Origin of the sequence: Bacillus sp. DJP31 (genome assembly GCF_049310945.1) — a bacterium.
GTDB lineage: Bacteria > Bacillota > Bacilli > Bacillales > SA4 > Bacillus_BS.
On record NZ_JBMERO010000023.1, the window covers coordinates 1 to 56,314 of the forward strand.

The window sequence follows — 56,314 nt, forward strand, 5'->3', positions numbered from 1 at the left end:
ATGAAGCAAGACATCAGTGGAATGAAGCAAGACATCAGTGGAATGAAGCAAGATATTAATGGTATGAAGCAAGATATTAATGGTATGAAGCAAGACATCAGTGGAATGAAGCAAGACATCAGTGGAATGAAGCAAGACATTAGTGGTATGCAACAAGATATTAGTGGTATGCAACAAGATATAAGTCGAATGCAGAATGATATTCACATGTTGGACACGCGTCAGTTTGAACTAAACCAAATGGTATCCTCTATTCGTGATAATCAGTTAGCTCAAAGAGAGGGTCATGATTCATTGGTACATGATGTAGCTGAGATGAAAGGTGAAATAAAGTCTATTGATAAGAAACTCGAGAATGTTTCCTCTACACTTGATCAATTAGTAGAAAGTCAAGAACGCAAAGATAAAATACTTGAATCACTCTCACTTCGCTCATTAGAACAAGAAACAGACATTCGTGAATTAAAACGGATCAAATAACTCTCCTATCATTTACCATTACACTTTCAACCTCATAGAAAAGTTTCCCAAAAGCCAAGTGGCGTTTCTTCTGCTTCTATTTAAGAAGCAAGAGAAGCGTCTCTTTTGTTTATGGTCAAAAGATCCTACTCCTACATAAATCAAGAATCAATCTTCTTATAAGCCCATAGGATACTAATAAACCTCATCACAAAAAGGAGAATGTTATGTATTGGTATTCTAGGGAGAACATAAATCATCCAAGTGTTGTTGCGTTTGGAAGGGGAGATGTAACCGGTGATGGAATACCTGACAATGTGTATTTGACCGGGATCAAGACTCCAGATAGTCCATTTACTCAAAACATTACCCTTCACATGCAGGATGGACGAACAGGTATGGTAACCAATGTCACGCTTCGTGATAATGCAGGTTATAATCCTTCATTATTTTTGGGGGATTTTACTGGAAATGGTGTAGCAGATGTTTTAATAAGTATTGCTACAGGTGGAAGTGGTGGTACGTCATACTATTTCATTTATTCCTTCTTGAATAATACAGCACAATTACTTTTTGATGGTAATGTTTACAATGACGAATATAAATACGAGGTAACGTATCAAGATAACTACAAAGTGAAAGTTGTCAGCAAGAATAATAATGTAACATACCTGATTGATATAACAACTCGGGATCCAGACTACTCGAATGAAATATATGATGAGAATGGAGACCTGATAAGTCCAATAGAAGGTTTTGTGAATCCCTTAAGTGGTCTATATCCAGTGGATTTCGATTCGAATAAAGTATTTGAGCTATTAGCCTATCAAAGAATAGCAGGTAGATATAATGCAGATTCTTTAGGATATGTCCTGAACACTCTAGGCTGGAAGGATAATAGATTTGTATTGAAAAATCAGTATGTAGCTATCTTTGGGAGGGCCGAGGGGACAGGTACACTGTCCCAATAGTCACCCTTCAGTTTAAACAAGAATAGTAAATCAACAGTGGATTGTGTGTCACCCGACATTCTATAATTAGAAAAAAGCTCATTCTTAGACTTTGAATGAGTTTTTTCTATGTGTAAACAAATCCATAATCGCCCAACAATTAGGTGAGAAGGGCTTTTTATACATGTAAACGAAAGAAGCTGTCATATGAATTTTAAAATGAAAGAAGCTATTGAGATAGAATCAGTTGGACAAAAGTTACTCGAATTCAAAACATTACGATCACTAAATATAACCAAGCTTAAGGCTTTTGTTGAACCAAAATTGCATTTGGAATTGACGGGAATACACCCTGTATTTGATAGAGTAAAGTTACGAGAATTACTGGCTACATGGGTTGTTCATGATTTAACCCACATTTCTCAAATCATACGGGGTATGGCCGAGAGATACAGAACTGATGTTGTTCCTTGGAAAGAATATTTAGGAATATTGAAAAAGTAATAGTGAACAGGACCTCAATCCTTAAAAAAAATAGACGGATTTTCAAGCTGAAACTGTGATAGTATTAGGAAAATTAGTTGATGAAAAATAGGGGATAAGAACACGCTGGAAGGAAAAATATCTAAACAAGTTTCCAGGTAAAAAACCCCAAGTCACTTCATGTTTTTTGATGAATTTACTTGACTTTGAACTTCTCCATACACTCTGAAAAAAGCAAACTCCAGACAAAAAGAGATCTTTCATTATAAAAAAAATAATCCCCACTTAACAAGAAGGTTTTTTGTAATATGGATCAATAACCATATATGAATTACTAGTAAGAAAAAAGCCTCTCAATTGGAGAGACTTTCATCTTCTATTTTTACACTAAATGACTCTTTAATCACTTAATAGCCACACTAACTTTTAACTTTTTCCCTTTAATCGTTGTATTCTCCATGGCCTGCAAGACTACTGAACCCTTTCCATTGAGAATATCTACATATGACAAGGTATCCTGAATGGTAATAATACCAATATCATCTGAGGATACTCCAGGAATCTTGGCAATCGTTCCAACAAAGTCTACTGCTCGAATCTTTTTGTTTTTTCCGGCACTGAAATGTAGTTTCATGATATCTTTGTTGATACGAGCTGTTTTGTTATTATGAACGACACGTCGTCCACTTAGTTTTTCTTCAAAAGCAGCTTTCCCAGCAGCAACTTTCTGATGGCTAGGAGCATTCATCTTAGTAATCTCAAAGCCGATATATCTTTCTATTGCTCTAAGGTGTTTTTCTTCGCGTGGTGTTGCAAATGTAATAGCTCTCCCAATATTTCCAGCACGCCCAGTTCTTCCTGTCCGGTGGACATAGCCCTTTTTTTCTAATGGCACGTCAAAATTGATGACAAGTGATACATTATCAATATCAATTCCTCTTGCTGCAACATCTGTTGCAATAAGGTAGCGGAAATTCCCCATTTTAAAGCCATCGATAACGGCAAAACGATCCTCTTGTAATAAGCGGCCATGAAGACGTTCGCAAGAATAATTGGCTTCTTCCAATTCGGCAAACACGGTCTCCACGTGCTCTTTCGTTTTGCAAAAAATAATACAGCTATCAGGATTCTCAATAACTGTCAGGTTTTTTAGAAGTGGTATCTTATGCTCTTCCTCTTCAACTTCGATTAAAAAGTGCTCAATGGTATCGGTTGTCATCTTGGCAGAAGCAATCTCGATATCGATAGGATCTTGCATATATCTATGGCAGAGATTCTCAACATCCTTAGGCATCGTAGCCGAAAATACCATTGTTACTCTGTCTAAAGGTAGTTTTCTTAGAATTTTCTCTACTTCCTCAATAAAACCCATATTAAGCATTTCATCGGCTTCATCAATAATTAAGTATTTGATTTGATCTAAATCTAAAGTACCTCTCTCAATATGGTCCATTACACGCCCAGGTGTACCGGTAACAACATGGGTTTTTTGTTTCAATTCTTCTTTTTGAATCGAAAAAGGCTCTTTTCCATAAAGTGCTGTTGCTTTAATCCGTTTAAATCTTCCGATATTCGTGATATCATCGCGTACTTGAACAGCCAGCTCTCTAGTTGGTGTTAGTATCAGTGCTTGAGGCTTTTTCTCATCCCAATGAATCATCTCACAAATAGGGATACCAAAGGATGCCGTCTTGCCACTGCCTGTTTGAGATTTTACGACAAGATCTTGATTTTCCAAAGCTCTAGGTATGACTTCAATTTGAACCTCTGTTGGAGCCTCGTATTTTAACAAAGCTAGTGCTCTCTTCACTTCATCGCTTAAATTATAATCCTGAAAACTAATTTCAATCATGTAGTAACCTCGTTTTTTTATATTATCCGACTTATATATAGGATTCTCGTTGGAGAAATATCATATGCATAATCTGAACATGGTTCATTATACTTTAAATGGTGAACAAAAGAATCTTATTTTGCAATATAGTAAGTTTCGTGGTGGGCTATGAAACGATTTAATCGATCGTTATCGTGGTTCAATAAAATCATTAGTTTAAAAAATGGAGGATGTAAAATGGTATACTTAGCTTAATTAGAGTAGAAGGGATATTAAAATGAAAGAAAAGATATATGAAGTGGATTTGTATGAGCCCATTCGGAATTTTTTTATAGAGCAGGGGTATGTGGTTCACGGAGAGGTCAACCATTGTGATCTGACAGCTGTTAAGGAAGAAGAACTTATTATTGTTGAAATGAAGCGAAATTTGACCGTCGATCTTCTTGTCCAAGCCGCCAACCGGCAGCGGATGACGGATCAGGTCTACATTGCCATTCCAAAACCGAAGTACAATCTTTTTTCGAAAAAGTGGAAGGAAATATGCCATTTGATTCGAAGGCTGGAGCTTGGTTTGATTCTTGTTTCTTTTCATGACGAAGGAGCTTCAATGGATATTAAGATTGAACCTATCCCTTTTGACCGACACAAAAGTATGCAACGGAGTAAGAAGAAACGAAGCAAAGTCATGGACGAAGCGAAGGAAAGACACGGTGACTACAATGTAGGTGGTAGCACGAAAACGAGAATCATGACCGTCTATAAACAAAATTGCATTCAGATTGCCTATTTTCTTGACGAGTTTGGCCCCTTGTCACCGAAAGCATTAAGGGGAATGGGTGCCGTAGAAAAAACGTTACCTATCCTCCGCCAGAATTATTATGGATGGTTCATTAAGATCAGCAGAGGAATATATGGTTTGAACGAAATAGGTAGAAACGAATTGGAACTGTACCCGGAGTTGGTCAATCATTATTGTGAATTAGCGAAAAAATCAACAACGAACAGTTCCGATTAGTCTTCTACTTCTTACATTTATAGCTCTTTAGAAAGCATTAGCTGTTGAAAATGAATAGTGCTTTAACAGCTGGGGGAAAACCTCCCAAAGATCCAATTGCTCATTGATTTATGTAATAAAAGGAAGACAGAAAAAGGAGAATTAACCTGATCCATTACAATAAAAATTCCACTAATTACATATACAACTACGCCTATCGTCCTGAAGAAGCATCCCTCTGTCATTTGGAAATGCGTTCTCTTTTTGTCGTGGATTCTAAAACAAGTATCCTGGAAAGTACGATTAAAATCGACCCCAGTAGAAGCCCTTTTATTAGGGAAAGAGTAGATGTTCTATTTGAGGGAGAGAATTTGGAGGAAATCGTCGAACAGGTGAAGAATCTACCAATGATACAATCCACCTTTAAGGTACTTTTTGTTAAGCTTGATGATCCTGATGTAGCGGAAAAAGTAGGGTTTAAGGAACGTCGTGCCATTGAACGTGAGGTAGGATTACTTATACCTGGCGAGCCGGATCTAATAAGCCCGAAAGAGTTATTTGGCATCATAATTGTAAATGGTCGCTGGATCTTCGGCAGATATCAAAAAAGTGAAGCCATTTGGTTAAAACATCAACAAAAGCCGCATGGGTATTCAACTGCACTCAGCACGCGTGTCGCAAGAGCGGTAGCCAATATTGCGGTACCACGTCCAGAGGGAATCAAAGCAATTGATCCTTGCTGTGGGATAGGAACAGTTCTTGTTGAGGCTCTATCTATGGGTATTGATATGGACGGTAGTGATATCAACCATTTGATTACAAATCATACAAATGAAAATATTTCCCACTTTGGTTTCAAGAAAGAAGTCGTGGTTAGAGATATAAGAAAGGTAACAGAAAGCTATGACTCTGCCATTATTGATATGCCATACAATTTATGCTCGGTTGTAACACCACAAGAGCAACTTGAAATGCTCGAGAGTACTCGCAAATTTTCAAAAAAATTGGTAGTTGTCACAATCGAAACGATTGATTCAATAATTGAGAACGCTGGATTCACCATTGTAGACCGATGCATCGTATCAAAAGGTGGATTTATTCGGCAGATTATTGTTTGTGAATGAAACACATTTCATAAAAAATGCATTAGACCATAACAAAATAGTGTTCATATCAGTCATGATTTCTGAATGTAAAATGATCTATTATAGGATTTTTTTAAAAACACGACATAGCACAATAAAGATAAGTGAATAATAATACTATATTGAAGGTGTTCCGTGTAAATAAAACTGTCTGCTGCTATTCGTAATTACTATAATGAGATATCTAACCTTTGTAAGGAATCTGGAGCACCTGTTTATTTGACAAAAAATGGTGAAGGTGACTTAGTGGTCATGGATATTGTATTTTCATATAAAGAAGCAGGTTACCACTCAAGGTATCCTGCTTCTTTTTTAATAATTAGTACCAACTAATGGTATCTACTAGTAAAATCAGCCTATATGACATTTGTCATGCCCTAAACTGACACTTATTACTTATAGAATCTGACTTAATTTCGTATACTATGGATAGTTAAATAACATATCGTGTTCGGCAAAGTTCGAAACGATACAATTCGAGGAGGAGTACATGCTATGTCAGAATCTAAAAATATATCTAAACTAAGAAAAGATGTTGCCCCTTTTGAAAAATCTGATCCAAAATCAAGTGTCATGCAGTTAATAAATACAATTGGCCCTTTAGTATTATTTTGGTACTTGGCTTACTTAAGTCTTTCGGTATCGTATTGGCTTACACTTCCAATCTTAATTATCACGTCAGGCTTTGTGGTTAGAACGTTTATTCTTTTCCATGATTGTTGCCATGGATCATTCTTTAAGAGTCGCCGTGCTAATGACATAATTGGTACAATCACGGGTGTAATCACACTGGTTCCTTATCAACAATGGAAGCATAGTCATTCTATCCATCATGGGACGAGCAGTAACCTTGATAAAAGAGGCACAGGAGATATGTGGCTTCTAACAGTAGAAGAATATGCAGCAGCTTCAATCTGGACCAAGATATATTATCGTATTTACCGTAACCCGATCATAATGTTCGGTGTTGGACCTATCGCAGTGTTTCTTATTCAATACCGCTTTAACGTTAAAGGTGCAAAACGTAAGGAGAAAATTAATACACACGTGACGAATGTATCAATCGTTGCTTTATATGCATTACTTAGTTGGGCAATTGGATGGCAGGAATTTTTAATCATCCAAGGTCCTATCTTCTTCATCTCTGGTTTAATGGGAATCTGGTTGTTCTATGTACAACATCAGTTTGAGGATTCTTACTTTGAGCATGAAGATGAGTGGAGCTATGTGAAAGCAGCAGTGGACGGAAGTTCGTACTATAAGCTTCCAAAGGTTCTACAATGGATCACTGGTAATATTGGTTTTCATCACGTTCACCATTTGAGCCCAAGAGTGCCTAACTATAACCTGGAGAAGGTTCATAACGCATCAATGCCTCTTCAAAAAGCAACAACGATTACGATCGGAACTAGCTTGAAGTCCCTTAAATTTCGTCTTTGGGACGAAGAAAGAAAGAAATTCATCAGCTTTAAAGATATGAAGAAAAATTTCACTTTATCTAATTCCAAGGCTGAACAATTAAAGGAAAAGATAACAAGTCGTAGACCAAGCTTACAAGAAAAATAAGGTCTAAGCTAAAAATATATGTGAGTCTATTTTAGGTGAAAAGGGAGGGTATTAGACTATGAAGAATTGGAATGACATGTTTCGAAAAAACACGGGTCTTAGTCCATATGTTTGGGTAGTTTTTTACATCCTCCCTTTTTACTTTATTTTTCATTCAACTTCGCCTTTTCAAATTGCATTTGGTATTACAATGATCATCTTATTCTTTGTTTGCTATGTGCTGTCCTTTGTTTCTAAAGGATGGCTTGTGTATTTTTGGACGAGTGTGCAAATAGCTATCTCAACAGCTATGAGTTTACTTTTTGGTTACGTCTACTTCTCTTTATTCCTAGCTTTTTTTATCGGAAACCTAAAAAATAGAATCGCCTTTTTTATTTTATATTCAATTCATATCGTCAGCACCGTTGCGACGATCAACTATGGCTTTGTTACGGAAAACCCCTTTTTTTTCACACAGCTACCGTTCGTCCTTTTAAGTCTTATTGCCGTTATTCTCCTACCTGTTAGCACGTACAATAAAAATAAAGAGGATAAATTGCAAGGACAGCTTGAAGATGCGAATAAAAAAATTTCTGAGCTTGTGAAACTGGAAGAACGACAGAGAATTGCTCGGGATCTGCATGACACACTTGGGCAAAAGCTATCATTAATCGGCTTGAAAAGTGATTTAGCTGGAAAGTTAATTAGCAAAGATCCTGCTCAAGCCAGAATTGAAATAAATGATGTACAGCAAACAGCTAGAACAGCATTGAAAGAAGTCCGAGAATTGGTGACTAAAATGCGTGGTACAAAGCTAGAAGACGAGATTTATAGAGTCAAGCAGATCTTGAAAGCAGCTCAGATTAAATTCATCCTAGAAGGTGACCCAAGACTGCCAAACACATCCTTAATCGCCGAGAATGTAGTGAGCATGTGCATTAAGGAAGCCGTTACTAATGTCGTTAAACACAGTAGTGCTTCAGAATGTTCGGTTATTATTGAGCCAGCAAGAACGGAGTTAATAGTGAGAGTTCAAGACAACGGAGTGGGGATTAAAGATTCTCTTAGTACTTACAGTGGCAATGGACTTAAGGGAATGAAAGAGAGACTCGAATTTGTAAACGGGAATCTTGAAATCTCATCTAATTTGGGGACAACCATTGTTTTTAAAGTGCCGAATGTTAGCGTAAAACCGGATGAGGAGGTGGGAATATGATTCGTATTGTCATTGCTGAGGATCAGAATATGTTACTCGGAGCACTTGCAGCGTTAATAGATTTAGAAGAGGATATGACTGTTGTTGGAAGAGCAGGTAATGGTGAGGAAGCCTTAAAACTCGTTCATCAGCATCAGCCTGATATATGTATAATGGACATTGAAATGCCAGGAAAGAGCGGCCTTGATGCAGCAGAAGAATTAAAAGGATTTAGGTGCAAAGTGATTATTCTCACTACCTTTGCCAGGTCTGGATATTTTGAGCGTGCAGTTAAGGCAGGTGTTAACGGTTATTTATTAAAGGATAGCCCTAGTGAAGAACTGGCAAGCTGTATTCGAAGTGTTATGGCCGGAAAACGTATTTACGCCTCAGAGCTTGTAGATGAAGCCTATAATGAAGAAAATCCACTGACCGATCGGGAGAATGAAGTGCTCGTTCTAATGGCCGACGGTAAAAGTACGAAGGAAATAGCTAGTCAGCTTTATCTTACAACTGGAACTGTTCGCAATTATATTTCTACTATTCTTGACAAACTCGAAGTAGGTAATCGAATCGAGGCCATAAAGCGGTTTAAAGAAAAAGGTTGGTTTAAATGACTGGCAATAATGATAGTAAATGTAAGGCAAAATAACTCTCTCCAAAAATGAAAGCACCCTCTTGTAAGGGTGCTTTTTCGTTATGTTAAAAGAGACTTAATCACTTCATTTGTCAAATTAGGCACAATATCTAAAGAATAAGCTAATTCCATTCGTTCATACTTTTTATGTGCGTCAAATCCATATGGACCTATGTTAATGACCGGAACATTAATATCTCTTATATCTTGGTACTCAACAAAATGCTTCGTTCCCCAGCCAGGATTGTTTGTGGTTACAGCTTCAATCCCAGACTCGTCGTCGCTTAAGGCAACAAAGCTCATATCAGAGATATAAGGGAAAAAGTTGCGGATTACAATAGGATGCTCGTAACCTGGTTGGACTTTTGTGACAGCATAATCTAGTGCTGTAAGTAAACGATGCTCATTCTCAGTTTCACCTTTCAGTTCAATTCGAGGGGAATAAAGAGATGAATAAAATAGAATCATAGCTGGTCGTTTATCAGTCATCCATTTCCATGCCTCTTCTACAACTCTTGCAGCATACATACGAGTATCTAAACTTTGATCTAGCAGAAGTTTTTCTTTAAACCTAGTCATATGGGTAACATACTCTTCTCCATGTTCATTTAGTAAGAGAAGTTGCATTTCTTCATACGTAAGAACTCTAGGTGTCCAAGATAGCTCTCTAATAGGTTCTCCGCTCATTATACAATACTGTTTATACCTTTCATGATAAAGAGCTAAACTAGATTTAAATGAAAAAAGGGCTTCTTTCTTTAATATTTCAAGTACTTCTTTTGGTGACCAGGAATGGATGAAGAAGTTGTAATACACGTAAGCAGCCAATGCTGTCTGCACTGTATAAGAGGGCTTCAAATCCATTTGCTTTAGAGAAACAGGAGGAACCGTTATTTCACCAAGGGCTTCATTACATAATGCTGGATTATAGTTTATATGTCTTGTTAGTTCAGCAGCAAGGAAATTAGGATCTAATCCTTCAAAGCATGAGCCGACATGTGTTTCAGCACCTGTGATAAAAAAGGAAGGAAGTAGTTTCCCAACAGTGCCTTTATAAATATATCGATTTGGATCTCCCTCAAATCGAGGTGAGACGAAGTCAGCGTTAATGGCACCGATATAGTCAAACTCATGCTCTATTTTCCAGGTCTTTAAGTCTTTTAGAGCGGAGAGTATACCATGTGATCCATCCTCTTCGTCACATTCTGCTACTAGAACTAAGTTTCCATCTAATTCATCTGGGTGCTCTGAGTAATGTTTCAGCAGATATATATGGCTTGCTAGTCCACTTTTCATATCTAAAACACCGCGACCAAACATCCACTCGCCAGATTCTGCTTGTTCTCTTATGGTCTTAGGAATGGATTCCTTTTTTATTTCATCTAAAAGTTCATCAGGTTTGGTAGCTTGATCGGCTAACTGATTAAAATCGTCGATGCCGACTGTATCTATATGTCCCATTAAAATGATGGATTTATGACTTGTCCCTTTACTTCCTTTCACGAAAGCAAGGACATTATAGCGTTCCTGGTCATCATTTATTGTTTGCTTCATGACTAAATGGGACGGGTTTTTAACAAAATATGGAAATGAGGAAAGTAAAGTATACAATACCTGAGCGATCTCTTTTTCACCATTGGTATTTACGATGCTTTCTATATTGACTAGCTGTTTCGTTAGAAATAATACATCTTCTCTACAATTTAGCATGTACATAGTCTCCTTTAGGGGCATTATTTAAAAAGTAGCTTATTTTTACGAAAAGTACAATACAATTAATAAGGAATACTTAAAAGATAGAGGTGAATCTTGGTATATGTCTAATCATACTAGAATACACTTCTTTTTACATTTGGATTTACTACAAATTTCTACAAATTCTTTAAGTCTTACTAGTAAAGCTAACAAGAAATCAAATTTGTAGTGAGGTTTTTAAGATGACGAATTGGTATGAAGAGGTATTAGCAAGAACAAAAGAGTTACTTGATGACTTATTTGATTTACTTAGAATTGAAAGTGTGAAGGATGAGAGTACAAGAACTGAAGAACGTCCAATGGGACAGGAAATCGGAAAAGCCTTAGATTTTGTTTTGAAGATTTCAGAGAATAGAGGATTTAATTTTAAAAATGTCGATGGCTATGCTGAATATGGAAATCACGAAAGTAGTGAGACAATCGGAATTCTTTGCCATGTAGATGTGGTTCCAGAAAATGGGGAGTGGGCGAGTCCACCTTTTGAACCTACCATTTGGGATGGCAAGATTTTTGCTTAGGTACAATTGATGATAAAGATCCAACTTTGTAGGTTTAAATGCAGGAACACTTTTAGCTTCATTCTTATGTGCTGCATTTGACTATACAGGGAAATCGGCACTTGTTTTAGACCTTTTAGATGATTTACATAAGGACTATGAAGGAGCATCTCTTGGAATTCAGTATCAGTATGAAATGACTGGCCCGGTAACAGTTAACCCAGGTGTTCTTTCATTTGAGCAAGGCGGAGAGGGAACAGTTCAATTAAATGTTCAAGGAAACTGCAATATATGCGAGTGCCATCTATAATTAGCAAAGTAAAGGAGTCGGGTGGTTCCTAGAACGACCCGATTTCTTTTGTTTTTGCATGTCTAAAATCTCTATTCACCAGTCTATTAAAAAAATCACCCTATAAAAGGGCGACTTCTCAATTAGTATAGGTAAGGGTAAAGAAGAAGTCTTGAAATTCTAGCTAGTGGGAAGCGATATCTTCTGAAACGACGAAAGCGTCTTGGATAGCCATAGCCACCACCACCGTAGCCGCCACCATAGCCGCCACCATAGCCGCCACCATAGCCGCCATCGTAACCACCAAACAAAAACTGACGATCGTCGTCATCCCCGTTATCTCCATCTGGTACTAGCATATAGACATTCTCATCATCCATTTTATCAACAATGCCATCAAACTTCTGCCCATCGTTCATGTCGACCATAACCAAGTAATCTTTATATTTCTTGCAAAAATCCTTCATTTGGTTTGGATTCATATTTGGTTGGTATGGTGCAGTGAAAGCAGGATAAGGATAGTTTTGTTGTGCCATCTCATAAGGATTGCCTTGCACTTGATTATATGGAAGCTGTGTTTGACCATAAGGGTTCTGAAACTGTGTCGGTGGTCCAGTTGGTACATTCATGTTGTAATATGGATTCTGACTCAAGGTAGTTCCTCCTCATTAGCTAATTGTATTAACAACATAAGATATGAGGAGGAACACAAAAATAGATGTAGAAATTTTGTAAACAGAGAGTTTTAAAGTTATCCACATAAAAAAAGTGATAGCAGAGGTTGATATATGAGGATTTGCACATAGTTATAAACACTATCCACATTTTTATTCTTATTTATCCACAAAAATATCCAATGTAGTTCTAAACTCACAGGTAGATAAGGCTAAGGTTTTAAGTACTTATCCACATTATCCACGAACCTGTTAGTAAGTGCGTATGTGGATAATATTAATAGGTGTTTGATATAGACAGACTCTGAAGAAGTAAAAAAGAAAAATAGAAGTTCCGAATGCCTTTAAGTTCAAAATAGTAATAGTTGAGTTCCTACTATTAAATACAAACAAAAAGGGAATGATTTGTTAATCACTCCCTTTTTAACGAACATTCATAAGAAAATACCCTTATTTAGTTTTCACTCTTTACATGAGCATCGGCTTCTTTTGAACGATCTTGTGCTTTTACATCATCTTGGTCTGCAAATTCCTGTGCAAATTCAATATCTCGACCATCAGAAGGAAGCTTTGCATAGCTAGGAGTTTGTGGTAATGAATCTTTGCCTTTTACATGAGTCTTATGACCTTGATGTTTTGACATTGGTTTCCCTCCATGAAATGATTCAATAATGGTACTACATTATCATTTCACAAGGTGGAAAAGTTATGAAAGGAAGTATTAGGTATGACGCTTGGTAGTAAATCCGCCTGCTCGATCAGCCATTTTGAACTCACGTGAATATGTAACTTCTTGCATACTACTTAAAGTGCTTTTCGACTTGTCGCGTTTTTTCTTATCCGCCATTTTTCATCCCTCACTTTTCCTTAAGCTTATTATCAGCCTTACCGATTTGATACTAAGTTATTCAAAATTAGGCAACAAAAAACCCATCCAAATTGGATGGGGTATTGTAAATAGGATAGAGAGTATAGTTTTTCAACTTGGGTATTGATCTAGCTCCAGCACCTAGCCCCACGAGGTCAAATAACCCAAAAAGAATAAAATGGAAGATCACCCTTTTTTTCTTTTTGGAACATTAGCTTGTCGGGGCAAAACAAGCCGCTTCCTCTTTTCTAATTAAGCTTCTCTTAAATGCTCTTCCTGGAAGCTGACTTGTTCTCTCATTGCATGAAGTGTATAAAGGTCTTTTGGAATTTCATATAAATTATAAATATTTTCTTTTGCATTAAGCTCTTCATATAGGCTTTTCCTAGTTTCGTTCGCAAATAGGACGTAGGGTAGTTTATCGGCAGCTTTTTGAGAACGCACATTTATTTTACGAATACGCATAAAGAGAGTCTCAATTCCTAACTCAAAAAATAGCTCGTCAAAAAATGCGCCCTTGGCCAGTATATTGTATCCATGTCCGTGAAAGGGTTGACCTAACCATGTGCCGAGAAAACCAGCATTATCTTGAATATCAAACAAACTAATCGTCCCGATCGGAGAGCCCCATTCATCTAAAATGGTACGTGAGATCAACTCACCACGCTCTTCAGCTTCAATTGTTTGCTTGGTTAGAAACATATATTCTTCATACGACTCAGCTTTTTGACGCACAAAAGGAAAGACCTGTGGATGCACCATTAATTCATAAAGAGCGTGACTTTCATGAAGATCACGTTTTTTTAGCATGCTCAACCCTCCGACCTAAAGAGCAGACGAAGTCCAAGGTAAATAGGACTTCCACCCTCGAAATTTTTTTATTAAGAAGATGTTCAAAAGGTCCGGGAAAAATAGTTGTCGAATTTCTTCGTTGGCTCGCCCCTCCGCTCCTCATGTATATAAAGCATACACTCCGGTGCTCGGTGCTTCGCCGCCTCGAACTTCTCGGCTATTTTTCTCCTCCTTTTTGAACACAATCTTATCGCAACCAAAAAAATTCCGGGGTGGGAATCGAACCCACTAGGACCAGTCAACATGCTGGTGGCGCACCATTTGCCTTCCCCTTAAAACAAGCACTTTTATAATTGTTAGACATGAAAATTTGTATGATTCCTTAACGTATAATACGATATATTTTAGCAAAAAGATACTACTTTTTTGTTAATTTTTTTTGTAAATTATTTCCCCATTTATCATCGTTAAACGGACCTTGGACATGTAATGAAAAGGGTGGTGGCTCCAAAGAACAATATCAGCATCTTTGCCTACCTCTAGACTTCCTAAACGGTCATCAACACGTAAATTTTTGGCAGAGGTTATGGTAATACCTTCTAGTGCTTTTTGTTCATCCAATCCTTCTCTAACGGCAATAGAAGCACATATATTCAAGTACTGAATCGGAGTGTATGGGTGATCAGTTGTAATGGAAACCTCTACCCCTGCATCTGCTAATACTTGATAGGTTTTCCAGGACTTGTTCTTCAATTCAATTTTGGAACGACGAGTTAAAGTTGGACCTACACTGACTTGAACATTTCTTCCTTCAAACTCTTCTACGATTAGGTGCCCTTCAGTGCAATGCTCAATCCGATAGTCTAAATCGAATTCCTCTGCAAATCGAATGGCAGACATAATATCATCTGCTCGATGGGCATGGATTCGAACAGGTATTTCTCTATTGAGTGCCTTAAGAATAGGGGCGACACGCAAGTCCTCTGGTTGATCACAATATTGTGCTTTATAGAAAGCTTCCCTAAGCATTCCCATGATACCCATTCGAGTGATAGAATCCTTACTTCCGTGACTATGAATTCGCTTCGGGTTTTCACCAAACGCAACTTTTAAGCCAGCCGTCTCCTGAATGAGCATTTTCGAAATACTGCGACCATGTGTTTTGATAACAGAGGTTGTCCCTCCGATCACATTGGCACTCCCAGGCATGATATGAGCTGTCGTAATACCATGAGAGATAGCATCTGAAAAGGCAGTATCCAAGGGATGTAGACTATCAAGGGCACGAATATGGGGCGTAAGTGGTTCAATCGTTTCATTGGCATCGTTCCCAGCCCAGCCTGTTCCTTCATCATATAAACCAAGATGTGTATGAACATCAACAAAACCGGGAAATAGAAATTGTTCCTTGCAATCTATTACAAACATTTCATCAGCAGGTTGAATATTGAATCCAACTGTTTTAATTAATCCATCCTCCACGAGTAAATCTGCATTTTTCAAAGGCACAGATGTTATTGGATAGATGGTTGCATTTTTAAAAAGCATTTTCATAATAATTGTTACTCCTAACTTTTGCGTATTATCTAGTATTGTAATATGCTAGTCAACGCTTCATCAAGAGAAGAATGAGCAAATTGATATCCATTTTTTTCTGCCTTCTCTGGTAACACCTTTTGACCTTCTAATACAAGAATACTCATTTCACCTAATAACAGCTTTATAGCCGGACTTGGAGCAGGTAACCAGTGCGGCCTATGAATAACTTTAGCTATTGATTTACCGAAATCTTTCATCATCGCAGGATGTGGAGCAACCACATTTATGGGTCCTTCAATGACTGAGTTTTCAATTGCGAAATGAATCATTCCCACCACATCATCAATATGAACCCATGAGACCCACTGCGCACCTGAACCAACTGTACCACCTGCGAAAAACCTGTAAGGTCGAACAATTTTAGGTAGGGCACCTTCTTTGTCTCCTAAAATAATGCCAAACCGTGAAAAAACAGTTCTTATTCCAAGTGTCTGAGCCACCTTAGCCTCTTCTTCCCAAGAGCGCACCGTTTCAGCTAAAAAGTCATGTCCATGTTTCGTATTTTTCTCGGTAAATGTCTCTTTTCTTGAAATACCATAAAAACCAATGGCACTAGCACTGATCAATACGGATGGTTTTTTCTTTACAACACTGAGTATTCGAATAACTTCTCTTGTGGAATGAATCCTACTGTTATAAATCTGTTCTTTTCTAGCTTCTGTCCATCTACCACTATTTATTGATTCTCCTGCTAGGTTAATGAACACATCCATATTCTCTAATTCAGCTTCTGGCTGGCTTCCTTCTGATAACCATTGTACATAATGTAGTCCATTTTCATTGCTTGGCTTTTGATGTCTTGTTAAAATATAGACGTTATGTCCATTCTTTAGAAAAGACATAGTTAATGCGGTACCCACAAAGCCTGTCCCGCCTGTAATAGCTATATTCATCTTTTTCCTCCTAGCGACCCTACATACTTAATAGTATTCTAGTTCTTAGTCTCTTTATCCTACTTCCAATGTGCTATATTAAAAATAGAGGTGAGCATAATAGCAATTATAACGAAAATAACCACACAAAAGAAAAACAAAGAACGATATAACATTTTCCTTGATGATGGAAAAGGTGAGAGGTATGCCTTTAGTGTCCATGAATCTATTATCATTTCTCATCAATTGCAAAAAGGAAAAGAAATCGATGAGTTAGACATAGAAGAAATAGGTTTTGCAGATGATGTAAATAGGTCGTTCCAACAAGCAATAGTGTTCCTTTCTTATCGTATGAGATCCACACAAGAAGTTATTCAGAATTTGAAAGAAAAAGAATATGAAGATGCAATTATTCAGGAGACTATCCATAAATTACGGAATATCAACTATCTAGATGATGAAGCTTTTGCGATAGCCTTTGTTCGAACGAACTCGAGAGTATCTTTAAAGGGTCCAGTTATATTGAAGCAGGAGCTAGGGCAAAAAGGAATATCGGCACTTGAGATTGAAACGGCTTTGTCTCATTATACCGAGGAAGATCAACTAGCTTTCGCCACAAAAATTGCTGAGAAAACCTTGGGTAAGACAACGAGTGCGTCTGAAAAAATGCAGAAACAAAAGGTAACAGAAACGTTAATTAGAAAAGGATTTTCTCGGGAGATTATTACTTTGGCCATGAACGAACTGGCCCCTGAAAAAAGTGAAGAAGAAGAGTGGATTGCCGTTTGTCAGACCGGAGCAAAAGCGCATCGCCGTTATCAGAAATACAAGGGTAGAGAATATGAGCAGAAAATGAAGCAATATCTTTTTCAAAAAAGGTTTCAGGTTGATCTGATTGAAAGGTTTTTTGATTCAGAAGAATATAAGGAATTAACAAATTAAGGGATATGAATTTCAAGTCGTCCATCATCTTCTACTTTAATTTGCTTTGCAACAAGAGCTACACTTCTTAAGCGGCTCCGATCTGTAATATGATTTGTTTCATCCCAAAATGGTGTTTCCATTCCGCCCATATACACCCCTGTTACTTTTACACAAGATCCTTCAAGTTCTTTTTGAAGGCTTTCGGTAAAACCACGGACTGCAAATTTGGATGCACAGTAAACAGACTCATTTGGCTTTCCACGTAAACCAGCTGTTGAGATGATGTTCACAATTTTAGATTCTGGTGCCAGCTGTAAGTGCGGAAGAAAGTACTTCGTCATATAAATGGTACCTAGTATATTGGTTTCAATAACCTGCCTTATAGAGAGATCATTAAGGGTATCCAGTTCACCGAAGCAGCCGATTCCCGCATTGTTCATTAAGGAAATAAGCTTGTATGTAGTAGTGATTTGGGAGCAAATACTTTGGACGGATTCTAGGTTTTGGATATCGCATACATAATAATCAGCTGTGTTCCCAGATTCTTCAATAAGCTTTTTGGTTTCTTTTAGAGTTGTAACTGACCTTCCAATTAAAACAATAGTGACGTGCGAATTGCTATATTCTATGGCTAATTGTCTACCTAAACCTGATCCTGCACCAGTAATTACAATGGCATTCATAATAGTTCTCCTTACTTAGTTCATTTTAAAAAAGGGAGTGTTAGAATATGGAAAGAAGATATAGTGAGTTGTCAGAATTTGAATTATCCCAGGAAATTCGTCAGCTAAATGAAAAATCACGTAAAGCAGAGCAAATGGGTATGGTTAATGAATTTGCTGTTTTAGAACGGAAAATACTTATGGCCAAAGCCTACTTACTTAACCCTGATGATTATCACCCAGACGAAGTTTATGAAATTGACCAAGACCCAGGAAGCTTTTTCAAGATCAGCTATATGAATGGTGTCTTTGCTTGGGGAGTTCGCTTAGATGGTCAGGATAAGGAAGAAGCGTTACCTATTTCCATGCTGAAACATGATAAGTGATTTTCATTGTAAAACAAAGCCAGACAGTTGATATCTGGCTTTGTTTTTTGGAATAAGTTTATTGCTCTTCTCTTAATCCTGAAGCACGCATTCTTTCTTGGGGATTCGTGTTGATGGTCCCATCTGGACGTTTTGAGGCATACTCAGCCTTTGCTCTCGGCTCGCCTTCAAATTTTTGATTGTTTTGGTTTGGGAAGCCTTTTGCTTTGTTACGCATTCTAAAAAACCTCCTAGTATTGAACATTCAAACCACCGTGATTAAAAGAGAAATGAATCTGCTCTTAAGCACGTACTTGTAGTATGAGTCCATAATAAGAATGATATGACAAAGAATATTTGGGAAGGATGGATAAAAGATGAATGAATATATTGAACAATTAACAAACCTACTTTTAGAGAAAAATAAGGCACTTACCTACACCCAAGCTAGAACTTGGATCGAGTTATTATGGGAGGATTTTGAAACCAGTTCTGCCAAAGCGCGGGCACGATATATGGGGAGCGAGATGGCAGTGAAGATTGTGACTCAGTGGATCATGCGATATGGATCTGAACTACATGATTTTGTTGCTACAAATCCAAAATATGCACACTTGTTAAATTCAGATGATACATTAAAGCATTAAAAAAACGAGTATTAGAAAATACAAACATTAAAAAAGAGCCGTTTGGCTCTTTTTTTGGTTTATATACGTGCCTTTCAAGTGATTTTACTCCCCATCCAAAAATTAATCCGGAATCAACTCTAATTTCTGCCGCAGTTTTTTCTCGCTAAATATCCAACCAGTAAATGAGCTAACTATGTTTAAATCCAGGTCAAGCAAAACCACGGCTACAAACGGATAATAGCCTTTGCTGCGGTAGCGAAGATCAATAAACCTGACCTCATGGTGGTCCTCATATTCTTCAGCTTCCCATCTGTAAACAGGGGAAAAGGAAAGAAAAGCAGATAAATTCACATCTTTTCTCGCGGCATCAATGATTGGAGTATGTGGGATAGGATGTCGGTCAAATGTATCCTGAACAATTATTTCTCCATCGACAGCTCGGATTACATGGAAGAATTGCTTTGATTTCACTGCAACATGCCAAGAGTTAAAACGAAGAGTAGGAGAAACGATTATTTCGGTCGCATCCGGAATAATTCGTTTGACAGATTTCGTCACAGCTCGCTTCATGCGGTATTTTACGACATAATAGCCGCTAACTACTACAAACACGCCAATAAAAGTAGAGCCTGCATCTAAACCTATCTGCCATATAACAATTCCAACAATATGAGTAAAGAATATAAATGGGTCAAATGTGTTAATTACGCCTAAAGCAACCCAACGGCGCGAAAAAGGGCGAAGGGCTTGAGTCCCATAAGCGTTAAAAATGTCGACAAAAACATGAAGGATTACAGCGATAAATGTCCAAATCCATAAATGGAGAATATTTATGTCTTGAAAAAAAATATTAATGCAACCGGTAACAACTATTGGCCATAAAAGTACAGCAGGAATAGAGTGAGTTATTCCGCGATGATTCCGAATGTAATGAGCATTGTTTCTTAGCTTCAAGATAGTATCTGTGTCTGGTGCCTGTGATCCAATGATAGTTCCAATCATTACAGTCTGAAGTGTTAAAGGGTCTTGAGCGAGAACAGGGTCAAGAGTTGCAATTCCTCCGAGGGCAATGCCCATAACGAAATGAGTGCCAGTATCCAACTAGAGTATTCCTCCTTTCAAAAGGATGTCAATATATATACATAGCTCTAAATGGATAAAAGTAAACCATTAAATACTGCTACTTTTATAATATGTGCAATAATTTACGTTTCTAAAAAGGAGAGTTCATCATGTCAAAGCCTGTTCGGATTTATATTGAATACAACGTCAAGCCATTATTTATTAAACAATATGAGCATCAAATGAAAAAGGTTCTAAATCAGTTACCTACATTTGGTGCAGATCAAATAAAATGGTTCAAAAATGATAAGCAAACCTATTTTGAAAGCTTCTCACTTCCAACAATTTCTCACTTTATTGCTCTTCGGAAATTACGAAATATAAAGGATCATTCCATTTTCGGGAGTCTTGACCAATTTATAGAAGGTGGCACCCAAAATATCCAGATCAATGCTATTAAGGTAGAATAGAGATAGGAGTCTAACTACAGCACCCAGCTGATAGCTAGTCCATTTCTATTTTTACAGCATGGGGGAAAACCAGTGAATACAAAAGATTATACAAAAGATTTTAAAATAGATGAATTTCAAGGTGATTTAATTTCATGGTTTAAAAGAGAACAACGAGATTTACCCTGGAGAGAGGACCAAGATCCTTATAAGGTTTGGGTTTCCGAAATTATGTTACAGCAAACAAGGGTTGATACGGTTATTCCCTATTTTAATGCCTTTATTGAGCAGTTCCCAACGATCGAAAGCTTAGCCATTGCGGAAGAAGAAAAGGTGCTAAAGGCATGGGAAGGTTTAGGCTATTATTCCAGAGTGCGAAATCTACAATCTGCTGTTAGAGAGGTCCATGAAAACTATGGTGGTGTGGTACCAAATACACCTGAAGAAATCTCAAAGCTTAAGGGAGTAGGTCCTTATACAACAGGATCTATTCTAAGCATTGCTTATGGTGTGCCTGAACCAGCTGTTGATGGAAATGTGATGCGTGTGCTGTCGCGTATCCTTTCAATATGGGAGGATATAGCTAAGCCTAAAACACGTAGAATTTTCGAAGAGGCAATCCGTGTCTTGATTAGTAGAGAGAATCCATCATTCTTTAACCAAGGCCTTATGGAGCTAGGGGCCATTATTTGTAAGCCAACATCTCCATCATGCTTACTATGCCCAGTTCGTGAGCATTGTGCGGCATTTATAGCGGGTACACAATCCGAACTTCCTGTAAAAACCAAGAAAAAATCAACAAAAGAAATTCCTATTGCAGTTGGGGTTTTTGTTACAGATGATAATAAGATTCTTATTCATAAACGTCAAGACACTGGCCTACTAGCAAGGCTTTGGGAGTTTCCAAATCTTGAGGTAGCCAAGGATTTAGCGACCCCGAAATTGCAATTATATGAATTTGTAAAAGAAGAGTATAACGCTGACGTTTTAATCGAAGATGTTATTGGTATTGTGCAGCATGCATTTTCCCACTTAACATGGAATATGACCGTGTTTGAAGGAAAGATAAATTCGGCAGTCGCCCAATCGGATAAGGTAAAGCTAGTTACCCTTGAGGAAATGCAGCAATACGCTTTTCCTGTGTCCCATCAAAAGGCTTGGAAACAGTATATGGAAAGAGATCAAAGCCAACTCAATTGAGTTGGCTTTGATTGTATGAACAAAAGGCTCAAAGCGCCCCGTTTTGCCTCAGGCATAGCAAATGTTCGCGGATCCAAAAGAGCGCTTTTTGTCTTTTTGGACCCGAGGTTATTTGACCTCGAGGGGCAGGGCGCTGGAGCCAGATTCAGATGCACTAGCGGATAGTAAGAAAACCAGATATTGCTCTACAATGAAATTAGCTTATCGCTGATAAATATGAAAAATCGCTGATATAATCAATTAATCGCCGATATAACTGAAAAATCGCCGATAAAATCAAAAAATCGCTGATATATCTGAATTATCGCAGAGAACTCAAGCAATAATCTATACTATCTCAATCTAAACTCATTTTCAGGCAAGACCGATAAGAGAAAAGTAGAGGAATTAGCTTATTCGTGATTTTTAAAACAAATTTATGTTTTAGTATATAAAAAAATGGAGTTTCAGCTGAAAAATCAAGACGGAGCACATGATTTTTAAAGATTGATTTTTCCTTTGACTCTGATCTCCCTCAGTCATACTGAACCCGCGTTCCATGCCTCCAGTCTGCCTCATTACGTTTCATACCGCCTCTAGCTTCAATTTCTTCAACTATTTCTCGTTGGATAGTTTGTCCTTCTGAATTTAAATACGGGACAATTTGCTGAAAAGAATGATGAAAAAAGGCGAGCTCACTATCCTTCCACTCTGTCTTTGACATCATCGTAAGTTCTGTCATATCTCTTCCTACATACATTGTGTCACATCTCCTTTTTTTCGAGAAATTTCTATCTATTTTTTGTAAGCATTAGTTACTCTATACATCAAATGGTATTAAAATATTTGAGACACCACATAAAAAAAGGTACAATATGACACAGAATATAAAACAGGAGTGAAGATGATATGACTCAAAAAGTTGCACTAATTACAGGAAGCAGTAGGGGAATTGGAAAGGCTATCGCTTTACGTTTAGCTGAGCAGGGGTATGATATTGTTGTAAACTATGCGAGAAGCAAGTCAGCTGCAGAAGAAACAGCTAAAGAAATTGAAGCACTAGGTAGAAAGGCTATTGTCGTAAAAGCAAATGTCGGGAAGCCAGAGAAGATAAAAGAAATGTTCGAGGAGATTGATCAGCATTTTGACCGCTTGGATATTTTGGTAAGCAATGCAGCCTCTGGAGTGTTGCGTCCTTTAATGGAATTAGAGGAATCTCACTGGGATTGGACAATGGATATTAATAGTAAAGCCCTTTTATTTTGTGCTCAAGAGGCAGCAAAGCGAATGGAGAAGACAGGCGGGGGTTTCATTGTTAGCTTAAGCTCTCTAGGTTCAATTCGCTACTTAGAAAACTACACAACTGTTGGAGTATCAAAGGCAGCTGTTGAATCTTTAACTAGATATTTAGCAGTCGAGCTTGCCAAAAAAAATATTGTCGTCAATGCTGTATCAGGTGGAGCAGTCGACACAGATGCATTAAAACACTTTCCAAACCGCGAGGAATTACTAGAGGATGCTAGAAAAAAAACTCCTGCTGGTAGAATGGTTGAGCCTTTCGATTTAGTGAATGCTGTCATGTTCTTACTTTCGGATCAAGCCCATATGATACGTGGTCAAACCATCATTGTTGATGGTGGTCGATCACTACTAGTATAAAAAAACATAAATTTTTACGAATAGATTTTTCACCTCTGGATAGATTAAAAGGTGTTGGAGGTGATAATCATGGCACAAAATAATAATAACAACCAAGCTTCAAAAACAAATGCAGCTGAAGTTCAAAAGCAAAACGCAGCTTCTCAAGGTCAAGGTTCTTTTGGAACTGAATTCGCTTCTGAGACAAATGCACAAGAAGTGCGTCAGCAAAATGCTCAGTCACAAGCGAACAAAGGTCAAGGAAATCAAAACCAACAATAAGTACTTAAGTAGTAAAGGCACTCCTTACCGTATTGGTGGGGAGTGCTTTCTCTCTTTTCAAGATCATTTTAATAAAGGAAAAATATTCTATTCAACCAAGTTTTGGTGTCTAGCTCCGTCCTCCAACTCGCCTGAGGTCAAATAACCGAGGGGCCAAAAAGGCAAAAAGCTCCTTTATGACTTGAGAACATTCGCTATGTCTCTAGTTAAACGAGGCGCTTGCGCTCTTCATTTGACAAAACCTCTCATGAGTCTACATACATAGTCAAAGGAATTATTAATCGGGTACAGAATTAATAAGGGAAGACCTTGAAAGGGGCTAAAAAATATGTCACTCTTTGACCAAATAGTACGTGAGCAACTAAAGACAATTGACAAGCTTTTATTTTTACATTCTGAAATTGAACGCTGTCAGCAGCTTGAGTTGGAGTTAAAGGACTTACAAAACAAAACAGAATTACAGAGCTTAAAAGAAGAGATTCAAATCATGAAAACGGAGCTAAAACAAATACAGTATACGTTCGAACAACAAACGGAAGAAGTCATAACATCCTATAAGCACAGTCAAGAAAATCCCCTTTCAACAGCCCTCTAAGACTTCGAAAGCCTAGTAAAACAAAAGAACCACTAATTTTTAGTGGTTCTTTTGTTTTAAATTATGGATAGAACCGTTATAATAGTAAGAAGCGAATAAACAGATAAAATACAAATAAAGAAAAAATCAAAATTTTAGTAGCATTTTAGGTGATAATCATTTTATTTACTTCACCATGTAGCTGTTTAATACACAGTGGGATGCGGCAATGAAAGAAGGGAGTTTAGATGGGTTTTCCCATGGCTGGAGAAAGGCTTCAAATACATAGCTACAAGCATAATGGTCATATTCATCGAGTTTGGGAAGAAACACTTGTCTTAAAAGGATCTCAAAGTCTTATTATTGGTGGAAATGATAGAACGACTGTGACGGAATCTGATGGACGCACTTGGATCACAAGAGAACCAGCAATTTGCTATTTTCATGCTCACTATTGGTTTAATATAATCGGAATGCTCCGTGAAGACGGAATTTATTATTATTGCAATATCAGCTCTCCATTCATTTGGGACAAGGAAGCACTGAAATATATTGATTATGATTTAGATGTGAAAGTGTTTCCAGACATGACATATATCCTCCTCGATGAGGACGAGTATAGTCGTCATCGACACGAAATGAAATATCCAGAAGTAATTGATCACATTTTAAAGAAAAATTTAGATACACTCATCCAATGGATACATGGCCGTAAGGGTCCTTTTGCCCCTGACTTCATTGATAGCTGGTACGAACAGTATTTATTGTATTAAAGCAAAATGCGAAAACACCCTGTTTAGCCAAGGTATAGCAAATGTTCGCGGGTCCAAAAGAGCGCTTTTGTCTTTTTGGACCCGAGGTTATTTGACCTCATGCGAGCTGGGTGCTGGAGCTGGATTCCAATAAAAGGAACCTGTTGAACATCATTCAACAGGTTTTTTGGGTGGAAATCGACTTCTTAGAGAATCATAATCAGAAAAGTGGTGAAGATTTGGACAGTATTAAACGATATTTTATATTTGTTAAGCCTTATAAATGGAAAATCATCTTAACGATCATAATTGGTGCAATTAAATTTAGTATTCCTTTAATGATTCCACTTTTACTGCAATATTTAATTGACGATGTAATAAATGGTGACAATCTAACACAAGTTGAAAAACAAACTCAGCTTATCTATATCATGGGAATAGCGCTATTTTTATTCTTAGTTGTTCGTCCACCTATTGAATATCTTCGTCAGTATTATGCACAGTGGGTTGGTAGTAAAATCCTCTATGATATCCGTGACCAACTATTTGGTCATATGCAAAAGTTGAGTCTTCGTTACTATGCGAATACGAGAACGGGCGAAGTCATTTCAAGGATAATTAATGATGTAGAGCAGACAAAAACATTTGTCATCACAGGACTTATGAATGTTTGGCTTGATTTATTTACAATAGTTGTAGCACTAGCCATTATGTTTACGATGGATGTTCCGTTAACAATTGTGTCTATTCTCTTATTCCCTTTTTACGGGTTCTCGGTCAAGTACTTTTACAGTAAACTCAGACATTTGACTAGAGTTCGTTCTCAAGCCCTTGCCAATGTTCAAGGACATTTACATGAGCGAGTCCAAGGAATGCCAATTATTCAAGGCTTTGCACTTGAGGAGCACGAACAGAAAGAATTTGACAAGCAGAACTCAAACTTTCTAGATAAAGCGTTAGAACATACAAAGTGGAACGCGAAGACATTTGCTGTCGTTAATACAATAACTGATGTAGCACCACTACTTGTGATTGGATATGCTAGCTATCAATGTATTGTAGGAGATATTAAGATTGGAACGATGGTTGCCTTTATCGCCTTTTTGGATAGATTATACGGCCCACTTAGACGTCTAATAAATTCTTCTACAACCTTAACTCAATCAATAGCATCTATGGACCGTGTATTTGAGCTGATTGATGAGAAGTATGATATTCAAGACCAGCCTCACTCCAAAGACTTACAGAATGTTAAAGGTAGTATTTCATTTAAGAATGTTAGCTTTCGATATGAAGAAAACGAGCAGTATGTCTTAAAGGATGTAAGTCTTGATATTAAACAGGGTGAAACAATAGCTTTTGTTGGAATGAGTGGAGGGGGAAAGTCCACTCTAGTTACTCTCATTCCGCGTTTCTACGATGTTACGGGTGGCCAAATTTTACTAGATGGTGTTGATATCCGTGATAGTAAAGTAAGATCACTTCGAGACAATTTAGGCATCGTTTTGCAGGACTCTATTTTATTTAGTGACTCGGTGAAATTTAATATATCGATGGGTAAACCAGATGCATCGGATGATGAAATAATAGCAGCTGCAAAAGCTGCAAATGCTCATGATTTTATCATGGAATTCCCGGACGGCTACAATACAAAAGTGGGAGAACGAGGAGTTAAGCTATCAGGGGGACAAAAACAAAGAATATCCATTGCTAGAGTATTTTTGAAGAATCCACCCATTTTAATTTTAGATGAGGCAACTTCAGCTTTAGACTTAGAGAGTGAGCACCTGATTCAAGAATCAATAGCACTGCTTGCAAAAAATCGAACCACTTGCATTGTTGCACATCGATTATCAACCATCACACACGCAGATAAAATCGTATTAATCGATCATGGAGAAATTAAAGAAATGGGTACGCATGAACAGTTAATGAACCAAAAAGGTTCCTATTACGATTTATTTTCGATTCAACAGCTAGAGAATTAAGAAAAAGGTATGGACGAATATGTCTGTATCCTTTTTTTTTTTTTTTTTTTGAATTGTCGAAATATTTATAAAATTAACAACGAAATTCGACAGCGTTTTTGTCATTGCATTGTAATAATAAGAGAAGCCTATTTAGAAATAACTAGTCGCAATGAATCTCCTCATCATCCATAAGATTACATAAGAGTGTCAAGCAGAAAATTATTGAAGTTTTTGGACGTATTAATTTATAAATATAAATAAGGTAGTAAAAGTAATAGAGGGGTGAATACATGGCTCAACGACCAGTACTAGAAGTAAAAGGACTACGGACATCCTTTTTTACGGATTCTGGAGAAATACCTGCTGTTGATGATATTGATTTATACATAGAAGAAGGTGAAGTAGTTGGGATTGTAGGAGAGTCAGGGTGTGGCAAATCGGTTACATCACTCTCCATCATGGGACTCGTTCCCAAGCCTCCTGGAAAAGTTGTCGATGGTGAGATCCTTTTTAAAGGAGAAAACTTGAGGAATGCTTCTGAAAAAAGGATGTGCAAAATAAGAGGTAATGAAATCGCTATGATATTTCAGGAGCCAATGACCTCTTTAAATCCGTTATTCACAGTCGGCCAACAGCTGACAGAAGCCATTAGACTTCATCAGAAAATGAATAAGAAAATGGTGAAGGATCTTGCCATTCAGGCATTAAAGCTTGTCGGACTTCCGAGAGCAGAGGAATTAATGAATGACTTCCCTCATCAGCTTTCTGGTGGAATGAGGCAGCGGGTCATGATTGCCATGGCCATGTCTTGTAATCCAAAGCTACTTATTGCGGATGAACCGACTACTGCTTTAGATGTAACAATACAAGCTCAAATCTTACATCTAATGAAGGAGTTAAATAAAAAAACTGGGACTTCTATTATGTTAATTACCCATGATTTAGGTGTTGTTGCAGAAATTTGTGATCGTGTCATCGTCATGTATGCCGGCAAAATTGTAGAAGAAGCTGACGTGAGAACCATTTTTAAAATGCCAAAGCATCCTTATACGAAAGGATTGCTTCAATCTGTACCAGATATTCGGGAGAAGAAGCAACGCTTATATTCAATCCCGGGAAATGTACCGAGGCCAGGCTCGATTCAACACGGATGTCGTTTTGCAGCACGCTGTGAGTATGCTTTTGACCGGTGCCGCATTGAGGATCCTGAACTTTATCAAATGAAGGAAAAGGGTCACAGTGTTAGATGCTTCCTTCATGATGAACAGGAGGTTTTAGTCGATGACAGAAACGTTATTACAAGTTCGTGATTTGAAAAAACACTTCCCGATTAATGGTGGAGTTTTTGGAAAAAAGATAGGCGAGGTCAAAGCGGTTGACGGGCTTACTTTTGAGTTAAAAAAAGGTGAAACACTTGGGCTAGTTGGGGAAAGCGGTTGTGGAAAATCTACAACTGGTCGATTACTTCTTAGACTATTAGATCCTACTGAAGGCTCAGTAATTTTTGAAAATAAAGAGATTACTAGTTTATCAAAAACAGAAATGAGAAAGCTTCGTCGCGAAATGCAAATGGTATTTCAGGATCCTTACGCCTCGCTTAATCCGAGACATACAGTTGAGAGGATACTTGAGGAACCTCTGATTGTTCATGGAATTGGTAATAAAGAAGAGCGAAAAAAGCGAGTTCGAGAGATTTTGGAAGTGGTTGGATTAAGTAGTTATCATGCGAAAAGGTATCCACACCAATTTAGTGGAGGTCAAAGGCAACGAATTGGTATTGCGAGAGCCCTTATGACCAAGCCCAAATTGATCATCGCGGATGAACCTGTTTCGGCTTTAGACGTATCCATTCAATCACAAGTCCTTAATTTGTTGGAGGATTTACAGAATGAATTTGATCTAACCTATATTTTTATTGCCCATGATTTGGGTGTAGTTAGACATATTAGTGACCGAGTCGGCGTAATGTACTTAGGGAGAATTGTGGAACTATCAACTAACCAACAAATATATGATAATCCCAAGCATCCATATACGGAAGCTCTTCTCTTGGCGGTCCCAGTTCCAGATCCTGAATCTCGAAAAGAAACTAGATTACTAGAGGGCGATATTCCAAGCCCATCGAATCCTCCAAAAGGCTGCGCGTTCCACACACGCTGTCATGCCTGTATGGATGTATGCAAGCAAGTACGACCTGAATTAAAGGAAATTGAAGCTGGGCATTATGTTGCTTGTCATTTGTTTAATTAATTGACAGTAACATTTATTATAAAAATTTAAGTTCAATGGCCAATTGGACAAAACAAGGGGGATCCTTAGATGAACAAAAAGCTTTGGTTAGCAATGCTTATGGCAATCATGCTAGTTCTAGGACTTGCTGCTTGCGGCGGAGAAGAGACATCAGGTGAAAAAGAGCCTGAAAAAACAGAGGATACAGAAAAAGAAACTGAACCAGAAGCAGAGGAACCAGCAAAAAATGATACATTAGTTTTTGGTCGCGGTGGTGATTCTGTTGGACTAGATCCAATTACAGTAACTGACGGGGAATCGTTTAAAGTAACGAAGAACATTTTTGATACATTAGTAGATTACGGTGAGCAGGATACTGAAATTTTCCCTGCACTAGCAACAGAGTGGAAGGTTTCTAAAGATGGCTTAGTTTACACATTGACACTCCGCGAGGGCGTTAAGTTCCATGATGGAACAGATTTTAATGCAGATGCTGTTGTGGCCAACTTTGATCGTTGGGCTGGCGGTACAGAAGAAACGTTCTATTATTACAAATCAATGTTTGGTGGATTTGGTGAAGAGGAAGGTCACGTAATCAAGGATGTAAAAGCTCTTGATGCAAAAACTGTTGAATTCACATTAAAGATTCCACAAGCTCCTTTCTTAAAGAACTTAGCGATGTCACCATTTGGTATCGCAAGTCCAGCAGCAGTTGAAAAGTTCGGTGACAAGTTCACTGAAAATCCAGTTGGAACAGGACCATTCAAATTTGTAGAATGGAAACGTACAGAGCGTATTGTTATCGAAAAGAACGCGGATTACTGGTTAGAAGGATATCCGAAGCTAAACAAGGTAATCTTCACGGCTATTCCTGATAACACTTCACGTTTAAATGCTTTACTTAGTGGGGAAATTCACTTAGCAGATGGATTAAACAATTCAGATGTAGGTCAAATTGAGGCAAGTGACAAGCTACAAGCATTTAATCGTCCTTCTATGAACGTTGGCTACTTAGGATTAACTAACTCAAGAGGACCTTTAAAAGATAAGAAAGTACGTCAAGCCTTAAATCATGCAGTCGATAAGCAAGGAATCATCGATGCTTTCTATGCTGGGCAAGCAGTGCCGGCTAAAAACCCATTGCCTCCTTCAGTTGGTGGATATAATGACGCTATTACTGATTATCCTTTCGATCTTGAAAAGGCAAAAGCATTACTTGCTGAAGCCGGGTATGCAGATGGTTTTAAAATACAACTATGGGCTATGCCTGTTTCACGTCCATATATGCCAGACGGTCAAAAAGTTGCACAGGTTATTCAAGCAAACTTCGCTCAAATTGGCGTAGAAGCTGAGATTGTATCATTTGAATGGGCAACATACTTAGAGAAGGCTCGTGCTGGTGAAGCCGATACATTCCTATTAGGTTGGACAGGTGACAATGGTGATGCGGATAACTTCCTAAATGTATTATTAGGTGGTAGCAACATCGACAGCAACAACTATGCACGTTATGACAATGCAGAGGTAAATGAGCTATTAAAGCAAGCTCAAACAAACCCAGATGAAAAAGCTCGTAATGAACTATATGCAAAAGCACAAGAAATCATTAAAGATGATGCACCATGGGTTCCGTTAGTTCACTCTACTCCATTACTTGGTGGTAGTGCAGAGTTAGCTGGATTCTTCCCACATCCAACAGGTTCTGACAAATTAGCAACAGTTGAATTTAAATAATATTGAAAAGCGCAAGCGCCCTGTTTAGCCCCGACATGCGAATGTTCTAAAAGGGAAGAAAAGGGCGATCTTGCCTTTTATTCCCTTTTAGGTTATTTGATCTCGAGGGGCTGGGTGCTGGAGCTAGACACAGACCCAATTCAAGAAAACAAATACCATGCCACTTTTCAATGGAAGGGGAGTGAAAACTCCCCTTTATCTACTATTACATCATCACCCATAAACCTAGAAAGAGGTGACACTAATGTTCGCCTATATAATCAGAAGATTATTATTACTTATTCCCGTTTTGCTAGGTATGACTCTCATTGTATTTTTCATCATTCGGGCCATTCCTGGGAATCCTGCACAGGTTATTTTGGGACAACTTGCAACCGCAGAAGCAATTGAAGCCCTGACAATTGATCTTGGTTTAGACAAGCCATGGCATATCCAATATTTTAACTACTTAAGAGATTTACTAGCCGGTGACTTAGGTGAATCATTACGAACGAGAGTTCCAATTACTGAGGAAGTTTGGCCATATTTGGCAGCAACGATTGAATTGTCTCTAGCAGCCATGATTATTGCAGTTGTTATCGGAATTAATGCAGGAATTGTAAGTGCTTGGTTCCAAAACTCATGGTTTGATTATGGGGCAATGGTTATCGCACTTATTGGTGTCTCTATGCCAATTTTCTGGCTTGGACTGATGGAGCAATGGATATTTGCTTTGAACTTAGGCTGGCTTCCTACTTCAGGCAGAGAGTCCGTCATTAATCCGGTGGATCCAATCACACATCTATTTGTGATTGATACCATAATGCACGGGGATATGGAAAATCTTATAACCGTTCTTAAGCATTTAGTTCTCCCTAGTGTTGCGTTAGCAACGATTCCAATGGCGATAATTGCCCGTATAACAAGGTCAAGTATGCTAGAGGTTATGCGTTCCGATTACATAAGAACAGCAAGAGCAAAAGGAATGAGAATGTTTTGGGTTGTGTATAAGCACTCCCTTAAAAATGCCATTATCCCTGTTATTACTGTCATCGGTCTTCAAATCGGTTTATTGTTAGGTGGAGCCATTTTGACAGAGACCATCTTTAGCTGGCCTGGAATTGGTCGTTATATCTATGAGGCAATAGGTTTCCGTGATTATCCAGTCATTCAGTCAGGTATCTTAATTGTGGCAACGATTTTTGTCTTAATCAATTTAATTGTTGATTTAACGTACGCTGTAGTCGATCCAAGGATTAAATACTCATAGTAAAGGAGGGGAATCACAGTGGCAGAACTCATAAGAAATGATGTACCAATCCAGTCTGTAAAAGAGGACGAGGTCGTGTCCCCTTGGCGGGAAGCGTGGAGGAGCTTTCGAAAAAATAAGATTGCACTTGTCGGGACTGTGATCATTCTATTATTCATTAGCATGGCTCTTGCTGCGCCCCTCATTGCTCCTGAGGGTATCAATGAACAGAAATTAGCAGAAAGATTACTTCCTCCATCCTCACAGTATTGGCTAGGTACGGATGATTTCGGAAGAGATATACTAAGTCGTATTATTCACGGAGCGAGGATTTCCTTATTTGTAGGTTTCTTCGCTGTCCTTGGTTCTGTTGTAGTGGGGTGCTTCCTTGGAGTAATTGCTGGCTATTATGGTAAATGGGTAGACGGAATTATTTCTAGAATTTTTGACATTATGCTAGCCTTCCCGAGCATACTCTTAGCCATTGCAGTCGTTTCTGTACTAGGGCCATCATTGCGAAATGCTCTAATTGCAATTGCCATTATCAACATCCCAAACTTTGGCCGACTTATTCGCTCAAAAGTACTTAGTGTTAAAGAAGAAGAATACATTACAGCGGCAAAAGCAGTTGGAATGAAGGATGCAAGAATTCTGTTTCATCACATCTTACCGAACAGTATGTCCCCAATTATTGTTCAAGGGACATTAGCCATTGCAACAGCTATTATCGAATGCGCAGCACTTGGATTTTTAGGACTTGGAGCACAAGCACCCGATCCAGAGTGGGGGAAAATGCTAGCAGAGTCCAAAAATTATATCACCCAAGCCCCATGGACCATGATTTTTCCGGGCCTTGCGATTATGCTTACCGTATTAGGTTTTAACTTAATGGGGGACGGATTGCGAGACGCGTTAGATCCGAAGATGAAAGAGTAGTGAAGAAGGTATGGACATGTTGTCTGTACCTTTTTTAGTTTAATTGGAGAATTATCTTATCGCTGATATAATTCGGAAATCGCTGATCTAATTAAATAATCGCCGATAAAAGGAAAGTGAGCTCACATTTAACCTCTTCAACAGTGGGGAAAATGGAAATTAGAGTCTGTAATGAGTCAAAATGTCCTCTCAAAAACTTTGTTTGAATTTAATTATACTTTCCTTTAGAATTAAGTGGATAAATAGTTGGACGATAATATGATTTTGACTCATAAATTGATTTCATAGGGTGGGTTACCATGAACTTAGGATTCGGAGAAATTGCCTTAATAGTATTTGTTGCTTTGCTTCTTTTCGGACCTAAAAAGCTTCCTGAGCTTGGGAAAGTTGCTGGTTCGACACTGCGTGAGTTTAAAAAGGCGACAAAAGGTATTCTTGAAGATGAAGAAGACCAATCAAAGGTTAAGAAGGAACAGTAATTTAAAATGGTAAGGGTGTAAATCACACCCTTTTTCTAATTAAATAAACTAAGAAAGTATGAGGTTGTTTTTATGGATTTATGGGGAATTATAGTTGCGGTTATTTTAGGCATTGTAGAAGGATTAACAGAATTTGCTCCTGTTTCTTCAACAGGACATATGATATTAGTAGATGATATCTGGCTACATTCTAAGGATTTGTACTCCCCTGAAGTAGCAAATACCTTTAAGGTCGTTATTCAATTAGGGTCAATTCTCGCAGTGGTAATTGTGTTAAGACAACGTTTTCTTGATTTATTACCAACAAAGAAAAACTTAACGAAGAACCAAGAGGGACGATTAGGTTTAACGAAAGTTATAGTAGGATTACTTCCTGCTATTATTCTAGGTTTATTATTTGAAGATTATATTGATAAGTACTTGTTTAGGAAGGAGACGGTAGTTTTAGGACTTGTTGCAGGAGCAATTTTAATGATTGTTGCGGATAAAATGGGTCCTAAAGATCCAACCGTAAAATCTGTTGACCAAATATCGTACAAGCAGGCTATTCTTGTTGGGTTGTTTCAATGTATCGCTCTATGGCCTGGTTTTTCACGTTCAGGCTCGACGATGTCAGGTGGAGTTCTATTGGGAATGAGCCACCGTGCAGCATCTGATTTCACCTTTATCATGGCAGTGCCAATTATGCTTGGTGCAAGCTCACTATCTCTTTTGAAAAACTGGGAACATTTCAATCTAGATACATTACCGTTTCTAGCAGCAGGATTTATTAGTGCGTTTATCGTTGCATTAATTTCGGTAAGATTCTTCTTGAAACTAATTAATAAAATTAAGCTGACACCATTTGCAATTTATCGAATTGTTTTGGCTGCTGTTGTTTATATCTTGTTTTTCTAATAAGAGAGGGCTGCAAATATTGCAGCCCTTTTTTCAATACTTACTTTTGTATAGCGGACTTCTGCACATTCCGATAAAAGAAAATACCACTTAAAAGCAAACCAATTCCAAACATAAATTTCTTAATATCGGCAGTTCCAGCGATGATCACCCATACAGAGTAAAGTGTTGAAATAACTGCAATAATACCGTCTGTCCATCTTGACTGAGGTTGAAGTTCATAGGTTTCACCTGTGACTGCAAGCTTTAGCTGAAAGAAGGACGAAATAAAATATGGAACCAAATAAGATAATGTTGCAATGATTATGACGAAATCAAAAGCAGCAGAAATCGAACTAGAGATGGTCGAAAAGATAAAAAGCTGTCCTAAAAGGTTTGTTACAATTAACGAGAATACAGGAATACCGTTCTTATTTTCCTTCAAAAATGCGTCTAAGAATAATCCCTGCTTTGCTGCTTGATACGGTAGCTCAGCACTTAGCATAACCCAACCGATGGTAGAACCTACTAAACTGATTAATCCTAACCCAGCCAATAACTTAGCACCGATTGGACCAATTACTTTTGTGGCAGTAGCAACAAAATTGATTTTACCTGCACTACTAACACCTTGTAGAATGAGCAAATGTGTGCTCCATAATAAAAGTGTACATACAACGAATGTGAGGGCATTACCGACCTTTACCGTGAAAGTGCCTATCGTGAACAGTTCTTGTCGATTCGTCAATGCCGGGAAAAAAGTTGATAAGTATCCTGCAAAAGTTGTAATAATAGCAATGTTTCAGAGCAAGTTTACCAAGCCAATATCGCCAAGAGGAAATAAAACCAGAGAAAATGGAAGCCTGAGAACCTGGATTAAAAAGCTCTTTTGCATAAATTTTTGGCCCACCAGTAAGAGTAGGCTTACGAATGACTAGATTACCGATAACGAGTGCAGTTGCTAGGACACCAAATCCAGTTAATCCACATGCAAGCAAAACCCCGGCAGGACTTGCAACCTCCGATAGAGACCTCGGTAACATGAAATACCAGACCCAACCATATTGCCGACTACTAAGGCTGTTAATATCATTAAACCTATTTTTTTAGATCCATCTATTGTAATTCTCCTTTGTATCTAAACGCGAACAAAAAGCACACCAAGATATCAGTGTACTTTTCATAACACCTCAGTCTTTAGTAGCAGCTGACACAGCTAGTTTGCTATGACAGACCAGTCCTTATTCAGGTACAAACAAGCTTTACTAAAAACAGAGACTAGTATTGTTAATAGTGCATTTATGAGTTCTCGACTTCTACCTCTACTTCCTTGTCATCTGCATGATACGTTTGGAAGCTATCTAACAGTTTTTCTAAGTGTACTAGCTGGTTGTTGTACTCTAGCACCATGGAAACGAGAGGGAGAAGCTGCGCTACGTCTTCTCTATAGTCTTCTTGCTTCACGTTGAATTGCTTAAGATACTCATTCAAAATCTTAGATTGGTGGATAGGCTCTTTTTCCACCATGATAGGAATGTGAGACTTAATCTTCCCGGCAAACTGTAATAACAATTGCTCATGAGCAGAAGATAGCGTATCGAGCTCATGCTTTAACAGCTCTTGAAATCCCTCAGGCATACAGTTCATTTCATTATCTAATCGGTGTAATCTTTTTAAAGTATCAAATGCTTGATTGGTCGTAAGGAGCATTTGCCTAAACAATACGAGCTTTCTAGTTTTCGCAAATTTACGATTGGTTTTCTCGAACCGACTTCGTTCTTCTTTATAGAAAGAAAAGAGGTTTTCGAGTTTCGAAAGGTTGATTTTCATTCTTTCTAATTCTTCTTTTAACTCAATGTGGCCCGATGCATTTCTCGTGTTAATTCGAATCCATTTTATTATTTCCTCTGTTGTATCAACGATCTTTGAGTATAACTTCGCCTCATATTTCGGTGGGAAGAAAACAAGATTAACAATGAAAGCCGATAGAACCCCAAGTAGAATTGATCCAAATCGTATTAAGGCAAACTCGATAAATTGTTCATTAGGTGTTTCCATAATGGCTATAACGGTTACAAGGGCAAGTGGGATGGTGCTTTCGAGCTTAAGCTTTAGTGCAATGCCGATGACAATCATGACAGTAAACCCAATAATAATCGGATTATTAGAAAAGAGAATAACAAATAAAATGGCACAAAAGGCACCAACTAAATTGGCTTGAAATTGTTCAATGACAGATTGATATGACCGGTAAATAGATGGCTGAATAGCAAAGGCTGCCGCAATACCTGCAAAAGCGGGTGATGGTAGCTGTAGCAATTCTGCAATATATAAGGAAAGCGCAATCGCAATCCCCGTTTTTAAAATACGTGCTCCAATTTTCATGGTGACGGTTCAATCCTTCCTACTAGCACTTACTATATGCTTTCACTTTTTTTAGCTTCATAAACAATATTGTGCGTTAACTCAGGGGGAAAGCGCAAGGGATAAGGTGAGAATTAATGTTATAAACTATAAATTATCGAGCGGGGATCTTGCTAATCCTCTTGTTCAGAGGGGATTGTATTTATTGCACCACTGTTCAAAAAATACACGATTGTCATCTTAATTACACAACTCGAAAAACCCCAGTTGTTTGTAAACAAAAACCCCCGCAGTCAAACTGCGGGGGCTAAACAATTATTCTGTTGATACTGCAGGATCCGCTTGCTCCTTAATAGGAACTACCTGTAGAAAATGTGTTCCCGGATCTGCTAGTAATGGTTGTAAATATTCAACTTCCTCCAGCTGTTCGTGTTCTTTCAGAACTTGAACATAGGCAGTTAAGAGTTCAATGACATCTTGTGTACCTTTATTTGAGAGTGCTTCAATCGATACCTTTGCTCCCTTGGCCATTCGTCTTGAAAGAGTTTCCTTCGTCAATCCAAGTGATGGGTCATGGCGAAGATAAACGGCACCACCGGTCATTCCTGCACATATCCATGGACCTGGATCACCCATGACAAGCCCTCGTCCATTTGTCATATATTCAAAGGCAAATCCTTTAATATTTGCATGAACACCAATATTCCCATACTCTTGTTCGGGGATTGGTTTTGTCACCCGACCACCAATAATCATGTCAGCTCCTGAAAGTCGAATGCCGGCACGAGCATCAGCATTTCCTTGAACAAACAATTGCCCCTTTTGAGCACCGTAACCGAATCCTTTTCCGACAGAACCGTTATAAAGATTACCGTCCGCTCCTCTTGATTTCAAAATAAAAATATTCCCACCTAGGGATGTTTTTCCAATGCCATCCTGTGAACCGCCTTCGACTCGGATATTGATTCCCTCGGTATTATAGGCACCAAGTCCATTTCCTGGAATCGAGCCATCCTTATAGCTTAGGGTGATAGATGGAAGCTTTCTATACGAACCATCTAATCGTCCACGAACTCGGTGTCCAGAGACACGACTACCAAGAACTCGTTGCTCGGATGTGACAGATGAGAAGCTTCTTGATTCTGATAACTCGTTGGTATCTTGATCCAGATATTCTGCACCAACAGCAAGAGCCATCAAATTTGGTTTTTCCAGACTCGCTGCAACATCCTTATGAGGCATCTGTTCAATATCAAGAGTAGCTAGGAGGTCTGATAAATCCATTTGCGCGAACCCTTTAGTCTGTTCGAGTAAGTCAGATCGGCCAACGATATCCTGAAGTCTAGTAAATCCTAAGGATGAGGTAAGAAGCTTTAATTCACTCCCAAAAGCAGTAAAAAAGTTTATTAAACCTTGTACGGCTAAAGTAGAATTTCTTGGAACAAAGCGTCTTATCCCGTGATTTTTTGCTTGTGCTTCTGATTCTATCTGGGTAGCAATTCCGACATGACATGTATCTAGATGACAGCCTCTACATGTGGTACAGCCAATGGCAATCATGGACAATGTACCAAAGCCAATTCTATTTGCACCTAGAAGCATCACCTTCAACACATCAGATACACTGCGAATTCCACCATCTGCCCAAATTTCAACATGATTACGCATGCCAGCTTCCAACAAGGCATTGTGGGCAGCTTTCACACCAATTTCAACAGGTAATCCTACGTGCTGAAGGGCATGTATTCTCGCGGCACCTGTCCCACCATCAAATCCACTTATCGTGATGATATCGGCACCGGCTTTTGCAATACCGACAGCAATTGTTCCTATATTCGGCACAACAGGCACCTTTACAGCAACCTTGGCTTGATCATTTGCCGTTTTTAACTCGGTAATCATTTGTGCGAGGTCTTCAATTGAATAGATGTCATGGTTATTAGATGGTGAAATTAAATCAGACCCAAGTGTGGCATTACGAGCATCTGCAACCTTCTGCGTTACTTTAGATCCTGGTAAATGTCCACCTTCTCCAGGCTTTGCCCCTTGACCAATCTTGATTTCTAGCAAATTAGAAGAATTTAATAACTCTGCATTTACTCCAAAACGACCTGAGGCAATTTGTTGCCCACGTGTTTTAGCATATTTACCAAGCATATCTTTAATTTCCCCACCCTCCCCGTTTAAGCTGACCATGTTTAATTGTTCAGCTGCTTTTGCATAGGCCCGAAAGGCAGTCTCGTTTTGTGAACCAAATGACATAGAACTAATAACGAATGGGAGACTATGTGCTCCAACTCCAATATCTACCTTTTCAGGAACAGTTGGTTTTGCAGACTCTTTAAAGCTAGTTAAATGTCGAATAGATATGGGTGTTGAATCTTCTTGTTCTGTTAGCTTTTTGCGGTATTCTTCATATGAACCTGTTTGGGCAACCTCTCCAATTGATTTCCAAATTCGTGGAAAGATATGAAAGGTTTTACTTGCTCTAGCTTTTTCATCGTTATAATCTTCCGTCCGCTTCAATGCATCCTCTTTCAAAAAATTGAAATCATAGCTTAGTTTATTTGACCCAAGGAAATTTACAATACGGAGCGTATTGGCAATTTGATCATGCAAGCCAATGGAAGAGAAGAGTCTACCATACCCTCGTAACTCATGAATCCCTATAGTCGAAATCACTTTTTCTAAGCCTTTGTTTAATGATTCAAACAAATGCTGGGTAGGCTGGATTCTATCTTCACTAATGGTAGCAAATAGTAGGTAAGGACTTATCGCATCTGCTCCAAAACCCAATGCTAGAATGGCGTCATGTAAAGAACGAATTGCTCCTGAACGTAGAATAATGGAACATTTTCTTCTCAAATCCTGTTGAATTAAACTGTGATCAATTGCTGAAATGACTAGATGAGGGTCTATCCACAGTCTTCCATTCTGATGAGATTGACCATCGTCTAAAATAAGTAGAGACTGTCCATTTTTCACAGCGTTAATGGCCGCTTTTGTCAAATGGTCTAATCCTGTTTCTAATGATTCTTGATTTGAATATGTTGCATCAAGATAGTGGGTCAAACCTTCCCTTTGAAAGTGGGATGCGACCTGCTCGTAAGATGGCTGCAGAAGCTTTTCTTGTAAAGCCAGACCGTGTGAGCCCTCAACTAAAATGGGTGAATGTAACTCTAAGAAAAGATGTTTCGGATGTCTGGTAAATAATGCTGGTCTTTTACCCAACATGGTTCTCGTAGAAAAATGTTCGGTTTCACGATCGCGGTCTATGGCTGGATTTGTAACGACAGCCACACTTTCCTTTATAAAGTCTGCTAAGTTCCGGCGACCTGTATCAATGGCCGCAAGAGGTGCATCATGACCTAATGAACGTATCGGTTCTGCTCCATTTTCAGCCATTTGTTCAACAAACTGAATGTGCTCACGATCCCAGCCAAAGGATGCATATTGATAACTTTCAACTTTCGATATAGTGGTTACAACAATAGCCGTATCGATCTTAGGTGGTTGTAGCCGTATTCTATAATCCTTAAAATCTACTCGATCCTTTAATTGTTCATATACTTCATTTTGGAAAGCATTGTATTCATATAGCTTAAGTTCTCCAAACTCATATTTTAATCCAACCTTTTCACCAGGGGAAAGTGGTTTAGGATCACTCACAAATTGAGAGGAGGGAAGAATACCAGGCTCTGAGCCATATAGATATGAAGACTCTGTTTCAAATTGCCACAATGGTCTTAGGCCAAGTGAATCTAAGCTGAATACTGCCTCGTCTTTATATCTTGAAATGATGCCTGCTGGACCTTGAGCAAAATGTCCCCAAGCCTCTCGTGTGTACGTATATAAATCTTGTAGATGATTTGGATAGGCTTTGATTTCGTTAATGATCGGTGGAAAGAGAATATCCATAGCCTCAAATAAAGTAAACCCATGTTTTGACAAGAGAGTCTCAATTGTGCGGTTTAAATCTTGGGAATCACTACCACCCTTAGTTAATGGCACTCCAAGCATTTGTGCTTCCTCGCGTAGTTTCGCAATCGTGTTAATTTCACCGTTATGACCGAGTACACTAAACGGTTGAACACGGAAAAAAGAAGATTGTGTATTGGTAGAGTAACGATTATGTCCTAGGGTCATCGAGGATGCAACCAAGGGATTAGCTAAGTCATGATAATACTTGGGAAGAATATCTCCTGCTCCCATTACTTTGTATACACAATGGTAATTGCTTAAGGAAGCAACGTGAACATTGTCATCTTCTTCAATCCTTATTGTTAAATCAAAAAGCAATCTTGTTACGTTTTCTGATCTACCTTGAGGTAAAAGCGCAACTTGCCAAAATATTGGCTCCTGAGAAGAGGCGATTGGACCAAGAGAGCAAGAGTCCGTCACCTTATCCGTTTCATAAAGAAGGTCCAAATTAAAGGAAGTAAATAATTGTTTAATCGTTTCTTTTACTTCTGACGTATTGGCTTCTTTAGACATAAAAAAATGACCAACAATAAATTGATCGTCATGAACAACTGCAGAATTGATCCCTTTTTGAGAAAGCTTCTCTTTCCAAAGCTCTCTAGGTATATCAATGTGAATTCCGACACCATCACCTTCACCGTTTGTAAATCCGGCACGATGGTTCATTTTCATTAAAGCAGAAATACATAACTCAATATTCTCTTTTGTAGGTTGTTGTTTTTTCTCCAGGATAGAAATGATTCCACACGAATCATGTTCAAGATAGTTGTGGTTTTTAAAGGTGCTAGGATTCCAGATTTTTGTCATTTTAGTGGCCGATTTGGCCTCCACCTCCTTGGAATGGTCTTACAGTAATCTATAATTGAATAAACACAAGTATGAAAAAGGGGGTAGGAAACAAGAAAATGGAATATGAATATTCAGAATTGTACTTACTATGTTAGCAAACTTAATAGGAAAATTCAATTAATATTCATTTTGCTGGATAATTACATTATATGTAGTGGGTGAAAAAAGAGTATATAATTGAAAACAGCTTGTACTGTAAACGTTTTCATGGGAAAAATAAAAAACTAGCTTCAATGTAGAAGCTAGTTTTAATGTATACCATAGAATATTTATTCATTGTTCAGCTGTCTAAAAGCATGTTCAACTGCTTGTAAGGTAATATCTATATCTTCAATAGTGTGAGCAGTAGTTACGAACCATGCTTCATATTTAGAGGGGGCAAGGTTGATCCCTTGCTGTAACATTAGTCGAAAGAACCGTGCGAACATTTCTCCATCTGTATCCTCAGCCTGAGCATAGTTTTCAATCTTCTTTGTTGTAAAATAAATCGTTAAAGCACCTTTTAACCGGTTAATGGTAATCGGGGTATGATGTGTTTTTGCATGCTTTAGAATACCTTTTTCAAGAATGGCTCCAAGCTTATCTAAATGCTCATAAACACCTTCTTCTTGTAAAATTTCAAGACAAGCAATACCAGATAGAATGGAGGCTGGGTTTCCTGCCATTGTTCCAGCTTGATAGGCAGGACCAAGGGGAGCAACAGTATCCATGATTTCTTTCTTACCACCATAAGCCCCGATTGGGAGCCCTCCACCGATGATTTTTCCAAGAACGGTTAAATCAGGTTTAATTCCAAGTAAATCTTGTGCTCCTCCGTACATAAAACGGAATGCTGTAATGACTTCATCATAAATAACGAGAGCACCAGCTTGGTGGGTAAGGTCATTTATTTGCTGCAAAAAACCTTCCTTCGGCTCAACAATGCCAAAATTTCCAACGATCGGTTCCACTAAAACAGCAGCTATTTGGTCACCCCATTTGTCTAATGCTTCTTTAAGTGGTTCAATCTCATTGAAGGGTACGGTAATGACCTCTTGAGCGATACTTTTAGGAACACCAGCAGAATCAGGAATTCCAAGGGTTGAAGGGCCAGAGCCTGCAGCGACAAGGACTAAATCCGAATGCCCATGATAGCAACCAGCAAATTTAATGATTTTATCTCGACCCGTGTATGCCCGTGCAACTCGAATGGTTGTCATAACAGCTTCAGTGCCTGAATTAACAAAGCGCACCTTGTCCATAAAAGGCATGGCTTCTTTAAGCATTTTGGCAAAGGTTATTTCGTGCTCAGTTGGAGTCCCGTAAAGAATTCCGTTTTCAGCAGCATGCTTTATAGCCTCAGTAATATGTGGGTGAGCATGCCCGGTAATAATAGGACCGTAGGCAGCTAAATAATCAATGTATTTATTTCCATCCACATCCCAGAAATAGGCTCCATTTGCCCGAGACATCACAACAGGTGCACCACCACCAACTGCTTTATACGATCTTGAGGGACTGTTAACCCCTCCAACTATATGTTCTAGTGCTTCTTTATGTAATTGTTCGGATTTTGTGAAATTCATTATTTGCCTCCTGCGCCTGTTCGCTCGCTAGTTCCTTTAACATTTTATCATGTTCTCACTTTTTTCAAAACAGTCGATATACGAATAAAAAAATCAATCCAGCAAGCTTGAATTGCAGGTTGATGAAAACAACTAGTCCAATGATTAAAATGAACAGGATGAACACAAATCGGTCTTTTTTAGATTTTACATGTTGAAGAAACAGGAAGATTAGTCCTAAAATAAAGAGTAAGCAAAGAAATAATTCGGTAATGAAGTTCATATGATTCCTCCTTAATCTCTTTTTTAAAAAATATGATGAAATGGTAAGGAACATGTGAATTGTATATAATTTTAACAACATACTTTTTACCTACTTGAAGTGCGAAAGGGTGACACAATGAAACCTCATTCTATTGTTCTGTCAGTGAATGGGTTAAAGAAAAAAATGGGTAAATCGACGATTATTCATGATTTTTCTTCTCAACTTAACAAGGGGGAAATTGTTGGTTTACTAGGTCCTAATGGATCTGGAAAGACAACGATATTAAACAATGACGGTGAGTCTGAATACGACTATTTCTTGATAGAAGACAAAAACCACTATCTATACTGAAAGTGGATGGAAAGGCTCCAAACTTTGGGTGGACCATGACATCCCTTATAGTACAGACAGAATAATAGATTGGGACCCTGATAGTAGTAATGATGGCCCCTATCAAATCAGCTTTGCTTACCCTTACAGTATTTCATGGGGATTCAGTATGAACAATAATCCGAAAGTTAGTAATATAGGTAGCCAGGAATATGACTACGGCAGATGGGAAGTTCATAATGATTTTTATAGTTTAAGTGGATTAGATGGTCATCGTTTTGAGCCCTCAACAACTTGGAAATCTAGTGGGACATTGGCAATTATGGATATTAGAGAAAAAGGATACTTTGTTCGCAATGGAATCACTGTTAATAGTTCTATTACTTCCAGAGTTTCATATGATTATTAATAAATTATTATAGGGGTGTTAAATTTTATGGATACTAGTAAAATCAACCTTGTAGTTAATATCTTAATGCTTTTTGCTTTAATTTATATTGGGTTTAAATTAGCTGATATAGCACGATTGCTAGCACAAATTGTTATACAGGGAAACTTGTAATTTACTAGTATTCTACATTTACACCCTTATAAGGGAAAAAGGAACTGAGTAATATAACTCAGTTCCTTCTTTCTGTCCCTAACTTTTACTAGGATAATCTTGGATAGGTTACACTTAATTGGACAGATAAATTAAGGTCAAGTAGACTACAAGTAATAATATTGAGGAGAATCTACTATGACAAAAAGAGAACGACGAACGTTTACATCTGAGTTTAAACATCAAATCGTCCAGCTGCATCTTAACGGTAAGTCACGTCAGGATCTAATCCGTGAGTATGACCTGACACCTTCTTCACTTGATAAGTGGTTGAACCAAAGTGAAACTTCTGGATCATTTAAAGAATCGGACAATCAGACACCTGATCAAAAAGAACTAACTAAACTTAGAAAAGAAAATAAGCAGCTACTTATGGAGAATGATATTTTAAAGCAAGCCGCGCTGATACTAGGACGAAAGTAAATGTGATCAAAAATAACCAACACAAATACTAGGGTATCAGCAATGTGCAAAGTCCTACAGCTCCCCAGAAGCAACTACTATTATGAAGCAAAAGAGAGGGCTTCAGAGGACGATATTACCTCTCTAATTATCACAATCTTTCAAGAGAGTCGTCAAAACTATGGAACTCGCAAAATCAAGGTCGAGTTAAAGAAACAGGGCCATGTCGTTTCAAGGAGACGTATTGGACGAATCATGAATGAGCAAGGTCTAGTCTCAAGTTACACGGTCGCACAGTTTAAGCCACATTCCAAGTCGTGTAACGAATCTAATCAGAAGAATGAGTTAAACCGTGAGTTTGACCAGGAAGAAGAACTGACCGTTGTGGTCAGTGATTTAACATACGTAAGAGTCGATGGAAAGTGGCACTATGTATGTGTATTTGTTGACCTCTATAACCGAGAAATCATTGGATATAGCACGGGTCCCAATAAGGATGCCGCGTTGGTTTATCGTGCATTCGCATCTATTCAGAGAGATATTCGCAAGATAAAAGTCTTCCATACGGACCGTGGAAAAGAGTTTGATAATAAATTAATTGAGGAAGCACTAGACACATTTAAAATTCAACGTTCCCTAAGTATGAAGGGTTGTCCTTACGACAACGCTGTAGCCGAAGCCACATTTAAGATTATTAAGACTGAGTTTATTAAAGGTCAACACTTTAGTAGTTTTTTTAGGGCTTTAGCTGGTATTGATGTTAAAATTGGTGATTATGTTTCTTCTACAGATGCTGACGGCAACTTTTTAATTTCAGATATTCCTACCGGTAAGTATCCATATGTGATTTCTACTGGAGAAACGGTATATGACGAAGGTATTATTCATGTGAAAAATGGCAAAGTTGAATCATTAAATTTTGATATATCTGTAACTGCAGATGAAGCTGCAAAAAATATGGGATTTGGAAATGAAGAGGACTTTTCGGGAGTATTAACTCAGTCTCATACACACGGCGGAGCCCCTCACTGTAACAAAAGTGTATCTGGTCCAGCATTCCAATTAAATAATTCAGATTGTGGATGGGCTTTGTTTATTAAGTATTGGGGAAATTGCTGGACAGAAGCTATGCAGAATACTGATGCCTCATCAGAAACAAATGTATATTGTAATGGTTCTATAAAACTGCTGTATTTGCTTATGGAGCAGAAGGCTATCCTGGACAGTTCTATGGTCATGGAATTTCTTGTTCTTATACTCGTGGTCATAGTGAATTCAGCCATTATAACTAATGCTTAATCCTTTATAATTAAATGTAAACTTAACACTTATAGTAGGGCATTCTGTAGGAATGCTGTCAATTATTCTTAATTCTTTTCATTTGCTTGCTGCAGGAGTTTGGGTAGGAGGAATTTACTTACATTTGTTGTTTCAACTTGCTGGATCGAGGGATAGACCTGGTGAATAAAGAAAAACAAGAAATTCCGTTAGATTTGAAAGTGACTCCAATTTTAGTAGGTATAAATGAATTTGTTCTTGTTTTTGGTAGTGACAAAATAAAGAAAGTTGAGTTTACTATGGAAACTGATCAGGACAGTAGGATAACTTATAATGCCTTTAAGACTGATAAAGGAACTTTTAGAGTAACCGGTATCAATATCCAAAAACCTGGCGTAAATTTAGTTTCCATCAAAGCATTCACGGTGGATAATAGCATGATAAATTATGATTACCAGATAAATGTACCTGGTGAAGACAAAAGTATGTTAAAATCATTAACTAGTACAATTGAAAATTAGTATAATTTTTTTAACACTCAGCATTGATGGCTCAAGCGTGGGGTAATGGTTCTAGGGATAATTAAATTGTTTCAGGTTTTCACCTAGGTATAAGGAATTGAATTTTATCAGATATACTTTGATGGGTATGGATAATATACAAAAAGGAATTCTCAAATCATCTCCTGATGGAGAAGATGATAAGATTCCAGTAAAAAAGGGTTTGATGATGCATTTAGCTATGAATAATTAAGTGAGAAATATTAATAGGCCCTACGGGTGGAGATAATCACGGTATTCGGTGTGATTTTTCTACTTCTCGTGGGGCTATTTTTTTTAACAGTGCAGTGCCATATTGTGAACAAGTGTGATAAAGCAGTTAGTATATTGGAAACTTCCCTTCTTTGATGGTTATTTTATATTCTGTAATATTTCAGAATTTTCCCAAACGTGCGAGGCATTATTTTTTCTTGATTGGAATTTTTCTGGATATATCGCCGTTGCCCTAATATCAGAGTGGCCCAAACTCTTACTAATTTTATAAAGATCAGCACCTTGTTCTGATGATATTTGTGCATAACTATGTCTAAAGTGGTGGGGTGATGTAACCGTCAAGTACTTTTGAACACTTTTTGTTCATTTATTTTGAACACTTTTATCCATGTAATATCCCCACCCAGTTATGCTGCTAGGCGGGGGCCGTATTTAAAATGGCAGCTTTCCTAATGAAGTTATCGATCTCTTACATATGCAAAACTATGTGCATGACAAAGTAGATACCTATTCACTTGGAATGAAGCAACGATTGGGACTAGCCCAGGCAATCCTTCATTCGCCCTAATTTTAATACTCGATGAACCAACAAATGGGCTTGATCCAGAAGGAATGAAGGATTTAAGGGTTTTACTTATTAAACTTGCAAAAGAACAGCAAGTTGCTGTTGTGATTTCAAGTCACATTTTGGCTGAAATTGAACTCATCTGTGACAGTGTAGTCATGATTCGAGAAGGGCATATCATTGACAAAAGTGAGATAAACCGTCAGCAAGGAAGTGCTGAGGAGCGGGTTCCTTACTTGTTTAAGGTAATAGAGATGGAGTTTGCAAAGTCGTTATTAAGGGATATTGACTTGCATCAGAAAATACAATTTCAAGATGAGGACTTTAAGAGGATGTTCAAAAAGTCCGGCAAAAATAGCTTCGAATTTCTTCGTCAGCTCGTCTTTCCGCTCCTCACGTATACAAAACATACGCGCAGGAAGCTCAAGACTTCGCTTCCTTGAACTTCTTTGCTCTTTTTGTCCTCCTTTTTGAACAGGCTCTTTAAGGTTGAATTAAATGAACGGGAAGTAGCTGTATTAAACAAACGGTTGATTCAAAATGGCATTAGCGTAGTCGGGATAAGGAAAGTGGAGCACACCTTAGAAGATAGATTCCTGAAAACCTTGAAAGGAACTACAACATGAAATCACTTTTCTATTTGCTTTATTAATGAATTAATGAAAATATACAAACGTCCCGGAGTATGGGTGTTCCTTGGTTTCATTTTATTGATCAATCTGTTATTCGGACTGATTATTTGTTGGTGAGAACTTACCATTTTGGCACTACATAGATATGAGTTCTGCCTTACTTTTACTCACTCAATTAATTGCAATCGTCTATGCAGGAGATATTTTATCAAATGAGTTTGCGAAAGGGACAATTAAGATGCTGTTAATGCGACCATACTCGCGTTCAAAGATCCTCTTGTCAAAACTAATGGGGGTCCTAGTAATAGTCGTAGTACTAGTCTTGTTTCAGTTTATTTCTTCTGTTCTAACAGGCATTCTCTTTTTTGCAAAAGGGTTCACTTTGTTTGATCATTCATTTTTATTCGCTAGTAGCAGCTATCTTTTCACTTATATCGAGATTTTTATAATCTGCATTGTAGCATTCAACATTTCAGTCATAACATGAAGTAGCATTTTTTCGATTACAGGTACAATTGTTCTCTTTTACTTCTCCAATCTATTAATTTTTGGAGCATTTTGGCTATGAGTTTGCGAAATATGTTTTGTTTGCAGACACAAATCTGCAACCCTACTTTTTTGGACAACCAATGTTTGATTGAATGCCAATATCGTTTTCGATTTTCAATATAGTGATCCATTGTGTGATTTGTTTGACTGTTTCCTTTGGTCTTTTTAACAATAGAGATGTTCACGTGTAACGAAAAGTTTACTAGCATGACCACCGCGTTCTTTACATATGTTAGGACGAGGTGGTTCACATGGTAAATATGTTCTTTTTATTTGCTGTCATCTTTAGCTTATACAAGAGCTTTGTTCAGCTTTTTAAACGGAATGGGCTTCGACACAATTATATTTCCTTTGAAAATATAGCCTTTTTATTTTTACTATATGTCAATGTCTTAGTTGGATTTGGACTTGTTTATGCCATTTTTGAAATGAAGGGTTCTTCTATTTTGGTTGAAAATGGGATCGCTTTATCTGGTGGGTTTTTAGATGTGTTTGCATCCACACTCTATTTCAGTGCGATCACCTTGCTATCGGTCGGGTATGGAGACATCACACCGATTGGGGTAGGTCGATCGTTTGCTATTCTTGAAGCATTGATCGGCTATATCATACCAGCTGCTTTTGTCGTGAGAAGTATGGTGGACTATGAAAATACTCATTAGTTGTGAATCCTGAACATATTTGTTATCTTAGTTGTAATTGAGACAAGGAGGTACTAGGATGACAAATGTGCTAAAGGCTCCTGAATTTGAACTGGTCGCGAGTAACGGAGAAAGTGTTAGATTATCAGATTATTACGGAAAAAAGCATGTGGTTCTCTATTTTTACCCGAAGGATATGACACCTGGGTGTACAACAGAGGCTTGTGATTTCAAAGAACACCATGAGAGTTTTGGCGAGTTGGATGCAGTCATAATCGGGATTAGTCCTGATCCATTGGACAAGCATCAGAAGTTTGTGGTGAAGCATGACCTCCCTTTTTTATTACTAGTAGATGAGGACCACAAGATTGCAAAATCCTATGAAGTATGGAAGCTAAAGAAGAACTTTGGCAAAGAATATATGGGAATTGAACGATCAACATTTGTAATTAACAAAGAAGGTTTGATTGTAAAAGAATGGCGAAATGTAAAGGTGAAAGGCCATGTAGAGGAAGCTTTGGCTTTTATTAGGGGAAATCTAAGGTAAATGGAGGAGGTGTTCCGGGTTGGGGACCCTCTTTTTATTTTACTAGTATACTAATAACATTAATTTTCTTAAAAAGAAAACCGCTGCTGATTATTCAGCGGCGGTTTCGATTTCATCCTTATTTGACTGTCTAAGAGGAATTTCTCGTAAGAACAAAGTGAGAACAAATGCGATGGCCATAATAATAGCACCGATTAAAAACACCCCAGTTAATGAAAAGGCTAAAGATTCTCGAAGAATGATGATCAGTTCATCAAATAATGGGAGCATCTCAGCACTAAGGCTTTTCTTAGCCAAATCTAATTGTTCTGGATTCATTAATATCTGTGGGTTCGAAAAAGAACTTAATCCTTCCCCGGATACTCCAGTTGGTAATTTTGACATAGCTTCCACTATCTTTTCTTCCATGCGAACCGTCATAATCGAACCCATAACGGCAACACCGACTGTCCCACCGATTTGGCGGAATAATTGTGTAGAAGCAGTCGCCACTCCTAAGTTCGCTTGGTTCACAGCATTTTGGACGGTTAGAGTGAAAACCGGAAAGCAAGCTCCGAGTCCAAATCCGACAATAATCATATTCATGACAGCTGACCAATTAGCTGTGTCTAAAGACATAGTAGACATCGAAACCATTCCTGCTGACATAATGAGTAGTCCAACTAGAGCAAATATCTTGTATTTACCTGTTTTCGTAATTAACTGTCCGATTATTGCGCTAGAGAAGACCATGCTAATCATCATAGGCATCATAATCAACCCGGATGCTGTGGCTGAAACTCCGATAACACCTTGGATAAAGAATGGCATGTACATAATCGCACCAAACATTCCAGCACCAAGCATAAACCCAATAATATTCGACAATGAAAAGATATCGTTCTTAAATAATCTGAGTGGCAATACTGGGCTCTTTGCCCTTTTTTCAACTTGAATGAATAGAAACAATGATGCAATGGATGAGATGAATAACCCGATGATCAATGGAGAAGACCAATCATATTCAGTTCCTGCCCATGAGAAAGCAAGTAATAAAGGAACGATAATAAAGGTTATGAGTATGGAACCAGCATAATCAATCTTTTCAGAAGGTTTCCTTTCAACACTTGGAAACAGGGACATAATTAATAGGAATGCAACGATACCGAAAGGGAGGAACACCCAAAACACCCATTTCCAGTGGATATTATCAACAATCCAACCACCGAGTGTAGGTCCAAACACACTTGCTAAACCGAACACGGATCCCATTATCCCCTGCCAACGGCCACGTTCACGAGGGGGGAATAAATCTCCGACTGCTGTGAAGGCTGTGGACATAATCATTCCAGCTCCGAGTCCTTGAATTCCTCGATAAATAATCAGATGGACGATACTTTCTGCAGTGCCACACAAAAGCGATCCAACAATAAAAATACCAATACCGATTAAAATGAACGGTTTTCGTCCATATATATCAGAAAGCTTTCCAACCAAAATAGCCGTAACACTTGAAGTAAGCATAAATATTGTGAATACCCAATTGAAATATTCAATCCCACCTAGGTCAGAAACTATCCGTGGTAGAGCTGTTCCAACGATTGTCTGGTTTAGTGCTGCAAATAGCATTGCAGACATGATCGCGATCATAATCGTTATTTTTGTTTTTTTGTCTAAATCCTCCATGCTTTTCCCTCCATTTACAAATTAAATTTATTAAAAAGATGAATGAGTTCTTTTAACTCTAAATCAGAGAGATTATCAAAGGTTGAAAAAAGATAATTTGTTTTCTTTAAATTAAGTTCTTCAATTAAGGTATTACCCTTCTTTGTTAGGACAATCTCTACTACTCTACGGTCTTCTAAAGAGCGTTCTCTTGTAACCAAAAGTTTCTTTACCAATGAATCACCAATAGAAGTAATGTGACTTGATGTAACCCTTAGTTCATTCGATATAGTAGAAACCTTTTGTGTTCCGTTTTGATAAAGGTGTTTCAGTATCAAAAACTCACTACTGTTTACCTCATCTCCGAGCATTTCATTGATTCCTTTTCGAATTCCTCGAAACGTGTATTGCATTGTTTTTTCTAAGTCATACATAAGTTCTTTACGTTTATCCATTATCATCACCTTATAAATTATTAACCTAGTTAATTATTTAATATTCGAAGTAAAATGTCAATTATTTTTCTTTAAGGTAGGGGGCAATCGTCTATACATAGGAAATTATTTAGAATATAGTAAAGTATAGGGAAACCCCCCTCATTCATAAAGAGCGGTCGAGTGCGAGAGTATTCTCGCCTTTTTTGTAATATCAGAATTTATATGGGCAAGTGCATCTGAATCCGGCTCCAGCGCCAGCTCCCCTCGAGGTCAAATAACCTGAAGTAAATAAAAGGGAAGATCACCCTTCTTTTTGCTTCAGGTTATTTGCTATGCCTAGTCTGGACAAGGCGCTTGCGCTTTTCTTATTTTTAGAGGATGTTATCGCTTTTAAGCTTGCCCTAAAATTGTATATAGTAAGAGTAGAAACATTCTAGGAGGCGTCAGATGAAAATCATAACAAGCTTTCCAGTAAAGGAAGAAAAACAAACCGAGCTAAAGAGTTATTTTTTAGATGAAGAATTTTTCTTTTTTCAAAATATCCATGAAGCAGCAGACGAATTGGAAAATGCAGAAGTTCTTCTTACATACGGAGAGGATCTAACTCCAGCTCTTATTGAACAGGCAACTAGTTTAAAGTGGATTATGGTGATGTCTGCAGGTATGGAGAAAATGCCGTTCCAAGCAATTAATGAGAAAAATATACTTGTTACAAACGCACGTGGAATTCATAAAATTCCAATGTCTGAATATGCACTTGGGATGATGCTACAGGTCTCAAAGCAGATGAAGCTTCTTTATGAACAGGAAATAGAATCGAACTGGAATCGAGCCATTCCAACGACAGAGCTATACGGAAAAACGATACTAATCATTGGTGTGGGAGCGATTGGCGGTCAGATTGCCATGCTTTGTAAATCATTTGGAATGAGTGTTCTAGGGATAAGTAGAAGTGGAAATCCGATTAAGCACGTAGAGAAAATAGGTAAATTGGATACATTAGAACATCTCCTGCCAAAAGCAGACTATATTGTTTCTGTCTTGCCAAGCACAAATGAAACAAGATACATACTAAAAAGGAAGCATTTCGAGAAAATGAAGAGCAACTCAATCTTTATGAACATTGGTAGAGGAGATTTGGTTGAAGAGTCGGTACTGATAGATGTGATGTCAGAACGATTGATTGCCCATGCTGTTCTAGATGTATTCGAGCAAGAGCCACTTCCGTCCGAGCATCTATTTTGGAAAATGGATAATGTAACAGTCACACCTCATATTTCAAGCATCACGGCCAATTATTTACCAAGGGCTTTTGAAATATTTGAAGAAAATCTTCATATTTATAGAAGTAAGAGAACAGATTATGTGAATCTAATTAATGTTAAACGGGGGTATTAGAATGAAAATTTATACGAAGTCTGGTGATAAAGGGACCACATCATTAGTATATGGAGAAAGAGTTGCTAAGCATGATAGTAGAGTTGAAGCTTATGGTACTTGTGATGAGGCCAATTCCCTTATTGGACTAGCCTTGAGTTATATAAAAGAAGAAGCAGATCAACATGGAGAAATTGAAATGATTTTTCATAAAATACAAACAACCATTTTTCATGTTGGGGCAGAGTTGGCCACTCCTGCTGGAAAAGAAGTGAAATGGAAAGTAGATGCCCAGGACATTCAGTGGTTAGAATCTGTGATAGATTCATGGGATCAACAGTTACCAGCTCTTACTAATTTCATCCTACCTGGAGGCTCTAAGGCGGGGGCTACCTTACACTTAGCTAGAACGGTTGTTAGGAGAGCGGAGAGAAGAACTGTGTTAATTGAATCGGTAAATCCATTAGTTCTCTCTTATTTAAATCGTCTTTCAGACTTTTTATTCGTAGCAGGAAGATACGTGAATCACCTGCTTAAAATTACAGAGACTACGTTACATCAGGATAAGTTAAGAAAATAAATCATAAACTATTTCACATACAAATAAGTAGAAGTTTGACAAGAAAAGGATAATAAAGGTACACTAATTATAACGATTATAAAGTAATAATGCTTTTCAAAGTGAGGTGCATGTTGGTGTCAATACATTTAAAAGATGCGCTTGAAACGTTAAAGGAAACAGGAGTGAGAATTACTCCACAACGTCATGCCATATTAGAATATTTAATTCAAACAATGACACACCCAACTGCTGATGATATCTTCAAAGCACTTGAAGGGAAATTTCCAAACATGAGTGTGGCCACCGTTTATAATAATTTAAGGGTCTTTAGAGAAGCGAGACTAGTGAAAGAATTAACCTATGGAGACTCTTCCAGTCGTTTTGACTTTGTAACAAGCGATCATTATCACATTATTTGCGAGGAATGTGGCAAAATAGTCGATTTTCATTATCCAGGCTTGGATGAAGTAGAAGCATTAGCCTCTCATGTTACTGGATTTAAAGTGTCCCATCACAGAATGGAAACGTACGGAACTTGTCCAGATTGTATAAAAGACCATTTATAAAAAGAAAGCTGACTTTTTAAAGTCAGCTTTCTTTTTATCCTTTACGATTATAGCTTTCATCAAATTCCTTGCCTTCTAATCCAGGGTCAAGTGTAAGTGGTTCGTTACAGTGCATACAAATATCAACTCTGCCAAGTATCTTAGTTGGCTTCTCACAATTTGGACATGTGACCTGAACAGCTCTTGTAGACAGCATACCAATCCAAAAATAGACAACTGTACTTGCTACGATGAACAGTAAACCAAGTATCATAAAGAGGCTAATAACCCAGACGTTGGTTCGAAAGAAAATACCGATATACATAACAATAAACCCAGCGAAAATAAGGCTTAATGCGAATGTTCTTATTTTATTAATTTTATTTGAATACATTTTTGCCATATTAGTCACTCCTCGATAATACTATAACATAAAAGAGTCCAAGCCCGTAACGAGAAAGTTTTCTAGGGAGTATTACTTACCCCATACGCGGTGTATAGATTTTATATCATGTTGTTAAGCAGGCAGGTATTTGCCTTCTTCTTGTCGAAAATATTCGAACTACAAAAAATGGAGGGATATCGAGTATGGAAGATCTGTTGCGCCCTATTTATCAGGAAGTAGCAAGCCATTCGAAAACCTTAGGCATCATCTTAATAGAGAGAAGGCGACCGGAAAATCCCTCAACTGATAATTTTGACGTAATCTTGTTTGTCATTGTAAAGGAACATGAATCAACAACTAGCCTAAAACATTACCAATTGGAATCCGGGAAAAAGGCTGCATTAAAAGTAGTAGAGGTAGTGAAACTGGACCAATGGTTAAAGCTAGGAAGTAATCGAAAAGTATACGATTGGATTTTGGGTGGTAAAGTTTTATTTGAGCGTAACGAATTCATAACTGAACTGAAGCAAACACTCTTAGACTTTCCTTTAAATGACCGTAAAAAAAGAATTGGTCTAGAATTTGCTAAATTAATAAGAAGATACACAGAGGGGAAAGAGCTTTTTGAACTAGGTCATTTATTAGATGCTTATAATCATATTGTCCATGCACTCCATCATCTTGCTAGGCTGTCTATCATTGATCATGGCCTTCATCCAGAGATAACAGTATGGAACCAGGTTAGAAGAATAGAACCAGAGGTGTTTAAGCTGTATCAGGAATTAGTTGAGAGCGATGAACCTCTAGCGAAGAAATTAGAACTGCTTTTATTAGCTAGTGAATTCTTAGTTAATTCAAGCACTAAAACCGGTTCCTTACATCTAATAGAAGTGTTGAGTAAAAAAGAAGGATGGACAATACAGGAGTTAAGTACTCATCCAGAGGTCGCAGACTACTCAGTCGATTTTGATGCTTTGTTAGTCTTTCTTATTGAACGTAAACTTGTACAAGTAACACTCGAGGAAACAAAAGGACAGGGAATATTCCGTCGTATATATAGAAGTAATTAATGAAGTTATATATCAATGGTATTTTTATTTGAAAATCTATTGACTCCACTTTTAACTTCGTGGTATATTATTCTTCGTCGCTGCTAGACAACTTCGTTTTCTTGAAAAAAGAAAATGAAAAAAGTAGTTGACTAGCACTTGCTGAAAGTGTTATATTAATAAAGTCGCTTCTGAGCGGCGGAGAAAATTCGTACTTCCTAACTGCAAACTAACATTTAAGTTTCTTTTGCCTAACGGCATAAAAACTAGTTCTTTGAAAACTAAACAGAACGTCAAGCGTGACTCGGACTTTCTAGTCCTTGTCAAAAATGTAACAAACATTATTATATTCGCTAATGCGAGATAATGATGAAGTTTTTTCACTAATGTGAGAGAACTATTGAAAGCTATTTTCGCTATCGCGAAAAAGCTTTGCCG

Annotated in this window: 57 protein-coding genes and 3 pseudogenes; 38 read left to right on the top strand and 22 right to left on the bottom strand. The window is 37.9% G+C overall.

The window, feature by feature from the left end; translation table 11 throughout:
* From ACOI1C_RS17230 to ACOI1C_RS17240, 3 genes and pseudogenes are all read left to right on the top strand, one after another.
* The coding region (locus ACOI1C_RS17230) for a hypothetical protein (protein ID WP_422511837.1) at positions 1-480 on the top strand (480 nt) is incomplete at its 5' end.
* Positions 481-686: 206 nt separating this feature from the next.
* On the top strand, positions 687-1,430 hold the full coding sequence (locus tag ACOI1C_RS17235; protein WP_422511838.1) for a VCBS repeat-containing protein: 744 nt from the start codon (positions 687-689) through the stop codon (positions 1,428-1,430).
* A 231-nt stretch (positions 1,431-1,661) separates the two neighbouring features.
* Positions 1,662-1,913 (top strand): annotated as a pseudogene (locus tag ACOI1C_RS17240) (DinB family protein); the annotation flags it as partial.
* Positions 1,914-2,295: 382 nt separating this feature from the next.
* Here ACOI1C_RS17240 and ACOI1C_RS17245 read toward each other — a convergent pair.
* Positions 2,296-3,744, bottom strand: a complete 1,449-nt coding sequence (locus tag ACOI1C_RS17245; protein ID WP_422511839.1) for a DEAD/DEAH box helicase — start codon at positions 3,742-3,744, stop codon at positions 2,296-2,298.
* 259 nt (positions 3,745-4,003) lie between these two features.
* Between ACOI1C_RS17245 and ACOI1C_RS17250 the strand changes: the two genes are divergently transcribed.
* From ACOI1C_RS17250 to ACOI1C_RS17270, 5 genes are all read left to right on the top strand, one after another.
* Positions 4,004-4,741, top strand: a complete 738-nt coding sequence (locus ACOI1C_RS17250; RefSeq protein ID WP_422511840.1) for a DUF2161 domain-containing phosphodiesterase — start codon at positions 4,004-4,006, stop codon at positions 4,739-4,741.
* Positions 4,742-5,091: 350 nt separating this feature from the next.
* Positions 5,092-5,844, top strand: coding sequence for a TRM11 family SAM-dependent methyltransferase (locus ACOI1C_RS17255; protein ID WP_422511841.1), 753 nt, complete (start codon positions 5,092-5,094; stop codon positions 5,842-5,844).
* Between the two features lie 516 nt (positions 5,845-6,360).
* Entirely contained in the window at positions 6,361-7,431 is a 1,071-nt protein-coding gene (locus ACOI1C_RS17260) for a fatty acid desaturase (protein WP_422511842.1), read from the top strand.
* A 58-nt stretch (positions 7,432-7,489) separates the two neighbouring features.
* A complete protein-coding gene (locus tag ACOI1C_RS17265) occupies positions 7,490-8,626 on the top strand; it encodes a histidine kinase (RefSeq protein WP_422511843.1) in 1,137 nt (378 codons plus the stop codon).
* A complete protein-coding gene (locus ACOI1C_RS17270) occupies positions 8,623-9,222 on the top strand; it encodes a response regulator (RefSeq protein ID WP_422511844.1) in 600 nt (199 codons plus the stop codon). Before ACOI1C_RS17265 ends, ACOI1C_RS17270 begins: the two co-directional genes overlap by 4 nt.
* Positions 9,223-9,302: 80 nt before the next feature.
* Here the strand turns inward: ACOI1C_RS17270 and ACOI1C_RS17275 are convergent, their stop codons facing one another.
* Positions 9,303-10,952 carry a M20/M25/M40 family metallo-hydrolase gene (locus ACOI1C_RS17275; RefSeq protein ID WP_422511845.1) on the bottom strand — a complete coding sequence of 550 codons (1,650 nt, stop codon included), beginning with the start codon at positions 10,950-10,952 and terminating at the stop codon, positions 9,303-9,305.
* A 227-nt stretch (positions 10,953-11,179) separates the two neighbouring features.
* Here ACOI1C_RS17275 and ACOI1C_RS17280 point away from each other — a divergent pair, with 227 nt between their 5' ends.
* Positions 11,180-11,515, top strand: coding sequence for a hypothetical protein (locus tag ACOI1C_RS17280; protein ID WP_422511846.1), 336 nt, complete (start codon positions 11,180-11,182; stop codon positions 11,513-11,515).
* Between the two features lie 411 nt (positions 11,516-11,926).
* Here the strand turns inward: ACOI1C_RS17280 and ACOI1C_RS17285 are convergent, their stop codons facing one another.
* The 6 genes from ACOI1C_RS17285 to ACOI1C_RS17310 form a co-directional block, all read right to left on the bottom strand.
* Complete coding sequence (locus ACOI1C_RS17285) at positions 11,927-12,436, bottom strand: hypothetical protein (RefSeq protein ID WP_422511847.1); 510 nt, start codon at positions 12,434-12,436, stop codon at positions 11,927-11,929.
* 475 nt (positions 12,437-12,911) lie between these two features.
* On the bottom strand, positions 12,912-13,100 hold the full coding sequence (locus ACOI1C_RS17290; protein WP_422511848.1) for a YfhD family protein: 189 nt from the start codon (positions 13,098-13,100) through the stop codon (positions 12,912-12,914).
* Between the two features lie 78 nt (positions 13,101-13,178).
* Positions 13,179-13,304, bottom strand: a complete 126-nt coding sequence (locus ACOI1C_RS17295; RefSeq protein WP_422511849.1) for a YfhE family protein — start codon at positions 13,302-13,304, stop codon at positions 13,179-13,181.
* A gap of 273 nt (positions 13,305-13,577) precedes the next feature.
* On the bottom strand, positions 13,578-14,135 hold the full coding sequence (locus tag ACOI1C_RS17300) for a GNAT family N-acetyltransferase (RefSeq protein ID WP_422511850.1): 558 nt from the start codon (positions 14,133-14,135) through the stop codon (positions 13,578-13,580).
* A 411-nt stretch (positions 14,136-14,546) separates the two neighbouring features.
* Positions 14,547-15,674, bottom strand: a complete 1,128-nt coding sequence (locus ACOI1C_RS17305; RefSeq protein WP_422511892.1) for an amidohydrolase — start codon at positions 15,672-15,674, stop codon at positions 14,547-14,549.
* A gap of 29 nt (positions 15,675-15,703) precedes the next feature.
* Positions 15,704-16,609: a TIGR01777 family oxidoreductase gene (locus ACOI1C_RS17310; RefSeq protein ID WP_422511851.1), complete on the bottom strand. Its 906-nt coding sequence runs from the start codon at positions 16,607-16,609 to the stop codon at positions 15,704-15,706.
* A 90-nt stretch (positions 16,610-16,699) separates the two neighbouring features.
* Between ACOI1C_RS17310 and recX the strand changes: the two genes are divergently transcribed.
* Complete coding sequence (gene recX, locus ACOI1C_RS17315) at positions 16,700-17,530, top strand: recombination regulator RecX (protein ID WP_422511852.1); 831 nt, start codon at positions 16,700-16,702, stop codon at positions 17,528-17,530.
* On the opposite strand, the gene ACOI1C_RS17320 is transcribed toward recX, so the two are convergent.
* Positions 17,527-18,195, bottom strand: coding sequence for an SDR family NAD(P)-dependent oxidoreductase (locus ACOI1C_RS17320; protein WP_422511853.1), 669 nt, complete (start codon positions 18,193-18,195; stop codon positions 17,527-17,529). The two genes, recX and ACOI1C_RS17320, sit on opposite strands and share 4 nt — an antisense overlap.
* A 47-nt stretch (positions 18,196-18,242) precedes the next feature.
* On the opposite strand from ACOI1C_RS17320, the gene ACOI1C_RS17325 reads away from it, so the two are divergent.
* Positions 18,243-18,560, top strand: coding sequence for a YfhH family protein (locus tag ACOI1C_RS17325; protein ID WP_422511854.1), 318 nt, complete (start codon positions 18,243-18,245; stop codon positions 18,558-18,560).
* A gap of 58 nt (positions 18,561-18,618) precedes the next feature.
* Here ACOI1C_RS17325 and ACOI1C_RS17330 read toward each other — a convergent pair whose 3' ends face one another.
* The gene (locus ACOI1C_RS17330; protein ID WP_422511855.1) at positions 18,619-18,777 is read right to left on the bottom strand and encodes a small, acid-soluble spore protein K; all 159 of its coding nucleotides are present in this window, start codon (positions 18,775-18,777) and stop codon (positions 18,619-18,621) included.
* A gap of 139 nt (positions 18,778-18,916) precedes the next feature.
* Here ACOI1C_RS17330 and ACOI1C_RS17335 point away from each other — a divergent pair, with 139 nt between their 5' ends.
* A complete protein-coding gene (locus ACOI1C_RS17335; protein WP_422511856.1) occupies positions 18,917-19,186 on the top strand; it encodes a YfhJ family protein in 270 nt (89 codons plus the stop codon).
* Positions 19,187-19,288: 102 nt separating this feature from the next.
* On the opposite strand, the gene ACOI1C_RS17340 is transcribed toward ACOI1C_RS17335, so the two are convergent.
* Positions 19,289-20,269, bottom strand: coding sequence for a metal-dependent hydrolase (locus ACOI1C_RS17340; RefSeq protein ID WP_422511857.1), 981 nt, complete (start codon positions 20,267-20,269; stop codon positions 19,289-19,291).
* 131 nt (positions 20,270-20,400) lie between these two features.
* Here ACOI1C_RS17340 and ACOI1C_RS17345 point away from each other — a divergent pair, with 131 nt between their 5' ends.
* A complete protein-coding gene (locus tag ACOI1C_RS17345; protein ID WP_422511858.1) occupies positions 20,401-20,700 on the top strand; it encodes a hypothetical protein in 300 nt (99 codons plus the stop codon).
* 72 nt (positions 20,701-20,772) lie between these two features.
* Positions 20,773-21,879, top strand: coding sequence for an A/G-specific adenine glycosylase (gene mutY, locus ACOI1C_RS17350; RefSeq protein WP_422511859.1), 1,107 nt, complete (start codon positions 20,773-20,775; stop codon positions 21,877-21,879).
* A gap of 514 nt (positions 21,880-22,393) precedes the next feature.
* On the opposite strand, the gene ACOI1C_RS17355 is transcribed toward mutY, so the two are convergent.
* Positions 22,394-22,618, bottom strand: a complete 225-nt coding sequence (locus ACOI1C_RS17355) for a hypothetical protein (protein WP_422511860.1) — start codon at positions 22,616-22,618, stop codon at positions 22,394-22,396.
* A gap of 149 nt (positions 22,619-22,767) precedes the next feature.
* Between ACOI1C_RS17355 and fabL the strand changes: the two genes are divergently transcribed.
* The 12 genes from fabL to ACOI1C_RS17415 all read left to right on the top strand — a co-directional run bounded on the left by fabL (position 22,768) and on the right by ACOI1C_RS17415 (position 34,577).
* Positions 22,768-23,517, top strand: coding sequence for an enoyl-[acyl-carrier-protein] reductase FabL (fabL, locus tag ACOI1C_RS17360; RefSeq protein WP_422511861.1), 750 nt, complete (start codon positions 22,768-22,770; stop codon positions 23,515-23,517).
* 69 nt (positions 23,518-23,586) lie between these two features.
* Positions 23,587-23,778, top strand: coding sequence for a gamma-type small acid-soluble spore protein (locus ACOI1C_RS17365; RefSeq protein WP_422511862.1), 192 nt, complete (start codon positions 23,587-23,589; stop codon positions 23,776-23,778).
* A 328-nt stretch (positions 23,779-24,106) separates the two neighbouring features.
* Positions 24,107-24,373, top strand: coding sequence for a YgaB family protein (locus ACOI1C_RS17370; RefSeq protein ID WP_422511863.1), 267 nt, complete (start codon positions 24,107-24,109; stop codon positions 24,371-24,373).
* Positions 24,374-24,600: 227 nt separating this feature from the next.
* Positions 24,601-25,125, top strand: a complete 525-nt coding sequence (locus ACOI1C_RS17375; RefSeq protein WP_422511864.1) for a DUF402 domain-containing protein — start codon at positions 24,601-24,603, stop codon at positions 25,123-25,125.
* A 218-nt stretch (positions 25,126-25,343) separates the two neighbouring features.
* Positions 25,344-27,092, top strand: coding sequence for an ABC transporter ATP-binding protein (locus ACOI1C_RS17380; RefSeq protein ID WP_422511893.1), 1,749 nt, complete (start codon positions 25,344-25,346; stop codon positions 27,090-27,092).
* 272 nt (positions 27,093-27,364) lie between these two features.
* Entirely contained in the window at positions 27,365-28,384 is a 1,020-nt protein-coding gene (locus tag ACOI1C_RS17385) for an ABC transporter ATP-binding protein (protein WP_422511865.1), read from the top strand.
* A complete protein-coding gene (locus tag ACOI1C_RS17390; protein WP_422511866.1) occupies positions 28,356-29,324 on the top strand; it encodes an ABC transporter ATP-binding protein in 969 nt (322 codons plus the stop codon). The genes ACOI1C_RS17385 and ACOI1C_RS17390 overlap by 29 nt, the downstream gene beginning before the upstream one ends.
* A gap of 69 nt (positions 29,325-29,393) precedes the next feature.
* The gene (locus ACOI1C_RS17395) at positions 29,394-31,037 is read left to right on the top strand and encodes an ABC transporter substrate-binding protein (RefSeq protein WP_422511867.1); all 1,644 of its coding nucleotides are present in this window, start codon (positions 29,394-29,396) and stop codon (positions 31,035-31,037) included.
* 244 nt (positions 31,038-31,281) lie between these two features.
* Complete coding sequence (locus ACOI1C_RS17400; protein WP_422511868.1) at positions 31,282-32,286, top strand: ABC transporter permease; 1,005 nt, start codon at positions 31,282-31,284, stop codon at positions 32,284-32,286.
* A gap of 18 nt (positions 32,287-32,304) precedes the next feature.
* Positions 32,305-33,201 (top strand): nickel transporter permease, encoded by an 897-nt coding sequence (gene nikC / locus ACOI1C_RS17405; protein WP_422511869.1) that lies wholly within the window; start codon positions 32,305-32,307, stop codon positions 33,199-33,201.
* A 299-nt stretch (positions 33,202-33,500) separates the two neighbouring features.
* A complete protein-coding gene (locus ACOI1C_RS17410; protein WP_422511870.1) occupies positions 33,501-33,680 on the top strand; it encodes a twin-arginine translocase TatA/TatE family subunit in 180 nt (59 codons plus the stop codon).
* Positions 33,681-33,752: 72 nt separating this feature from the next.
* Entirely contained in the window at positions 33,753-34,577 is an 825-nt protein-coding gene (locus tag ACOI1C_RS17415) for an undecaprenyl-diphosphate phosphatase (RefSeq protein WP_422511871.1), read from the top strand.
* Between the two features lie 40 nt (positions 34,578-34,617).
* Here the strand turns inward: ACOI1C_RS17415 and ACOI1C_RS17420 are convergent.
* The 5 genes and pseudogenes from ACOI1C_RS17420 to ACOI1C_RS17440 all read right to left on the bottom strand — a co-directional run bounded on the left by ACOI1C_RS17420 (position 34,618) and on the right by ACOI1C_RS17440 (position 43,577).
* Positions 34,618-35,649: pseudogene (locus tag ACOI1C_RS17420) on the bottom strand (amino acid permease).
* A gap of 206 nt (positions 35,650-35,855) precedes the next feature.
* Positions 35,856-36,941: an aromatic acid exporter family protein gene (locus ACOI1C_RS17425; protein WP_422511872.1), complete on the bottom strand. Its 1,086-nt coding sequence runs from the start codon at positions 36,939-36,941 to the stop codon at positions 35,856-35,858.
* Between the two features lie 294 nt (positions 36,942-37,235).
* A complete protein-coding gene (locus ACOI1C_RS17430; RefSeq protein WP_422511873.1) occupies positions 37,236-41,708 on the bottom strand; it encodes a glutamate synthase-related protein in 4,473 nt (1,490 codons plus the stop codon).
* A gap of 311 nt (positions 41,709-42,019) precedes the next feature.
* Positions 42,020-43,315, bottom strand: a complete 1,296-nt coding sequence (locus ACOI1C_RS17435; protein ID WP_422511874.1) for a glutamate-1-semialdehyde 2,1-aminomutase — start codon at positions 43,313-43,315, stop codon at positions 42,020-42,022.
* Between the two features lie 64 nt (positions 43,316-43,379).
* A complete protein-coding gene (locus ACOI1C_RS17440) occupies positions 43,380-43,577 on the bottom strand; it encodes a hypothetical protein (protein ID WP_422511875.1) in 198 nt (65 codons plus the stop codon).
* Between the two features lie 117 nt (positions 43,578-43,694).
* Between ACOI1C_RS17440 and ACOI1C_RS17445 the strand changes: the two genes are divergently transcribed.
* The 4 genes and pseudogenes from ACOI1C_RS17445 (at position 43,695) to ACOI1C_RS17460 (ending at position 46,691) form a co-directional block, all read left to right on the top strand.
* Positions 43,695-43,910, top strand: a complete 216-nt coding sequence (locus ACOI1C_RS17445; RefSeq protein ID WP_422511876.1) for an ATP-binding cassette domain-containing protein — start codon at positions 43,695-43,697, stop codon at positions 43,908-43,910.
* Positions 43,911-43,938: 28 nt separating this feature from the next.
* Positions 43,939-44,298, top strand: a complete 360-nt coding sequence (locus ACOI1C_RS17450; RefSeq protein ID WP_422511877.1) for a hypothetical protein — start codon at positions 43,939-43,941, stop codon at positions 44,296-44,298.
* A gap of 330 nt (positions 44,299-44,628) precedes the next feature.
* Positions 44,629-45,675, top strand: a pseudogene (locus ACOI1C_RS17455) (IS3 family transposase); the annotation flags it as partial.
* Between the two features lie 677 nt (positions 45,676-46,352).
* The gene (locus tag ACOI1C_RS17460; protein ID WP_422511878.1) at positions 46,353-46,691 is read left to right on the top strand and encodes a hypothetical protein; all 339 of its coding nucleotides are present in this window, start codon (positions 46,353-46,355) and stop codon (positions 46,689-46,691) included.
* 390 nt (positions 46,692-47,081) lie between these two features.
* On the opposite strand, the gene ACOI1C_RS17465 is transcribed toward ACOI1C_RS17460, so the two are convergent.
* Positions 47,082-47,285 carry a tyrosine-type recombinase/integrase gene (locus tag ACOI1C_RS17465; protein WP_422511879.1) on the bottom strand — a complete coding sequence of 68 codons (204 nt, stop codon included), beginning with the start codon at positions 47,283-47,285 and terminating at the stop codon, positions 47,082-47,084.
* Between the two features lie 270 nt (positions 47,286-47,555).
* Between ACOI1C_RS17465 and ACOI1C_RS17470 the strand changes: the two genes are divergently transcribed.
* The 4 genes from ACOI1C_RS17470 (at position 47,556) to bcp (ending at position 49,877) form a co-directional block, all read left to right on the top strand.
* The gene (locus ACOI1C_RS17470; protein WP_422511880.1) at positions 47,556-47,951 is read left to right on the top strand and encodes a hypothetical protein; all 396 of its coding nucleotides are present in this window, start codon (positions 47,556-47,558) and stop codon (positions 47,949-47,951) included.
* Between the two features lie 334 nt (positions 47,952-48,285).
* Complete coding sequence (locus ACOI1C_RS17475) at positions 48,286-48,627, top strand: ABC transporter permease (RefSeq protein ID WP_422511881.1); 342 nt, start codon at positions 48,286-48,288, stop codon at positions 48,625-48,627.
* Positions 48,628-48,940: 313 nt separating this feature from the next.
* Entirely contained in the window at positions 48,941-49,351 is a 411-nt protein-coding gene (locus tag ACOI1C_RS17480; RefSeq protein ID WP_422511882.1) for an ion channel, read from the top strand.
* Between the two features lie 58 nt (positions 49,352-49,409).
* The gene (bcp, locus tag ACOI1C_RS17485) at positions 49,410-49,877 is read left to right on the top strand and encodes a thioredoxin-dependent thiol peroxidase (RefSeq protein WP_422511883.1); all 468 of its coding nucleotides are present in this window, start codon (positions 49,410-49,412) and stop codon (positions 49,875-49,877) included.
* Between the two features lie 90 nt (positions 49,878-49,967).
* On the opposite strand, the gene ACOI1C_RS17490 is transcribed toward bcp, so the two are convergent.
* Entirely contained in the window at positions 49,968-51,542 is a 1,575-nt protein-coding gene (locus ACOI1C_RS17490) for an MDR family MFS transporter (RefSeq protein WP_422511884.1), read from the bottom strand.
* Between the two features lie 14 nt (positions 51,543-51,556).
* Entirely contained in the window at positions 51,557-51,976 is a 420-nt protein-coding gene (locus tag ACOI1C_RS17495) for a MarR family winged helix-turn-helix transcriptional regulator (RefSeq protein ID WP_422511885.1), read from the bottom strand.
* Positions 51,977-52,405: 429 nt separating this feature from the next.
* On the opposite strand from ACOI1C_RS17495, the gene ACOI1C_RS17500 reads away from it, so the two are divergent.
* The 3 genes from ACOI1C_RS17500 (at position 52,406) to perR (ending at position 54,463) form a co-directional block, all read left to right on the top strand.
* Complete coding sequence (locus tag ACOI1C_RS17500) at positions 52,406-53,356, top strand: D-2-hydroxyacid dehydrogenase (protein WP_422511886.1); 951 nt, start codon at positions 52,406-52,408, stop codon at positions 53,354-53,356.
* Between the two features lies 1 nt (position 53,357).
* The gene (locus ACOI1C_RS17505) at positions 53,358-53,915 is read left to right on the top strand and encodes a cob(I)yrinic acid a,c-diamide adenosyltransferase (protein ID WP_422511887.1); all 558 of its coding nucleotides are present in this window, start codon (positions 53,358-53,360) and stop codon (positions 53,913-53,915) included.
* Positions 53,916-54,025: 110 nt separating this feature from the next.
* Entirely contained in the window at positions 54,026-54,463 is a 438-nt protein-coding gene (gene perR, locus ACOI1C_RS17510) for a peroxide-responsive transcriptional repressor PerR (RefSeq protein ID WP_422511888.1), read from the top strand.
* 34 nt (positions 54,464-54,497) lie between these two features.
* Here the strand turns inward: perR and ACOI1C_RS17515 are convergent, their stop codons facing one another.
* Positions 54,498-54,845, bottom strand: coding sequence for a YgzB family protein (locus ACOI1C_RS17515; RefSeq protein WP_422511889.1), 348 nt, complete (start codon positions 54,843-54,845; stop codon positions 54,498-54,500).
* Between the two features lie 185 nt (positions 54,846-55,030).
* Between ACOI1C_RS17515 and ACOI1C_RS17520 the strand changes: the two genes are divergently transcribed.
* Entirely contained in the window at positions 55,031-55,897 is an 867-nt protein-coding gene (locus ACOI1C_RS17520; protein WP_422511890.1) for a nucleotidyltransferase-like protein, read from the top strand.
* A gap of 150 nt (positions 55,898-56,047) precedes the next feature.
* Here the strand turns inward: ACOI1C_RS17520 and ACOI1C_RS17525 are convergent.
* On the bottom strand, positions 56,048-56,314 hold a 267-nt coding region (locus ACOI1C_RS17525; protein WP_422511891.1), incomplete at its 5' end, for a hypothetical protein.

What these genes read in the sequence shown, in the direction of transcription:
- ACOI1C_RS17235 (WP_422511838.1), top strand. Translation starts at nt 687, where the DNA reads ATGTATTGGTATTCTAGGGAGAACATAAATCATCCAAGTGTTGTTGCG.
- ACOI1C_RS17245 (WP_422511839.1), bottom strand. Translation starts at nt 3,744, where the DNA reads ATGATTGAAATTAGTTTTCAGGATTATAATTTAAGCGATGAAGTGAAG.
- ACOI1C_RS17250 (WP_422511840.1), top strand. Translation starts at nt 4,004, where the DNA reads ATGAAAGAAAAGATATATGAAGTGGATTTGTATGAGCCCATTCGGAAT.
- ACOI1C_RS17260 (WP_422511842.1), top strand. Translation starts at nt 6,361, where the DNA reads ATGTCAGAATCTAAAAATATATCTAAACTAAGAAAAGATGTTGCCCCT.
- ACOI1C_RS17265 (WP_422511843.1), top strand. Translation starts at nt 7,490, where the DNA reads ATGAAGAATTGGAATGACATGTTTCGAAAAAACACGGGTCTTAGTCCA.
- ACOI1C_RS17270 (WP_422511844.1), top strand. Translation starts at nt 8,623, where the DNA reads ATGATTCGTATTGTCATTGCTGAGGATCAGAATATGTTACTCGGAGCA.
- ACOI1C_RS17275 (WP_422511845.1), bottom strand. Translation starts at nt 10,952, where the DNA reads ATGCTAAATTGTAGAGAAGATGTATTATTTCTAACGAAACAGCTAGTC.
- ACOI1C_RS17280 (WP_422511846.1), top strand. Translation starts at nt 11,180, where the DNA reads ATGACGAATTGGTATGAAGAGGTATTAGCAAGAACAAAAGAGTTACTT.
- ACOI1C_RS17290 (WP_422511848.1), bottom strand. Translation starts at nt 13,100, where the DNA reads ATGTCAAAACATCAAGGTCATAAGACTCATGTAAAAGGCAAAGATTCA.
- ACOI1C_RS17295 (WP_422511849.1), bottom strand. Translation starts at nt 13,304, where the DNA reads ATGGCGGATAAGAAAAAACGCGACAAGTCGAAAAGCACTTTAAGTAGT.
- ACOI1C_RS17300 (WP_422511850.1), bottom strand. Translation starts at nt 14,135, where the DNA reads ATGCTAAAAAAACGTGATCTTCATGAAAGTCACGCTCTTTATGAATTA.
- ACOI1C_RS17310 (WP_422511851.1), bottom strand. Translation starts at nt 16,609, where the DNA reads ATGAATATAGCTATTACAGGCGGGACAGGCTTTGTGGGTACCGCATTA.
- ACOI1C_RS17320 (WP_422511853.1), bottom strand. Translation starts at nt 18,195, where the DNA reads ATGAATGCCATTGTAATTACTGGTGCAGGATCAGGTTTAGGTAGACAA.
- ACOI1C_RS17325 (WP_422511854.1), top strand. Translation starts at nt 18,243, where the DNA reads ATGGAAAGAAGATATAGTGAGTTGTCAGAATTTGAATTATCCCAGGAA.
- ACOI1C_RS17330 (WP_422511855.1), bottom strand. Translation starts at nt 18,777, where the DNA reads ATGCGTAACAAAGCAAAAGGCTTCCCAAACCAAAACAATCAAAAATTT.
- ACOI1C_RS17335 (WP_422511856.1), top strand. Translation starts at nt 18,917, where the DNA reads ATGAATGAATATATTGAACAATTAACAAACCTACTTTTAGAGAAAAAT.
- ACOI1C_RS17345 (WP_422511858.1), top strand. Translation starts at nt 20,401, where the DNA reads ATGTCAAAGCCTGTTCGGATTTATATTGAATACAACGTCAAGCCATTA.
- ACOI1C_RS17355 (WP_422511860.1), bottom strand. Translation starts at nt 22,618, where the DNA reads ATGTATGTAGGAAGAGATATGACAGAACTTACGATGATGTCAAAGACA.
- fabL (WP_422511861.1), top strand. Translation starts at nt 22,768, where the DNA reads ATGACTCAAAAAGTTGCACTAATTACAGGAAGCAGTAGGGGAATTGGA.
- ACOI1C_RS17365 (WP_422511862.1), top strand. Translation starts at nt 23,587, where the DNA reads ATGGCACAAAATAATAATAACAACCAAGCTTCAAAAACAAATGCAGCT.
- ACOI1C_RS17370 (WP_422511863.1), top strand. Translation starts at nt 24,107, where the DNA reads ATGTCACTCTTTGACCAAATAGTACGTGAGCAACTAAAGACAATTGAC.
- ACOI1C_RS17375 (WP_422511864.1), top strand. Translation starts at nt 24,601, where the DNA reads ATGGGTTTTCCCATGGCTGGAGAAAGGCTTCAAATACATAGCTACAAG.
- ACOI1C_RS17385 (WP_422511865.1), top strand. Translation starts at nt 27,365, where the DNA reads ATGGCTCAACGACCAGTACTAGAAGTAAAAGGACTACGGACATCCTTT.
- ACOI1C_RS17390 (WP_422511866.1), top strand. Translation starts at nt 28,356, where the DNA reads ATGACAGAAACGTTATTACAAGTTCGTGATTTGAAAAAACACTTCCCG.
- ACOI1C_RS17395 (WP_422511867.1), top strand. Translation starts at nt 29,394, where the DNA reads ATGAACAAAAAGCTTTGGTTAGCAATGCTTATGGCAATCATGCTAGTT.
- ACOI1C_RS17400 (WP_422511868.1), top strand. Translation starts at nt 31,282, where the DNA reads ATGTTCGCCTATATAATCAGAAGATTATTATTACTTATTCCCGTTTTG.
- ACOI1C_RS17410 (WP_422511870.1), top strand. Translation starts at nt 33,501, where the DNA reads ATGAACTTAGGATTCGGAGAAATTGCCTTAATAGTATTTGTTGCTTTG.
- ACOI1C_RS17415 (WP_422511871.1), top strand. Translation starts at nt 33,753, where the DNA reads ATGGATTTATGGGGAATTATAGTTGCGGTTATTTTAGGCATTGTAGAA.
- ACOI1C_RS17425 (WP_422511872.1), bottom strand. Translation starts at nt 36,941, where the DNA reads ATGAAAATTGGAGCACGTATTTTAAAAACGGGGATTGCGATTGCGCTT.
- ACOI1C_RS17430 (WP_422511873.1), bottom strand. Translation starts at nt 41,708, where the DNA reads ATGACAAAAATCTGGAATCCTAGCACCTTTAAAAACCACAACTATCTT.
- ACOI1C_RS17435 (WP_422511874.1), bottom strand. Translation starts at nt 43,315, where the DNA reads ATGAATTTCACAAAATCCGAACAATTACATAAAGAAGCACTAGAACAT.
- ACOI1C_RS17440 (WP_422511875.1), bottom strand. Translation starts at nt 43,577, where the DNA reads ATGAACTTCATTACCGAATTATTTCTTTGCTTACTCTTTATTTTAGGA.
- ACOI1C_RS17445 (WP_422511876.1), top strand. Translation starts at nt 43,695, where the DNA reads ATGAAACCTCATTCTATTGTTCTGTCAGTGAATGGGTTAAAGAAAAAA.
- ACOI1C_RS17470 (WP_422511880.1), top strand. Translation starts at nt 47,556, where the DNA reads ATGAAGGATTTAAGGGTTTTACTTATTAAACTTGCAAAAGAACAGCAA.
- ACOI1C_RS17475 (WP_422511881.1), top strand. Translation starts at nt 48,286, where the DNA reads ATGAGTTCTGCCTTACTTTTACTCACTCAATTAATTGCAATCGTCTAT.
- ACOI1C_RS17480 (WP_422511882.1), top strand. Translation starts at nt 48,941, where the DNA reads ATGGTAAATATGTTCTTTTTATTTGCTGTCATCTTTAGCTTATACAAG.
- bcp (WP_422511883.1), top strand. Translation starts at nt 49,410, where the DNA reads ATGACAAATGTGCTAAAGGCTCCTGAATTTGAACTGGTCGCGAGTAAC.
- ACOI1C_RS17490 (WP_422511884.1), bottom strand. Translation starts at nt 51,542, where the DNA reads ATGGAGGATTTAGACAAAAAAACAAAAATAACGATTATGATCGCGATC.
- ACOI1C_RS17495 (WP_422511885.1), bottom strand. Translation starts at nt 51,976, where the DNA reads ATGGATAAACGTAAAGAACTTATGTATGACTTAGAAAAAACAATGCAA.
- ACOI1C_RS17500 (WP_422511886.1), top strand. Translation starts at nt 52,406, where the DNA reads ATGAAAATCATAACAAGCTTTCCAGTAAAGGAAGAAAAACAAACCGAG.
- ACOI1C_RS17505 (WP_422511887.1), top strand. Translation starts at nt 53,358, where the DNA reads ATGAAAATTTATACGAAGTCTGGTGATAAAGGGACCACATCATTAGTA.
- perR (WP_422511888.1), top strand. Translation starts at nt 54,026, where the DNA reads ATGTTGGTGTCAATACATTTAAAAGATGCGCTTGAAACGTTAAAGGAA.
- ACOI1C_RS17515 (WP_422511889.1), bottom strand. Translation starts at nt 54,845, where the DNA reads ATGGCAAAAATGTATTCAAATAAAATTAATAAAATAAGAACATTCGCA.
- ACOI1C_RS17520 (WP_422511890.1), top strand. Translation starts at nt 55,031, where the DNA reads ATGGAAGATCTGTTGCGCCCTATTTATCAGGAAGTAGCAAGCCATTCG.